Source organism: Lentzea sp. (assembly GCF_036380075.1).
Lineage (GTDB): Bacteria > Actinomycetota > Actinomycetes > Mycobacteriales > Pseudonocardiaceae > Lentzea.
On sequence record NZ_DASVFL010000231.1, the window covers coordinates 1 to 57,671 of the forward strand.

General features: G+C 72.2%; 41 protein-coding genes, 1 tRNA gene and 1 pseudogene (1 of these 43 running past the window's edge). 26 read left to right on the forward strand and 17 right to left on the reverse strand.

Annotated features, from left to right (window positions below; translation table 11 throughout):
• On the forward strand, window positions 1-261 hold a 261-nt coding region (locus tag VF330_RS25230), incomplete at its 5' end, for a hypothetical protein (protein WP_330854154.1).
• Between the two features lie 92 nt (window positions 262-353).
• A complete protein-coding gene (locus tag VF330_RS25235; RefSeq protein WP_330854155.1) occupies window positions 354-1,082 on the forward strand; it encodes an MHYT domain-containing protein in 729 nt (242 codons plus the stop codon).
• Between the two features lie 6 nt (window positions 1,083-1,088).
• On the opposite strand, the gene VF330_RS25240 is transcribed toward VF330_RS25235, so the two are convergent.
• Genes VF330_RS25240 through VF330_RS25260 form a run of 5 tightly spaced genes read right to left on the reverse strand, consistent with a single transcriptional unit; the run spans window position 1,089 to window position 5,037 of the window.
• Window positions 1,089-1,343 (reverse strand): Smr/MutS family protein, encoded by a 255-nt coding sequence (locus VF330_RS25240; RefSeq protein WP_330854156.1) that lies wholly within the window; start codon window positions 1,341-1,343, stop codon window positions 1,089-1,091.
• Window positions 1,328-2,569, reverse strand: a complete 1,242-nt coding sequence (locus VF330_RS25245; RefSeq protein WP_330854157.1) for a glycosyltransferase 87 family protein — start codon at window positions 2,567-2,569, stop codon at window positions 1,328-1,330. The genes VF330_RS25240 and VF330_RS25245 overlap by 16 nt, the downstream gene beginning before the upstream one ends.
• A gap of 13 nt (window positions 2,570-2,582) precedes the next feature.
• A complete protein-coding gene (locus VF330_RS25250; RefSeq protein ID WP_330854158.1) occupies window positions 2,583-3,761 on the reverse strand; it encodes a mannosyltransferase in 1,179 nt (392 codons plus the stop codon).
• 48 nt (window positions 3,762-3,809) lie between these two features.
• Complete coding sequence (locus VF330_RS25255) at window positions 3,810-4,478, reverse strand: DUF1345 domain-containing protein (RefSeq protein WP_330854159.1); 669 nt, start codon at window positions 4,476-4,478, stop codon at window positions 3,810-3,812.
• Between the two features lie 40 nt (window positions 4,479-4,518).
• Window positions 4,519-5,037, reverse strand: a complete 519-nt coding sequence (locus tag VF330_RS25260; RefSeq protein ID WP_330854160.1) for a YbhB/YbcL family Raf kinase inhibitor-like protein — start codon at window positions 5,035-5,037, stop codon at window positions 4,519-4,521.
• A gap of 76 nt (window positions 5,038-5,113) precedes the next feature.
• Here VF330_RS25260 and VF330_RS25265 point away from each other — a divergent pair, with 76 nt between their 5' ends.
• The 4 genes from VF330_RS25265 (at window position 5,114) to VF330_RS25280 (ending at window position 9,013) form a co-directional block, all read left to right on the forward strand.
• Entirely contained in the window at window positions 5,114-5,773 is a 660-nt protein-coding gene (locus tag VF330_RS25265) for a GntR family transcriptional regulator (protein ID WP_330854161.1), read from the forward strand.
• A gap of 78 nt (window positions 5,774-5,851) precedes the next feature.
• Window positions 5,852-6,742: a hypothetical protein gene (locus VF330_RS25270; RefSeq protein ID WP_330854162.1), complete on the forward strand. Its 891-nt coding sequence runs from the start codon at window positions 5,852-5,854 to the stop codon at window positions 6,740-6,742.
• A 350-nt stretch (window positions 6,743-7,092) separates the two neighbouring features.
• The gene (locus VF330_RS25275; RefSeq protein WP_330854163.1) at window positions 7,093-8,595 is read left to right on the forward strand and encodes a sigma-70 family RNA polymerase sigma factor; all 1,503 of its coding nucleotides are present in this window, start codon (window positions 7,093-7,095) and stop codon (window positions 8,593-8,595) included.
• Between the two features lie 46 nt (window positions 8,596-8,641).
• On the forward strand, window positions 8,642-9,013 hold the full coding sequence (locus tag VF330_RS25280) for a hypothetical protein (protein ID WP_330854164.1): 372 nt from the start codon (window positions 8,642-8,644) through the stop codon (window positions 9,011-9,013).
• 86 nt (window positions 9,014-9,099) lie between these two features.
• On the opposite strand, the gene VF330_RS25285 is transcribed toward VF330_RS25280, so the two are convergent.
• Complete coding sequence (locus VF330_RS25285) at window positions 9,100-11,817, reverse strand: AfsR/SARP family transcriptional regulator (protein WP_330854165.1); 2,718 nt, start codon at window positions 11,815-11,817, stop codon at window positions 9,100-9,102.
• A gap of 164 nt (window positions 11,818-11,981) precedes the next feature.
• Here VF330_RS25285 and VF330_RS25290 point away from each other — a divergent pair, with 164 nt between their 5' ends.
• Window positions 11,982-12,998: a LacI family DNA-binding transcriptional regulator gene (locus tag VF330_RS25290; protein WP_330854166.1), complete on the forward strand. Its 1,017-nt coding sequence runs from the start codon at window positions 11,982-11,984 to the stop codon at window positions 12,996-12,998.
• Between the two features lie 181 nt (window positions 12,999-13,179).
• Complete coding sequence (locus tag VF330_RS25295; RefSeq protein WP_330854167.1) at window positions 13,180-14,082, forward strand: hypothetical protein; 903 nt, start codon at window positions 13,180-13,182, stop codon at window positions 14,080-14,082.
• Here the strand turns inward: VF330_RS25295 and VF330_RS25300 are convergent.
• Both VF330_RS25300 and VF330_RS25305 read right to left on the reverse strand, forming a co-directional pair.
• On the reverse strand, window positions 14,079-14,828 hold the full coding sequence (locus VF330_RS25300) for a DUF1684 domain-containing protein (protein ID WP_330854209.1): 750 nt from the start codon (window positions 14,826-14,828) through the stop codon (window positions 14,079-14,081). The two genes, VF330_RS25295 and VF330_RS25300, sit on opposite strands and share 4 nt — an antisense overlap.
• 2 nt (window positions 14,829-14,830) lie before the next feature.
• Complete coding sequence (locus tag VF330_RS25305; RefSeq protein ID WP_330854168.1) at window positions 14,831-15,799, reverse strand: ArsR/SmtB family transcription factor; 969 nt, start codon at window positions 15,797-15,799, stop codon at window positions 14,831-14,833.
• A gap of 56 nt (window positions 15,800-15,855) precedes the next feature.
• Here VF330_RS25305 and VF330_RS25310 point away from each other — a divergent pair, with 56 nt between their 5' ends.
• Window positions 15,856-16,596: an inositol monophosphatase family protein gene (locus VF330_RS25310; protein WP_330854169.1), complete on the forward strand. Its 741-nt coding sequence runs from the start codon at window positions 15,856-15,858 to the stop codon at window positions 16,594-16,596.
• Between the two features lie 107 nt (window positions 16,597-16,703).
• Here VF330_RS25310 and VF330_RS25315 read toward each other — a convergent pair.
• Window positions 16,704-16,776, reverse strand: a tRNA-Gln gene (locus tag VF330_RS25315).
• 301 nt (window positions 16,777-17,077) lie between these two features.
• Between VF330_RS25315 and VF330_RS25320 the strand changes: the two genes are divergently transcribed.
• The 8 genes from VF330_RS25320 to VF330_RS25355 all read left to right on the forward strand — a co-directional run bounded on the left by VF330_RS25320 (window position 17,078) and on the right by VF330_RS25355 (window position 35,647).
• Window positions 17,078-18,619, forward strand: a complete 1,542-nt coding sequence (locus VF330_RS25320) for a glycoside hydrolase family 13 protein (RefSeq protein WP_330854210.1) — start codon at window positions 17,078-17,080, stop codon at window positions 18,617-18,619.
• A gap of 91 nt (window positions 18,620-18,710) precedes the next feature.
• Window positions 18,711-22,223 (forward strand): DUF4132 domain-containing protein, encoded by a 3,513-nt coding sequence (locus VF330_RS25325; protein ID WP_330854170.1) that lies wholly within the window; start codon window positions 18,711-18,713, stop codon window positions 22,221-22,223.
• A gap of 89 nt (window positions 22,224-22,312) precedes the next feature.
• Complete coding sequence (locus tag VF330_RS25330) at window positions 22,313-25,945, forward strand: DUF4132 domain-containing protein (protein WP_330854171.1); 3,633 nt, start codon at window positions 22,313-22,315, stop codon at window positions 25,943-25,945.
• Between the two features lie 43 nt (window positions 25,946-25,988).
• Entirely contained in the window at window positions 25,989-29,477 is a 3,489-nt protein-coding gene (locus VF330_RS25335) for a WGR and DUF4132 domain-containing protein (RefSeq protein WP_330854172.1), read from the forward strand.
• The gene (locus tag VF330_RS25340; RefSeq protein WP_330854173.1) at window positions 29,474-30,544 is read left to right on the forward strand and encodes an AAA family ATPase; all 1,071 of its coding nucleotides are present in this window, start codon (window positions 29,474-29,476) and stop codon (window positions 30,542-30,544) included. Before VF330_RS25335 ends, VF330_RS25340 begins: the two co-directional genes overlap by 4 nt.
• On the forward strand, window positions 30,544-32,745 hold the full coding sequence (locus VF330_RS25345; RefSeq protein ID WP_330854174.1) for a DUF5682 family protein: 2,202 nt from the start codon (window positions 30,544-30,546) through the stop codon (window positions 32,743-32,745). Before VF330_RS25340 ends, VF330_RS25345 begins: the two co-directional genes overlap by 1 nt.
• A complete protein-coding gene (locus tag VF330_RS25350) occupies window positions 32,742-33,845 on the forward strand; it encodes a VWA domain-containing protein (protein ID WP_330854175.1) in 1,104 nt (367 codons plus the stop codon). Before VF330_RS25345 ends, VF330_RS25350 begins: the two co-directional genes overlap by 4 nt.
• On the forward strand, window positions 33,842-35,647 hold the full coding sequence (locus VF330_RS25355) for an SWIM zinc finger family protein (RefSeq protein WP_330854176.1): 1,806 nt from the start codon (window positions 33,842-33,844) through the stop codon (window positions 35,645-35,647). Before VF330_RS25350 ends, VF330_RS25355 begins: the two co-directional genes overlap by 4 nt.
• 1,214 nt (window positions 35,648-36,861) lie before the next feature.
• Here VF330_RS25355 and VF330_RS25360 read toward each other — a convergent pair.
• Both VF330_RS25360 and VF330_RS25365 read right to left on the reverse strand, forming a co-directional pair.
• Complete coding sequence (locus tag VF330_RS25360; protein ID WP_330854177.1) at window positions 36,862-37,782, reverse strand: ArsR/SmtB family transcription factor; 921 nt, start codon at window positions 37,780-37,782, stop codon at window positions 36,862-36,864.
• A gap of 267 nt (window positions 37,783-38,049) precedes the next feature.
• The gene (locus tag VF330_RS25365) at window positions 38,050-38,208 is read right to left on the reverse strand and encodes a hypothetical protein (protein WP_330854178.1); all 159 of its coding nucleotides are present in this window, start codon (window positions 38,206-38,208) and stop codon (window positions 38,050-38,052) included.
• A 19-nt stretch (window positions 38,209-38,227) separates the two neighbouring features.
• Here VF330_RS25365 and VF330_RS25370 point away from each other — a divergent pair, with 19 nt between their 5' ends.
• The 4 genes from VF330_RS25370 to VF330_RS25385 all read left to right on the forward strand — a co-directional run bounded on the left by VF330_RS25370 (window position 38,228) and on the right by VF330_RS25385 (window position 45,182).
• On the forward strand, window positions 38,228-38,842 hold the full coding sequence (locus tag VF330_RS25370) for a hypothetical protein (RefSeq protein ID WP_330854179.1): 615 nt from the start codon (window positions 38,228-38,230) through the stop codon (window positions 38,840-38,842).
• A 100-nt stretch (window positions 38,843-38,942) separates the two neighbouring features.
• Entirely contained in the window at window positions 38,943-41,492 is a 2,550-nt protein-coding gene (locus VF330_RS25375) for a glycoside hydrolase family 97 catalytic domain-containing protein (RefSeq protein WP_330854180.1), read from the forward strand.
• Complete coding sequence (locus tag VF330_RS25380) at window positions 41,486-44,371, forward strand: discoidin domain-containing protein (protein ID WP_330854181.1); 2,886 nt, start codon at window positions 41,486-41,488, stop codon at window positions 44,369-44,371. Before VF330_RS25375 ends, VF330_RS25380 begins: the two co-directional genes overlap by 7 nt.
• Window positions 44,372-44,399: 28 nt before the next feature.
• Complete coding sequence (locus tag VF330_RS25385; protein ID WP_330854182.1) at window positions 44,400-45,182, forward strand: alpha/beta fold hydrolase; 783 nt, start codon at window positions 44,400-44,402, stop codon at window positions 45,180-45,182.
• Here VF330_RS25385 and VF330_RS25390 read toward each other — a convergent pair.
• Both VF330_RS25390 and VF330_RS25395 read right to left on the reverse strand, forming a co-directional pair.
• Window positions 45,074-45,595 carry a metallophosphoesterase family protein gene (locus VF330_RS25390; RefSeq protein WP_330854183.1) on the reverse strand — a complete coding sequence of 174 codons (522 nt, stop codon included), beginning with the start codon at window positions 45,593-45,595 and terminating at the stop codon, window positions 45,074-45,076. The two genes, VF330_RS25385 and VF330_RS25390, sit on opposite strands and share 109 nt — an antisense overlap.
• Window positions 45,596-45,645: 50 nt before the next feature.
• Complete coding sequence (locus VF330_RS25395; protein ID WP_330854184.1) at window positions 45,646-45,999, reverse strand: hypothetical protein; 354 nt, start codon at window positions 45,997-45,999, stop codon at window positions 45,646-45,648.
• Window positions 46,000-46,084: 85 nt separating this feature from the next.
• On the opposite strand from VF330_RS25395, the pseudogene VF330_RS25400 reads away from it, so the two are divergent.
• Window positions 46,085-46,885 (forward strand): annotated as a pseudogene (locus VF330_RS25400) (Ku protein); the annotation flags it as partial.
• Window positions 46,886-46,890: 5 nt separating this feature from the next.
• Here the strand turns inward: VF330_RS25400 and VF330_RS25405 are convergent.
• Window positions 46,891-47,550: a serine/threonine protein phosphatase gene (locus VF330_RS25405; protein ID WP_330854185.1), complete on the reverse strand. Its 660-nt coding sequence runs from the start codon at window positions 47,548-47,550 to the stop codon at window positions 46,891-46,893.
• A gap of 229 nt (window positions 47,551-47,779) precedes the next feature.
• Between VF330_RS25405 and VF330_RS25410 the strand changes: the two genes are divergently transcribed.
• Complete coding sequence (locus VF330_RS25410; protein ID WP_330854186.1) at window positions 47,780-50,377, forward strand: AfsR/SARP family transcriptional regulator; 2,598 nt, start codon at window positions 47,780-47,782, stop codon at window positions 50,375-50,377.
• Between the two features lie 25 nt (window positions 50,378-50,402).
• Here the strand turns inward: VF330_RS25410 and VF330_RS25415 are convergent, their stop codons facing one another.
• From VF330_RS25415 to VF330_RS25425, 3 genes are all read right to left on the reverse strand, one after another.
• Window positions 50,403-51,953: a PQQ-binding-like beta-propeller repeat protein gene (locus VF330_RS25415; RefSeq protein ID WP_330854187.1), complete on the reverse strand. Its 1,551-nt coding sequence runs from the start codon at window positions 51,951-51,953 to the stop codon at window positions 50,403-50,405.
• A 352-nt stretch (window positions 51,954-52,305) separates the two neighbouring features.
• Entirely contained in the window at window positions 52,306-52,695 is a 390-nt protein-coding gene (locus VF330_RS25420) for a hypothetical protein (protein WP_330854188.1), read from the reverse strand.
• Window positions 52,696-52,741: 46 nt separating this feature from the next.
• On the reverse strand, window positions 52,742-53,524 hold the full coding sequence (locus VF330_RS25425) for a TetR/AcrR family transcriptional regulator (RefSeq protein WP_330854189.1): 783 nt from the start codon (window positions 53,522-53,524) through the stop codon (window positions 52,742-52,744).
• 90 nt (window positions 53,525-53,614) lie between these two features.
• On the opposite strand from VF330_RS25425, the gene VF330_RS25430 reads away from it, so the two are divergent.
• From VF330_RS25430 to VF330_RS25440, 3 genes are all read left to right on the forward strand, one after another.
• Complete coding sequence (locus VF330_RS25430) at window positions 53,615-55,873, forward strand: excinuclease ABC subunit UvrA (protein ID WP_330854190.1); 2,259 nt, start codon at window positions 53,615-53,617, stop codon at window positions 55,871-55,873.
• Entirely contained in the window at window positions 55,870-56,652 is a 783-nt protein-coding gene (locus VF330_RS25435; protein WP_330854191.1) for a siderophore-interacting protein, read from the forward strand. Before VF330_RS25430 ends, VF330_RS25435 begins: the two co-directional genes overlap by 4 nt.
• 124 nt (window positions 56,653-56,776) lie before the next feature.
• Window positions 56,777-57,671, forward strand: partial view of an ABC transporter permease gene (locus tag VF330_RS25440; RefSeq protein WP_330854192.1) — the 5' portion only. It continues 17 nt past the right edge of the window; 895 of the gene's 912 nt are visible here — the first part of the coding sequence; its start codon is at window positions 56,777-56,779; the stop codon falls past the right edge of the window.

Below are 57,671 nucleotides of genomic sequence, written 5' to 3' on the forward strand. Positions count from 1 at the left end.
GCTCCGGCGAACCCCGTACGCATCGTGGTCAGGGAACTCCTGGGTGTCACCGGGTTGTTGACCTATGCGACTGTCGTATCACCGCTGATCGACATGGTGTTCGTGGACCTCGTGGTGATCTCCGCGGTGGCACTGTGGACGTTCGTGCTCCCGGTTTTCCGCCGTGACCAACGAGGTTGGCACGAACGCGTCGCCGGCACGCGCGGCGTCCTGCTCGCCGACTCCAGGTCACGACTGTCCAAACAGGCCTTGCGTACATAGTTTCAGAATGTTTCCATCCGCGTATGGACATGGGGATGGACATGGGGACGGCCTCGCCGATCACCGCGTATGTAGTGGCGTGCTTGGGATCCGTGCTCGGTCTCCTGTCGAGTGAACGCGCACGGAACGCGACCGGCGCGTCACGCAAGTGGTGGCTCGTGGTCGCCGCCGTGTCCATCGGCGGCCTCGGCATCTGGGGCATGCACTTCACCGCGATGCTCGGCACGTGGATGGGCGCGACGGTCGCCTACGACATCCCCGTCACGCTGCTGAGCATGCTCGTCGCGATCGTCGTCGTCGGCATCGGCCTGTTCCTGGTGCTGCGGCTGGACAACGAGAGCCACGACCGCTGGCGGCCGCTGTTCGTCGGCGGTCTGGTCACCGGCCTCGGTGTCGCCGCCATGCACTACACCGGCATGGCCGGAATCGTCATCGGCGCCGACGTCTCCTACAACATGGTCGTCGTGGCGCTGTCCGTCGTGATCGCCGTCGTCGCCGCGACCGCCGCGCTGTGGTTCACGAGGACCGTCCGCGGACCTCTCGCGGTGCTCGGCGCGGCGCTCGTCATGGGCGTCGCCGTCACGGGCATGCACTACACCGGCATGAGCGCCATGTCGATGACGCACGACGCGGCCGCGCCGGTCATCATCGACAACTCCCAGGAGCTGATCACGACCCTGATCATCGGCGGTGCCGGGTTCAGCGTCATCATCATCTTCCTGCTGGCGCTGACGACGTCGGACGAGGAGGCGCGCGAGGACGCCGAGCTGCTCGACCGCGTCATGCGGCGGGCGGAGGCCCGGCGGCCCGAGCACCGCTGAGGCGCGTCACCTCAGGTGCACCAGCACCATTCCGTCGTTGCCGGGGGCGACCTCCACCCGGCGGTAGAGCTTCCGCACGTGCGGCTGCTTCAGCATCGCGAGCACGCGGCCGCGCAGCGTGCCGGACCCCTTGCCCGTGATGATCTCGAGCAGCGGCACCCGCTGCCCCGCCGCGCGGAACAGCGCGGCGCGCACGGCCTGGTCGATGTCCTGGTCGTTGCGGAAGACCGGGTGCAGGTCGATGGTCAGCTTCTCCGGCACGAGGCCGACGATAGTCCCGCCTCCTCCCGGACCGCGCGGCGCGCGGGCAGCGCGACCGCGACGACGACCAGCGTCAGCACCGCGAACGCCGGGTAGGCCCAGCCGAGCGCCGACAGCCAGCCGGGGCGGCCGGCGGTCCAGATCGTCGGCTGCCGGTCGAGCTGGAACGCGATCACGTCGAGGAACATCACCGGGCACCACACCGACAGCAGCACGACCCGCGCCCATCGCGCGATCCGCTCGTACGCCAGCCAGATCAGCAACGGCGCCACCCACACCCAGTGGTGGTCCCACGAGATCGGCGACAGCAGCAGGCCGAGGAACTGCACGGTCAGCACGCCCATCAACGCGTCGCCCGATCGCACGGCCGCCCGCAGCGCGAAGAGCGCGATCACTACCGCCAGCGCCGCCGCGACCACCCACGGCCACGACGTCGCCACGTCGTGGCCGAGCGAACGGGACAACGCGCCGCGCAGGGACTGGTTGTGCGCGGTGGCGATCGGCCCGACCCGGCCGGCGTCGCCGAAGAGGACGAACCAGTACCGCTCGGCCTGGTCGAAGTCCACCAGGAAGCCGAGCCCGGCTGTCACCGCGAACGCGGCCGCCGACCACACCGCCGCGGCCCACCTGCGGGTCGCGAGGAAGTACAGGCCCGAGATCGCGGGGACGAGCTTCACGCCGGACGCCAGCCCGATGCCGGCGCCCGCGACACGGTCGTCGCGGGCCACCAGCGCGGCCAGCACGACCGCCGCGAGCACCAGGTTGATCTGCCCGAACTCGAAGGTGTGGAAGACCGGCATCATCCACAGCAGCACGGCGGTCCACAGCAGCGCCCGCAGCCGCCACCGCCGCGCGTCGGAGGTCCACCCCTCCCCCGCGACCAGCCGCAGCGCCGTGCGCACCAGCCAGTACAGGCACAGCACCGACAGCACGCGGAAGCTCCACTGCGCCGCGCCCCAGAACAGCCACGTCATCGGCAGGAACACCAGCGCGCCGAACGGCGGGTAGGTGAACGGCAACGGGAAGTCCGCGGGCGAGAACGGCGAGACCACCTCGTAGAGGTCGCCGGTCAGCACGTGCGGCGCCAACGACCAGTACACGCGCAGGTCCATGGAGTCGTTGCCGAAACCGGTGACGAGGACCCACGTGCGCAGCAGCAGGGAGATCACCAGCAGCCACGGCGCGACGGCCAGCAGCCACCGCTCCAGCTTCCCGAGGACGTGCACCGTGATCTGCCTTCTACGTCGTGGGGAGCGGAGCGCGTGCGCGGAGCAGCTTCGGCGTGACCGCGAGGGTGAGCAGCGCGAGTGCCGGGTAGAGCCAGCCGAGCGCGGCGAGCGGCCACGGTCTCGGGATCTCCCAGATGGACGGCTGGAGGTCGATCAGGACCGTGATCAGGTCCGAGCCGATCGCGACCACCCACACGACCGCGAGCACCGGGCTGCGGCGGTCGTAGACCAGCCACAGCACCAGCGGCAGCACCCACAGCCAGTGGTGGCTCCACGAGATCGGCGAGATCAGCAGCCCGAACAGCTGCACGACGACCACGGCGGCAAGCGTGTCCGACGCGCGCACGGCGGCACGCAACGCCAGTGCGGTCAGCACGGCCGACACGCCCACCGCGAGCAGCCACGGCCAGGACATCCGCACGTCGTGGCCGAGCGTCCTGGACAACGCGCCGCGCAGCGACTGGTTGATCACCGAGCCCACCGGCCCGACCCGGTCCGCGGCGCCGAGCAGCTCGAACCAGTAGCGCCACGAGTCCGCGGCCGACACGAGGAACCCGAGCGCCACGGTGACCGCGAAGCCCGCGACCGACCAGGCCGCCGCGGCGAACCGGCGGGTGGCGAGGAAGTACAGCGCGGAGATCGCGGGCGTCAGCTTCAGCCCGGCACCGACGCCCACCCCCAGGCCCGCCACCGACTGCCGGGTCGCGACCACGGCGGCGAACACCCCGGCGACCAGCGGCAGGTTGATCTGCCCGAAGTCGAGGGTCTTGCGCACCGGCTCGGCCCACACGAACAGCGCCGTCCACAGCAGGGCGCGCCGCGACCACGTCGCGTCGAACGGCTGCTCCAGCCGGGCCGCGAGGAGCTTCAGCGCCGTGCGCACCAGCCACCACAGGCAGACCAGGGACAGCGCCTGCCAGACGATCCGCGCGACGACCCACGGCAGCGCGGAGAGCGGGAGGAACACCATCGCCGCGAACGGCGGGTAGGTGAACGGCAGCGGGAAGTCCGCCGTGAACGGCATGCTGATCTCGTAGAGCCGGCCGGTCAGCAGGTTGGGAGCGAGGCTCCAGTAGACCTTCAGGTCGATCATCTGCCAGTCCGCCGGGTTGCCGAGCAGCCAGACGTGGATGCCGACCGACACCACCAGCAGCAGCGGCGCGAACCTCAGCGCCCGCTCCTCAATCACGCGTTCTTCCCCCACGAAGGAGCACCAGCGAGCCCCAACCTACAGGGTTCACTGACTGCTGATGCTCGCCACCAGGTTGATCGTGGTGGCGAGCACACCCGTGCCGAAGAGGTACGACAGCAGTGCGTGCTTCAGGGCCGTGCGCCGCATCTCGCTGCCCGACAGGCTCGTGTCGGACACCTGGAACGTCATGCCGATGCTGAACGCGACGTAGGCGAAGTCGCCGTAGCCGGGCGGTTCGGGCTGGTTGAACTCGATGCCGCCGTCCGCGCCGTAGTAGTAGAGACGGGCGTAGCGCAGGGTGAAGATCGTGTGCACGACCGTCCACGACAGAACCACGGACAACACGCCGAGCCCGACGCGCAGCAGTTCGGACGCGCCGGTGGTGTGCGCGGCACGGGCGAGCACGAAGCCGACGGACACCAGGCTGGCGAGGGCGGCGACGATCAGCAGCACCTCGGCGACCCGGCGCGTGGGGTCGTTGCGGACGGCGTGCTGGGCGGTCTCCTCGGCGTCCATCGGCCAGATGACGACCCACGCCCGGACGAGGTAGACCAGGGTCGCGACGTTCCAGCCGACCAGCGGCCCGAACTCGGCGTGGCCGGTGACCACGACGGCGAGGCCGCAGACGAGACCCGCCGCCAGCGCGACCACGACCACGGTCCTGGTCAGCACGAACCGGTCGGTCGGCGGGCGGGACGGCAGATCATCCGGCATGACCGGCGAAGCTACCGCACCCGCCCGCCGACGACCTGTTCTACGCGTCGCCGCCCCACGGCACGAGCACCGCGCGGGCCAGCGTGTTCCCGAGGACGGAGAACGACAGCATCGCCGGCGTGGACTCGGGCCCGACTCCCAGCGGGCCCACGGACTCGACGTCCAGCGCGTGCACCGCGATCACGTACCGGTGCTTGGTCCCGGCGGGCGGCGCGGCCCCCAGGTAGCCCTGCACGCGCGCGTCGTTGGCGACGGCGAAGGCGGGGCTCGGCGGGGTCGCGCCCGAGGCGAGCGACGTGACGCCGGCGGGCACGTCGGCCAGCACCCAGTGCCAGAAGCCGGACGGTGTGGGCGCGTCCGGGTCGAACATCGTGACCACGAAGCTCCTGGTCCCGGCCGGGAAGCCGGACCACGACAGCTGCGGTGACACGTCGGCGGCGCCGGGCCGGCCGCTCATGGCCGCGTACTGCGCCGGGGGCAGCGGGCTGTCCCCGGCCACGTCCGCGCTGGTCAGCTCGAAGCTCGGCACCGGGGGCAGCGACGCGAAGGGATCGTGCACAACTCACTCCAACTTTTGACGGATCTTTGTACTTTTAAAAGTTAGCAGCGTTGTCAACTGTCGTATGATCCAGTCCGTGAACTCCCCGGCCACCCGCAGCGCGAACGTGCAGGCACTCATCCGCTCCGACATCCTCGGCGGACGCCTGCGGCCCGGCGAGCGGCTGAAGTTCCCGCAGCTGTCCGAGCGCTACGGCGTGAGCACGGGCGCCGTCCGCGAGGCGTTGCTGCGGCTGTCGGCGTTGCGCCTGGTCACGTCGGAGCCGCACCTCGGCTTCCAGGTGCGGACCGTGTCCCAGGAAGGACTCGCGCTGGTGTGCGACGCGCGCGCCGAACTGGAGTCGCTGGCGCTGCGGCGGGCCATCGCCGACGGCGGCCTGGGCTGGCAGTCACAGCTGATCGCCGCGCACCACACGTTCCGGCACACGCCCTACGACCCGGAGAGCCAGGACTGGCTCGACGCGCACACCGAACTGCACCACGTGCTGCTCGCCGGGTGCGCGAACCCGCTGCTGCGCGAGGCCGCCGAGGCGCTGCGGGACGAGGCGGAGCTCTACCGCCGCTGGGCCCGCCCGGTTCCGGGCGATCCGGACATGCCGGACCAGGAGGCCATGGCTCAGGCGCACCAGGCGCTGGTCACGGCCGCAGTTGAGGGCGACGCCGAAGGCGCCGAGGCGGGGCTGCGCGCGATGATCGCGTTCACGGCCCGGCTGGAAGTGGTGCTGGACGACCGCTGATCTCATCCTCAGGTCTGGTTTGAGAACCCGTCGGCGGTTCTCGCGGAACACTCGTCCCGTGTGGAACGTCCCCCGGTCATGAGCTGGAAAGCATGGAGCACGGCCGGCGTGGTCATCGGAGCGGCACTCGTGGCGGCGACGCCCGCGCACGCCGCCGGTCAGGTCGTCACGAAGATCGCGGAAACCGACAGGGCCGCGGCGCTCGCCCACTGGACACCGGAACGGATGAAGGCGGTCGGCGAGGGCGACGTGCCGCCCGCCGAGAAGATCTCCCGCCCGTACGAGGGACCGGCGCCCGCCGGCGTGGGCCGGTTGTTCGCGACCACATCCACGGGCAACGATCTCTCGTGCACGGCCACGGTCGTGCCGAGCGCCACCAAGGACGTGGCACTGACCGCGGGCCACTGCGTCAACGGCGGCCTCGACCGGTGGGACAACCCGATCAAGATCGTGAACGTCGTGTTCGTGCCGGGCTACGACCACGGCACGGCCCCGCACGGCGTGTTCGCGGCGCGGGCGTTCGCCTGGCCGGACACCTACAAGGGCCCGACCAGCGGCCAGGACGACGACGCGGTGGTCGCCTTCGACGCCGTGGACGGCCGGCACGTCGAGGACGTGGCCGGGACGCAGGACATCTCGTTCGACGAGGTGGCCTCACCGATCAGGACCACCACGCTGGGCTACCCGGTGTCCGCGCTGAACAGGGGCGAGGCCCTGGTCTCGTGCGACCGGCCGGCGACGGCGAAGGTCAACTCCGTTACGTCGTCGTGGCAGACCGACTGCGACCTCGCGGGCGGGTCGAGCGGCGGTCCGTGGCTGCGCGGGTTCGACCGGGCGACCGGCCGCGGCACGATCTTCTCCGTCACCAGCCGCGGGACGATGGACGAGGACCTCGTGACCACCGACCTGACCGGGTTCGCGTTCACCGGTGCGGTGCGGTCGCTCTACGAGAGCGCCGACCGGCTCTGAACCGTACGAGCCGCACTTCTCCGCGGAGACGGGGGACCGGGTCACGCCCGTGACCCGGCTTCCGAAACACCATCGGCCACGAAATGAATTCCGTCCACTTCCCTGTCCAGTCCTATTCGGACGGTTGATGACCCCGCCCGCCACCCGCCGTTCGATTCGCGCGGAACCGTGTCCGAATTCCGGACGTGACCGCGCCCGGTACGCCGCTCACGCCTGGCACCAGGGCCATCAGGCCCGTGTCGGGCACGTCCGGACAGCCCAGATCGTCTTTTTATTACATCAAGTTCGGATGCGTGGATTGTTCGTGTTGACTACTCTCGATAGGGTCCGCGTATCACCCCAGGCATGACGTGAGGCGGCATTCTTTGATCGGGCAGCGTGGTCGACCGCCCTCGGACTCGGATCTGATAGATGCCGTTCGTGAAGGCAAGGTAGAGGCCTACGGCAAGCTGTACGAACGCCACTTCCGATCAGCGAGCCTCCTCGCGATGCAGCTCTCGACGTCCTCCGCGGACGCCGACGACCTGGTCTCCGACGCGTTCGCCAAGGTCCTCGCCGCGTTGCGGTCCGGCGGCGGGCCAGGAAGCGCTTTCCGGCCGTACCTGCTCACGGCGGTGCGGCACGCGGCGTACGACAGGACGCGCAAGGAGAAGCGGCTCGAGCTCGCCGGCAACGTCGAGGAGGTGCCCGGCGCCGCCAAGGCGACCAGCGTGCCGTTCCGCGACAAGGCGGTCGAGGACCTCGACCAGGCGCTGGCCGCCAGTGCGTTCGCGACGCTTCCCGAGCGCTGGCAGACGGTCCTGTGGCACACCGCGATCGAGGGCCAGTCGCCCGGCGAGATCGCGCCGTTGCTCGGACTGACGCCCAACGGTGTCTCGGCGATGGCGTTCCGGGCGCGCGAGGGTCTGCGCAAGGCGTTCCTGCAGGCGCACGTCGCGCAGGAACCCGAGGAACGGTGCCGCGCCACCGTGACCAAGCTCGGCTCGTGGACGCGCGGCGGGCTCAAGGGGCGCGATGCCGTCCAGCTCGACGAGCACATGGACGACTGCGCCGAGTGCCGCAAGCTCGCCAGCGAGCTGTCCGACGTCAACGCCGCCCTGCGCGGTCTCGTCGCGCCGATCGTGCTCGGCACGGGCACCACCGGCTACCTCGCGGCCGCCGCGACCGCGACCAAGGGCGCGGCCATCACGCTCAGCGCGTCGTCCTGGCTGGGCGTCGCCGCCTCGGCCGCCGCCGTCGTGGTCGTCGCGGCCTCCGGCGTCGTCTCCTCCGACAACTCCGGGACGTCGACCCCCGGCGCGGCACCGGTGCTGACGTCGAGCACCGTCGCGGGGTCCGCGCAGCAGGACCCCGGCAAGCCCGGCACCACGAAGAACGCGAGCAACGCGCCCACCGCCGGGTCCAACGGCCCCGTGGAGTCGGGCGTCCAGACGATCGAGAACGAGACCACGGAGGTGGTGGTCACGACCACCACCGGGTTCGTGCCCGCGAACAGCGCCCCGCTGTCGGGCGCCGCGTCACCGAGCAGCATCGCGATGACCACCGAGGGTCCCGCCAATGAGATGAACATCAGCATCACCAACAACGGCTCGGCGCCCACGACGCTGCCGACGTTGACGCTGACCATGCCCGACAAGGTCAAGACCGTCGGTCCGGGCAAGGTGAACGCGGGCTTCGTCGGCTGCCCCGCGGGCAAGGGCACGGTCACGTGCGACGGCGGCGGGCAGACGCTCGCTCCCGGTCAGACGATCACCTACCGGGCGCGGCTGCAGGCGGGTCCGAAGGCGGGCGACGGGGTCATCTCCGGCGTGGCGGGACCGGTCGAGGTGAGCATCCCCGTCACGATCAGCTAGTCCACTTCGGACGGCGGGAACCGGCGGAACGCCGCACCATGGGCGGGTGCAGGAGCTCACGGCGGCGCTCACCGGCCTGGAGGCGCCCTTCCGCACGCTCGTCGACGACTCGGACTGGGCGCACGCGAGCGTGGAGGGGCTGGTCCTCGACGTCGGCACGTGGTGGTCCGCCGACGCGCGCACCCGCCTGCAGCCGCAGGTGACGTTCAGCGACGCGTTCAGCGAGGCCGCGCGCCACCAGGGCGGCGTGTACGTCGAGGGGTTCGTGTGGCTGGACGGCGCACCGGTCGCCGCCGCGTGGTGCGGCGCCGGTGACGAGGTGGTCTACGGGCCGCGTGCCGACGCCTACCTCGGACTGCCGCTGTCGCCCCGTTTCTGCCGCCGCCTCCAGCAGCGCACGGCACGGCGGCGGTGCTGATGAGCAAGCATCCCGGGTTGTTGCCGTTGCTGCGGGACGGGCTGCCGCGCGGTGCCGTGCTCCACGGCGGCAGGCCCGGCCCGCGGTCAGCCGGTACCTAGGGCGGCGAACCGGGCGTCGGCCTCCCGCTGGTGGCGGGCGGCCTCGGCCGGGTCCGCGACGGCGCGGGCGAGGTGCTTGTGGGCGTTCGCGGCCTCACGCGGGTCGTCGATGCGTTCGGCCAGCTCCAGCGCCTCCTGCAAGGGCGCCACGGCCTCCGCCGGACGTCCGGCCGCCGTGAGCACGTCGCCGAGGTAGTTCAGCACCACGGTTTCCGTCGTCACGTCACCGATCGCGCGCACGGCCGCCAGCGCCGCCGTCAGTTCCTCGAGCGCTTCCTCGTGCCGGCCCATCGCGTGCAGGATCATGCCCAGCGCGCTCTGGGTGTCCGCGGCGTCACGGCGGCTGCCCAGCTCCCGCATCAACGCCAGCGCGGACGTGCACGCCCGCAACGCCTCGTCGTAGCGCCCGGCCGCGCTGTAGATGTTGCTGACGTTGCTCATCGCCTGCGACTCGAGGTGCCGGTCACCGAGCTCCCGCGCCACCGTGATCGCCTGTTCGAGCAGCTCGGCGGCCTCGGCGTTGCGGCCGATGCTGCGGTAGACCAGCGACAGGTTGTTCAGCGTGCCCGCCACGCCCTGCAGGTCGCCCAGCTCGCGGAGCATCTCTATAGCGCGCTCGTTGTAGTGGATCGCCTTCGGGTACTGCGCGGTCTGCCAGAACACCATCGCGTAGTTCTTCGTGGTGATCGCGAGCGCCGCGGGGTTGCCCTTCGCGGCCTCGAGCCCCAGTTCGTTGATCGTGGCCCAGTCACGCGTGTGCCCGCGCACCATGCAGAAGAACGTCATCGCGCGCGCGAGCTGCCATGTGTGCGTGTGCCAGCCACCGTCCAACGACAACGCCACGGCGGCCACGAGCGTCTGCCGTTCGGTCTCCAGCCACTCCACGGCGTGGTCGTAGTCGCGCAGCACGAGCCGCGACACCGGGCGGTAGGTGATGTCGACCTCGTACCGGCGGGCGGCGGGCGACATGAGCCGTGTCGCCTGGTTCGCGGTGTCCAGGAAGTGGTCGAGCAGCCGGGTCAGCGGTTCGCGCGACGAGTCCACCTGGGACTGCGCGTACTGCCGCAGCAGGTCGTGCATGCGGTAGCGGCCGAGCGTGGTCGCCTCCAGCAGGTGCACGTCGACGAGGTCCTCGAGCATCCCGTCGCACTCCAGCAGGTCGAGCTCGCCGAGCGCGGCCGCCTGGTCGACGTCGAAGTCCGTGCCGTGGTGCAGTCCCAGCAGGCCGAAGAGCCGCTGGTGGCCGTCGGGGAGCTGGCCGAACGAGAGCGCGAACACCGCGTCCAGTTCGGATAATCGTCCCTCGCGCAACCGCGTCGCGAGGTGGGCGGTGGTCCACGTCGGACGGCTGCGCAACCGGCCCGCGGCCAGGCGCACGGCCAGCGGCAGCCGGCCGCACAGCTCGACGACCTCGCGCGCGGCCTCGTCCGTGCCGCGGTCGTCGCCGACGATCGTGGCGAACAGCTGCAGCGCCTCGGCCTCGGACAGCACGTCCAGCGTGAGCGTCGAGGTGCCCTCCAGCTCGACCAGCCGCGCCCGTGACGTGACCAGCACGAGCGAGCCCGGCACGCCCGGCAGCAGCGGCCGCACCTGGTCGGCGCTCGCCGCGTTGTCGAGCACGACGAGCAGCCGTCGTCGCGACAGCTCCGCACGCCACATGGCGGCGCGTTCGTCGAGACTGACCGGGATGTCGTCCAGGCCGAGCGCGCGCAACAGCACGTCCAGCGCGTCCGTCGGCTCCACGGGCGCACGTCCCGCCGTGTGCGCGTGCAGGTCGATGAACAGCTGACCGTCCGGGTACTCCAGCCGGTGTGCGAGGTGCACGGCCAGCGTCGTCTTGCCGACGCCGGGCATGCCGTCGATCGCGGAGATCACGACCGCCGACTTCCCGGTGACGGCCCTGGTCAGCCGGTCGATCTCCGCCGCGCGCCCGGTGAAGTCCGCGACGTCGCGCGGCAGCGTGTTCAGCGCCGGGCGCGGCTCGTCGCCGCGCAGCAGCCGTTCGTGCAGCTCCCGCAGCTCGTGGCCGGGGTCGGTGCCCAGCTCCTCGGCCAGCAGGACCCGCACGTCCTCGAACGCCTGCAGGGCCTCCGCCGGGCGGCTCGCCCGGTGCAGCGCGTGCATGAGCTGCAGCCACAGCTGTTCCCGCAGGGGGAACTGCTTGGTGAGCCGCCGCAGCTCGGCGATCAGCCGCTCGCCCTGGCCCAGCTCGATCGCGAGCCGCGCGTGCTGCTCGGCGACGGTGAGCCGCCGTTCCTGGAGCAGCGTCAGCTCGGCGACCAGGCGCGCCCCGACCGTGAGGCCGTCGAGGGCGGGGCCGCGCCACAACGCCAGCGCCTCCCCGTACCTGGCCACCGCCGTGCGGTGGTCGCCCTGCTTGAGCGCCTCGTCCCCGGCGGCGCAGAGCCGCGCGAAGACGCCGACGTCGATGTCGTCGGGCGGCACCTTCAGCCGGTAGCCGCCGGGCACCGTCACCAGGTCGTCCTGCACGAGCTTGCGCAGGGCCGCCACGTACGTGCGGATGTTGGAGTCCGGTGCCGCGGGTGGAGATTCCCACACCGCGTCACTCAGGTGTTCGACACTGACCGTCTCGTTGGCGTGCAGAGCCAACGCTGCCAGCAGTGCTCTTTGCCGGGGCCCGCCCAGCCGCAGTTCCACGCCCCCACGCCAGATCTGCAGCGGTCCCAGAAGCCGATACCGCAACTGACCTCCTCGGGGGGCATGGTGCCAGAACTCGGCGCGGCTGTGCGGAATTTGTGCGGACGATCTTCGAAACTTGTGCCACACCGCCGTGAAGAGGGAGAACCGAGATGGGACACGTCCGGGTGACACGATCGTGGACGGGCGAGGCAGCCTAGGATGACCGCATGACCGAGACGGCGAAACGACGTCCCGGCCCGCGGATCGAAGAAGTCGCGCGGGTCGCGGGAGTCTCCAAGTCGACCGTCTCGCGCGTGATCAACGACGAGCAGTACGTCAGCGCCAAGGCCCGCGAGGCGGTGCACGCGGCGATCGCCCAGCTGGGCTACTCCCCCAACCAGGCCGCGCGGGCGCTGGCCGGCCACCGCGCCAACGCGATCGCGCTGGTGGTCTCCGAGCCGACCGGCCGGGTGCTGAACGACCCGTTCTTCGCGGGCGTCCTGCGCGGCGTCCACTCGGAACTGGCCGGCCGCCACGTGCAGCTGCTGCTCATGATGAGCCAGCCGTCCGACACCGAGGACCTGGTCTCGTACCTGAGCAGCGGCCACGTCGACGGCGCGCTGCTGGTGAGCCTGCACGGCGAGGACCCGCTGGTGCCCATGCTGGCCGAGATCGGCCTGCCCGTGGTCTCCGGCGGGCGCCCGCTCGGTAGGACCGTGCCGTTCGTCGACGCCGACAACTTCAGCGGCGCGCTCGAAGCCGCGCGCCACCTGGTCTCGTTGGGGCGCAAGCGCATCGCCACCGTCGCGGGGCCGGAGGACATGGCCGTCGGCGCGGACCGGCTGAGCGGGTTCAAGCGCGGCCTGAGCGAGGGCAGGATCGCCGCCGACCTCGTGGCCCACGGCGACTTCACGCCCGAGAGCGGCGCACGAGCGATGGAACGCCTGCTGCGCAAGGCGCCCGACATCGACGCGGTGTTCGTCGCCGCGGACATCATGGCGCTCGGCGCGCTCCAGGTCCTGCACCAGCAGGGCAAGCGCATTCCCGAGGACGTCGCCGTGATCGGCTTCGACGACTCGGTGTTCGCCGCGACCGCGACGCCCCCGCTCACCACCATCCGCCAGGACGTCGAGGAACTGGGCCGCACCATGACGTGGCGCCTGCTGGCCGAGCTCGCGGGCGAGGCCGGCCTGCCGCCGTCGCTGCTGCTGCCGACCTCGCTGGTCAAGCGGGCGAGCGCCTGACGGGTTCGGCCACTCGGCCCCGGCCCGCGGGCCGCTTGCGGCACCACCGCGCGTACGAATCGCGCATTGCCTTGTGCTCCTTGGGTTTCGCCGGCTCCGATGCATCGGCGACCTCTGTAACGCGGTGATCGGTCCCTCGATGGAACTGGCCGTACCCACCCGTTCCCAGGGAGTTGCGACAGTGATCGAGAACTCGGCCGCCGGTCTCGTGATGGTTCCCGGCGAGGTGCCGGTGCCCGTCACCGGCGAGGAGCACCACCAGCTGACGCTCGCCCGCTACGGCGCTCCGTCCGGCGTGACGCGGCAGGTCGCCGTGCACCTGACGTGGTGCGCGATCTCGTCCGGGCAGTACCGGGGCCACCGCGGCGTCGAGGTGCGGCTGGACGGTCAGCGCGTCGGCGAGCTGGCTTTCCCGCTGTCGCAACGGTATTCGCCGCTGCTGATGCAGGTGGAGTCCGGCGGCGGGTCGACGGGCTGCACGGCGTCGGTCCGGCGCGGGGCGAACGGGGTGCTCCAGGTCGAGCTGCGGCTGCCCCGCGAGGTTCGGCGCGGCGCGGTCGTGCCGGTGGCGGGCTCGCAGTCGTGGGTGACGCCCGTGGCGATCGGCGCGGCGAGCGTGTCCGCGTTCTTCCTCGTGATGGCCATCGTCAGTGCGGTGGTCGGCAACAACGCCCCTGAGGTGGACGAGGCGGCCGCACTCACCTCCACGGCCGCATCCACCACCACTACGACCGTCGAGGCGCCGACGAGCACCACCACGTCGACCCTGGCGCCCGTCCCCGCTACGACGACCGCCGCGAAGACGACCACCGTCGCGTCTCCGGTGGTCTCGAAGCCCCAGCCGGACCCGCAGCCGCAGCCCCAGCCGAGCTCGAGCCCGCAGCCCACGCCGGATCCCCAGCTCGCGCAGCAACCGAGCTGCCACGCGAGCTACAGCCCGTGCGTCCCGATCACGTCCGACGTCGACTGCGAGGGCGGCACGGAGGACGGACCCGCTTACGTGACGGGCCCGGTCCGCGTGCTCGGTCCCGACGTCTACGAGCTGGACGACAACGGCGACGGCGTCGGGTGTGAGAAGGGCTAGCTCGCGCGCTCGTGCGGGATCTTCTCGCCCGCCTCGACGCCGAACGGCAGGTGGTTGCCCGCGGGAGGCAGCGGGCAGGTGGCGAAGTCGGTGAAGGCGCACGGCAGGTTGGTGGCGCGGTTGAAGTCGAGCTCGACGTGACCGTCCACCGGGGTGGTGGCCAGCGACCGGTTCGCCGCGTACGTGGTGACGCCGCTGGTCTCGTCCGTGAAGAGGATGTTCAGGCCGCCGTTGCGCCCGTTGAACGCGGTCAGCGTGTGCTCGGTGCCGTTGTGCGTGAACCGCACACGGCCCGGTGCCTCGTAGACGTGGCTCAGGCCTTCCACGACCGCACCGACGGTCGTGGGCACGGGCTCGTCGAACGGTTCGTAGACGCCTTGCAGCACCCACTGCTGCTGCGGTTCGTACGACGGCACGCCGTGGAAGTTCCGGAGCACCTCGGCCTTGGGGTCGTGCACGCGGATCAGGTACCCGCCGCGCCGGGCGATCTCGATCTCCACGTCCCCGGCGGCGACGCGCGTGCCGGGACCGCTCTGCACGAGCTCGAACCGCTGCGGTTCCTTCCCGTCCTCCCGCCAGTACGCGGCGTCGTCGTCCTGCCACCACTCGCCCGGCAGGCCGTCATAGGCGCGCGGGGTCGTCTCCAGCCAGTCGAGAGACACCAGCGCCAGCCACCCGTACGGGTCCGCCAGCGCGTTCTCCCGGTCGGTCTTCCAGGTCTGCCAGTCCTCCGCGAATCCGCTCATGCTCATGCCAACCGGGTACCCGCCGCCACACTTCCCCGTTCCACTGAATGGGACACGAGCGCGTCGCCGAGCTCGGACCTCGCGTAGACGACGCTGCGGCCGTGCCGTTGGGAAGCCAGCAGACCGGCCGCCCGCATCGCCCTGAGGTGCTGGTTCACCGCCGACGTCGTGACGCCGGTGCGGCGCGCGACGTCCGTCGACGACCGCGGCTCGTCCAGGCCCACGAGGAGGTCGGCCCGCACCTGGCCGAGCACACCGGCCAGCGCGGCGGGCGCGGGGTCGCGGCCGGTCTCCCACAGCGTGCCGGCGCCACGGGCCGCGTAGATCAGCAACGGCGGCGCGGCGTGGTCGACGGGCACGGCCGTGTGCCGGGTGAACACGCTCGGCACGAGGGTGAGCCCGTGTCCCCCGGCCTCCTGCCGCCACGGCTCGACGCCGGCGATCCGCACCCGCACGACCGGACTGGCGAACGTGATCCGCCCGGAGATGCCGGACAGCATCGCCGCCAGCCCGCGCCGCGCCATCTCCCGGCCGCGGTGGGCGATGTCGGCTTCGAGCACCGCCCGCACGCGGTCCCAGTGCGGGGCGAGCGCGATGTCCCAGTAGTGGCGCAACGCTTCCAGGACACGGTCTCGGTCGCGCAGCACGGACGGCACGTCCCCGAGCACCGCGCGGAGATCGCGCCTCATCACGCGCGTCGAGATCTCGCCGAGCGCGGCGAGCTCGTCCTCGATCCGGGTGAACGGCGTGCTCGGGCGGGGGCTGAGGAAGTCCGGGGTCCAGCCGCGATCGGTGGACAGGGCCAGCAGCACCTCGGCGTCGACGTCGCGGACCCGGCGCACCCACGGCAGGTGCAGCGGGTACTTGGCCGGGTCCTTCAGCACGCGCAGGCTCAGCGTGAGCTCGCTCAGCGGCGACACGGCGAACCGCACGTCCGCCAGGTCGCTCTCGCCGAGGACGAACTCGATCATGTAGCACAACGCTACATCAGTTCCGGCCTGCCGCGGGCCCCGGCAAGCTCGCCGGCATGTGGACCGACATGCTCCTCGCACTGCGGATCGCCCGGGAGGCCGGGAAGGTGGCGGAACTGGCGTTCGTCGCAGGGTCCCCGGTCGTGCACCATAAGGACGACGGCAGCGAGGTCACCCCGACCGATCTCGCGGTGGAGGACCTCGTCCGCCGGCGGCTGGCGGAGGCGGTGCCCGCCGACGGCGTGCACGGCGAGGAACGCCCCGAGAAGCCGGGAACCTCCGGCAGGCGCTGGCTGGTCGACCCGATCAGCGGCACGGCCGACTTCGTGCGCGGGCGACCGACCTACTCCGTCGACCTGGCCCTGGAGGGCGCGCTGGCCGTCTCCGCGATGCCGTCGCTGGGGGTCACGATGGCGGCGGGCCGGGGCATGGGTTGCCGGGTTTTCCGAGGCGGGCTTGAAGAAGTGGCCCACGTGTCCACTCAGGACTCCGTGGATCGTGCGCGCATCTGCCTGCACGGCAGGGAGAAGCCCGTGCTGGACCGTGGCGTGGTGGTGGACAACTCGCTGTCGGCGCTGCGGCTGGTCACCGGCCGGGTCGACGTGGTCGTCGCCGCGGGCGCCGGACTCGACGAGTTCGACCTGGCGTGCCTGCCGGTGCTCGTGGAGGAGGCCGGCGGGCGGGTGACGGTCGTCGGGGACGACGTCGTGCTGGCGTCCAACGCCCTGCTGCACGACGCCTTCCTCGACCTGCTGGTCGCGCGTCCTGGTGTCGAACCAGGCACCCCGGGCTCATGAGGCCCTGGTGATCGCCGGATCCCGCGCGTGGGGTGACCGACCGGACTCGCACCGGCTTCGACCAGGACCACGACCTGGCGCCTCGACTGCTTCGGCTTCGGCCACAGCTGCCCGTCGAGGACTCGAACCTCGATCTCCGCGACCAGAGCGCGGCGTCCGTGCCGATTGGACCAACGGGCATCAAAAAAGCCGCCTCGTCGCTGCGGCGACGGGACGGCTCCCCGGGACATGAGGTCAGCTCATGCCGAGGAGCACCAGAGGTGCTGGTGGCGCGGGTGCTGATGCATCACGGCTGGCTCCTCTCCGAGGTTCGACGAGAACCACTCTGACGGATGACGTCAGGCGGGCGCAACGCATTATCGCGTGCTGCAAAAGTTTGCAGATATTCGCGGCGAACAACGTCAAATCCCAAGCCGACTTGCGGAAAACTTTTGCAACGTCTTTCCTGGACCGCTGACACACCCCAGCGGAAGGCATGGACATGTCCCAGGACTGGTGGCGACACGCCGTCATCTACCAGGTCTACGTGCGCAGCTTCGCCGACTCCGACGGCGACGGCGTCGGCGACCTGCCCGGCATCCGCTCGCGCCTGCCCCACCTGCGCGACCTGGGCGTCGACGCGGTCTGGATCACGCCGTTCTACGCCTCGCCGATGGCCGACGGCGGCTACGACGTCGCCGACTACCGCGCGGTCGACCCGCAGTTCGGCGACCTCGACGACGTGCGCGCGCTGGTCGCCGACGCGCACGAGGCCGGCATCCGCGTGATCGTCGACGTCGTGCCGAACCACAGCTCCGACCGGCACGCCTGGTTCCAGGAGGCGCTGGCCGGGTGCGGCCGTGAGCGGTACATCTTCCGCGAGGGGGTCGGCGACCTGCCGCCGAACGACTGGGAGTCGGTGTTCGGCGGCCCGGCGTGGACGCGGGTGGCCGACGGGTCCTGGTACCTGCACCTGTTCGCTCCCGAGCAGCCGGACCTGAACTGGGAGCTGCCGGAGGTGCACGAGGAGTTCCGCGACGTCCTGCGGTTCTGGCTCGACCTCGGCGTCGACGGCTTCCGCGTGGACGTGGCGCACGGCATGGTCAAGGCACCGGGCTTGCCGGACATCGGGCACGCCGACCAGCTCAAGCTGCTGGGCACCGAGCCGCTGCCGTTCTTCGACCAGGACGGCGTGCACGAGATCCACCGCGACTGGCGCGCCGTCGTCGACTCCTACCCCGGCGACCGCGTGCTGGTGGCCGAGGCGTGGACGCCCTCCGCCGAGCGGACGGCGATGTACCTGCGTCCCGACGAAATGCACCAGGCGTTCAACTTCCACTACCTCACGGCCCCGTGGGACCCCGCCGCGTTGCGCTCGGTCATCGACTCGTCGCTCGCGGCCGTCGCCCCCGTCGGCGCGCCTACTACGTGGGTGCTGTCGAACCACGACGTACAACGGCACGTGACGCGCTACGGCGGCGGTGAGACCGGCGTACGCCGTGCGCGCGCCGCGCTGGCGTTGATGCTGGCGCTGCCGGGCTCGGTGTACCTGTACCAGGGCGAGGAACTGGGTCTGCCCGAGGTGCTGGACCTGCCCGACGAGGTGCTGCAGGACCCGATGTGGGAACGCTCCGGCCGCACCGAACGCGGCCGCGACGGCTGCCGCGTGCCGCTGCCGTGGACGAGCTCCGGCCCGTCGCTGGGCTTCGGCACCGGCGGCTCGTGGCTGCCGCAGCCCGCCGAGTGGGCCAAGCTCAGCGTCGAGGCCCAGACGGGCGACCAGGACTCGATGCTGTCCTTCTACCGCACCGCTTTGCGCGTCCGCCGCGAGAACCCGGCCGTCGGCGTCGACCTCACCTGGGTCGACGGCCCGGACGGCGTCCTGTGGTTCGAACGCGACGGCGTGGCCTGCGCGGTGAACCTGTCCGGCGCCGTCGTGGAACTGCCCGACCCGGGCTCGGTGCTGCTGGCCTCGTCGTACTACGGCGTGCGCGACGACCGGCTGTTGCTCCCACCCGACACCGCCCTGTGGTGGAGGCTCTGACCAGCGAGTTCGCTTGATCGACGAAAACTGTCAGACCCCCTGGGTACGGTCCGTGGACATCAGCTCCGGATCGGACTCAGGGGGTTTCGCAGTGCGCAGGTGGGAGCTCGTCGCCGATGGCTCGGCCAAGTTCTGGGAAGTGGACCAGACCGGCGTCGCGGTGACAGTCCGCTTCGGACGCCTGGGCACGGCCGGCCAGACCAAGACCAAGGAGCTGGGCTCGGCGGAGGCGGCGCGGGCGCACGTCGCGAAACTGGTGGCGGAGAAGGAGAAGAAGGGCTACCGGAGCGTCGCGGACACGTCGGGCACGCCCGAGGCCGCCGCTCCCGCACCGGCCCTCACCACGCCCACCGCCGCCACTCCCCCGCCTCCCGCCACGCACGCTCCGGCGCCCGCCGCCGCTCCTCCGTCCGACGAGGACGTCTGGGTGATGCCGGAGGAGTGGCTGCGCAAAGCCATGCCCCGCAGGGACGTCACCCCGCTCCCCGAGTTCGCCGTCGACCCGGCCCTGGCACAGGAGCTCCGCGACCGCATCGCCGCCAACGCCGACAAGCTCGCCGAGGTGCTGTCCCACCCGGCGTCCGAGGGCGACCTGGTCCGGGCGCTGCGAGACCACCTGGGCGGCGACCCGAACCCGGTGGGCGCCGCGGTGCTCGCGGAGGTGGCCACCACGGAGTGCTCGCCGGTGCACTGGTGGATCGAGGAGTTCGGTCTGCCCTTCGCCGCCGCGGCGGCCGTGCACCACCCGTCGGTCCACATCTACAACTACCAGGACGGCCGCACCGGGGAGTGGTCCGGCCACTCGCTGCGCCGGGCCTCGCAGCGGCACTACGGCGACGACCTCCCCAGGGCCCGGTCGCTGGTCGCGGTGCGCACCGCCCTGGCGGTCGCGGACCAGCGCACCTACGACGCGGCGGCGGCGGAGCTGGAGACGCTCGGCACCGACGCGTTCAGCCTGGCGGCGCGGGCTTTCCTCGTGCCGACGCGGCACGACTGGTTCGAGGAGGCGAACGCCGCCCAGTACGCGCCGTTCTGGATGGTGCTCTGCGCCGCGAGCACGCTGGACCAGCTTGCGAACCTGCGGGTGGGTCCCTTCACCTGGTCGCCGGTCGGCACGTGCACCGCGCTGTTCGTGCACGGGCCCGCGCTCGCACCCCTGCTCGACGCCAACCTGCGCAGCAAGATCGACACGGGTGCGGACAGCCGGAAGCTGGCCCTCGACGTGCTGGCGACGCTGCCGACCGACGAGGCGTTCCTGTTGCTGCTCGGCCGGGTGCGGGAGCGGTACGTGCGGCCGGCGCTGCTGTCGGCGATGGCCGCGTTCCCGTCGCGCGCGGCCCGGTTGCTGGCGACCCGGACCGACGACGTGGACGTGCGCAACCTGCTGCGGCTGCACCTGCTGTCCCATCCGGACCTCGTCCTGCCCGAGGGCGTGACGCCGCCCGAGGTGGTGGCCGACGCGCCCGCCGAGGCGCTGCCCAGAGTGCTCGCCGAGCCGCCGTGGGAGCACCGCAAGGCGCAGCCCGACCCCGTGGTGCTCAAGGACGTCCCGGTCCCCGCCGCCCACCTCGCGTGGCTGCCCGGTGAGCGCGAGGAGTGGGCCGCGCTGACGGGCTGGTGGTCCCGGCACTCCGGCGACTGGAACGCGCTGGTCCGGCCCAGCACCGGCAAGCACGACCACAGGCTCTTCGTCGCGGGCCCGGACGAGGTCGCACGCCCGCTGCTCGCCGGCTGGGTGCCCGCCGACACCTGGGACAGCGAGGGCTGGGGCCGGCGCATCGCGGCCCGGTTCGGGCTGGACGCCCTCCCCGCGCTGGTGCGCCTGGCCGCGGCGGACCCGCACGGGTCCGGCGTCGTCCTGCTCCCCTACGCCTCCCCGGACGTCGCCGCGCTGATGGCGGACTGGCTGGTGCGCCTCAAGACCGCCCGCGCGCACGCCGTCGCCTGGCTGTCGCGGCACCGCGAGGCCGCGGCCCGCCAGCTGCTGCCCGCCGCGCTCGGCGCCGCGGGTCCGGCCCGCCGCAACGCCGAGGCCGCCCTGCGCCACCTGCACCTGCACCTGGAGACCGGTGTCGACGTCGTCGCCGTCGCCGCGTCGGTCTCCGCGGAGGCGGCAGCGGCCGTCCGCACGCTGATCGACGTCGACCCGCTCGACGTGCTGCCCGCCAAGATCCCGGTCGTCGGCGACTGGGCCGACCCGGCCCTGCTCCCGCAGGTGCTGCTGGCCGACGGGTCGGGCGCGCTGCCCCCGGCGGCCGCGCGGAACCTCCTGACGACCGCCGCACTGTCCAAACCGGACGCCGTGTACCCCGGGCTGCCGCTCGCGGTCGAGCAGTGCGACCGCGCGTCGCTGGCGGAGTTCGGCTGGGCCGTCTTCGGCCGCTGGCAGGACGTGGAGGCACCCGCGAAGGACGGCTGGGCCCTCACCGCGCTCGGCTGGTTCGGCGACGACGAGACGGTGCGCCGCCTCTCCCCGCTGATCCGCACCTGGCCGGGCGAGAGCCAGCACGCCCGCGCGGTGACGGGCCTGGACGTGCTGGCCCAGATCGGCAGCGAGGTCGCGCTGACCCACCTGAACGGCATCGCGGAACGCGTGAAGTTCAAGGGCCTGAAGGCCAGGGCGCAGGAGAAGGTCGCCGGCATCGCCGCCGCGCTCGGCCTGAGCCGCGACCAGCTGTCCGACCGCCTCGTGCCGCGCCTGGGCCTCGACGACGCGGCGACGCTGGTGGTCGACTACGGACCGCGGCAGTTCACCGTCGGCTTCGACGAACAGCTCAAGCCCTACGTGCTCGACCCGGACGGCAAGCGCCGCAAGGACCTCCCGAAGCCCGGCGCCAAGGACGACCAGGAGCAGGCGCCGGAGGAGCACAAGCGCTTCACCGCGCTGAAGAAGGACGTCCGCGGCATCGCCACCACCCAGATCCACCGGCTGGAACGGGCGATGGTCGACCGGCGCACCTGGACCGCCGAGGAGTTCCACACCGTCCTGGCCGCGCACCCGCTGCTCTGGCACCTCGTCCGCCGCCTGGTCTGGCTCACCTCCGACGGGCAGTCGTTCCGCCTCGCCGAGGACCGCACCCTCGCCGACTCCGGTGACGACGAGCTCACCCTGCCCGCCGGCGCCACCGTCCGCGTCGCCCACCCGGTCGACCTGGCCGGCGCCCTGCCGGCGTGGGGCGAGGTGTTCGCGGACTACGAGATCCTGCAGCCGTTCCCGCAGCTCGGCCGCCCCACCCACGCCTTCACGCCGGGCGAGGACGTCGTCCCGCAGCTGCAGGGGTACGTGGGCCGGGCCATGCCGGTCGGCAAGCTCCTCGGCCTGACGACACGCGGCTGGGAGCGCTGCGAGCCCCAGGACAACGGCACCGAGCCGTGGATGACCCGCCCGCTCCCGTCCGGCGGCGCGCTGGTGGCCTGCGTGGACCCCGGCATCACCGTCGGGGCGGTCGACATGTTCCCCGAGATGACGTTCAGCTCGCTGTGGTTCTCCCCCACCGGCGAGGGTGCCTGGAGCGCCCCGCGAGGCGGCGGTCCCGCCACCTTCGACGTCGACCCGGTGACCGCTTCGGAACTGCTCTCCGAACTGGAGTCCCTGCACGCGTAACACGGGAACGACCGGCCCGTCCCGCACGTCAGACGGGCAGAAGACGTTCACAGTCAACACAGTCACGGATCGAACGCGGGGAGTAGTCAGTGCGCAGGTGGGAGCTCGTCTCCGGAAACTCGGCCAAGTTCTGGGAGATCGGCAGGGAAGGCACGACGGTCACCGTCCGCTTCGGACGGCTGGACACGAACGGCCAGACCCAGACGAAGGACCTCGAGTCCACCGAGGCGGCCGAGGCGCACGTGGCGAAACTGGTGGCGGAGAAGGAGAAGAAGGGCTACCGCGCGCTGACCGAGGCCGGCGCGCCCACCGCGGGCCAGGCCGCGGCCGACCTGTCCACCGTCTCGGGCGCGGGCACGCCGTCCACCGCACCGCCGGTCACCGGCCAGTCCACCACCGGCGCCCCCGCGCTCCCCGCAGACCGGCTCACCGCCGCGGCTGCCACCACCGGCTCCGCTCCCACCCCGCCCGCTCCCTCCGCCGACCGGTCCCCCGCCAAGCCCCTCCCCGCCGACGAGGACACCTGGGTCATGCCCAAGGCCTGGCTGCGCGACGTGATCCGGCAGCGCGGCTTCGACCCGGCACCGGTCTTCACCGTCGACACCGAACTGGCCGAGGAGGCCAGGCGCCGCGTCGGCACCCAGACCGCCACCACGATCGAGCGAATCCTCTCCGAACCGGCGTCCGACCCCGACCTGGTCCACGCGGCGCGCGAACACCTGGCCGGGCGGCCCGACCCGGTGGGCGCGGCGGCGGTCGCGGCCGTCATCGCCGGCGGCGAGCAGGCCGTGCACGCCTGGATCGCCGACCACGGCGTGGTGTTCGCGACGGAGGCGACGGTCGCGTTCACCCGGCTGGCCTCGGCACCGGAGTGGCTGCCGCAGCAGCGCGCGTACGGCAAGGAGCGCCTGCAGTCGCGGGGCGGCTACTTCCACATCGTCCTCGACAGCGTCGAGGGCAGGATGCTCCTGGCCGTGCGCTACGCGCTGGCGGTGGCGTCCGACGCCGAGCGCGAGGCCGCCGAGGCCGCGCTGGAGAAGCTGGACTCCCTCGACCCGCTGACCGAGCCCACCGCCAAGCTGGTGCGGGCGTTCCTCCTGCCCGGGCGGTCCGACTGGTTCGCGGAGGCCGCGCAGACGCCGCACTCGGGCACGCGCTGGTGGATCCTGCCGTGCAGCGCCAGCACGCTCGAGGAGTTCGACAACGCCCAGTCGTCGGTCACCAACTCGGCGTTCGTGCTGCACACGGCCCTGTACGTGCTCGGCCCGGCCATCGCTCCGGTGCTGGCCGCCGCGCTCGACCACCAGTACCAGCTCGCGGACCGCCGCAAGCAGGTGCTGAAGGTGGTCGCGGCGCTGCCCACCGACGAGGCGTTCACGATCCTGCTCGACCGCATCGAGACCAAGTACGTGCGCCCGGCGCTGCTGTCCGCGATGGCGGCGTTCCCGGCGCGGGCCGCCAGGCTGCTCGGCGAACGCTCGGCGCGCAACACCGAGATGCGGCAGCTGCTCAGCGTCCACCTGAAGACCTATCCGCAGCTCACGCCGCCCGAAGGCTTCGTCGAGATCGAGTCCGCGGACGTGCGGGAGGCGCCGGTCGAGGCCCTGCCGCCGTTGCTTGCCTCGCCGCCGTGGCGCAACCGCAAGCCCGCCGTCAAGCCGGTGGTCGTCGAGGGCCTGCCCGTGCCGCACCCGTCGCTCGTGTGGGAGCCGGGTGAACGGGAGGAGTGGCTCACCCTGGGGCGGTACACGCACGCCCGCGTGACGTGGCAGGAGCTGATGAAGGAGTTCCAGGCCAACCGCATCGGCTACCGCATGCGCGACCTGTTCGCGCTGGCGCCCGAGGAGGAGGTGCGGCACCTGCTCGCGGACTGGCACCCGAAGCTGGGCTGGACCTCCGAGAACACGGGCAAGCTGCTGGGCGCGCGGTTCGGGTTCGACGCGCTGCCGCCGCTGCTGCGGATCGTCGAGTCGAACTCCGGCTCGGCCGTGGTCGTGCTGCCGTTCGCGACGCCCGAGGTGGCGGCCTTGATGGCGGACTGGCTGGTGCGCCTCAAGCAGGTGCGCAAGGTCGCGATCGAGTGGCTGGGCCGGCACCGCGAGACGGCCGCCCGCTTCCTCATCCCGCCCGCGCTGGGCAAGGCGGGTGCCGAACGCCGCAACGCCGAGGCGGCACTGCGGTACCTGCACGGCATGGGCGTCGACGTGGTGGCGCTCGCGCCCACCCCGGAGTCGGCCGCCGCGCTGGAGGCGTTCCTGGCCGTCGACCCCGTCGAGGTGCTGCCCGCCCGGCTGCCCGCGATCGGCGACTGGGCGGACACCCGCCTGCTCCCCCAGGTCCTGCTGAAAGACCGCAAGCACGCGCTGTCGCCCGAGGTCGCTCGGCACCTGCTGATGACGGCGGCGCTGTCGAAGCCGGGCGACGTCTACGCCGGGCTGCCGGTCATCCGCGAGGCGCTGGACCGCGACTCGCTGGCGGAGTTCGCCTGGGCCGTCTTCCAGCGCTGGCAGGAGGTCGGCGCGCCCTCGAAGGAGAGCTGGGCGCTCCACGCGCTGGGCTGGTTCGGCGACGACTCCACGGTGCGCGCGCTGTCGCCGTTGATCCGCGTCTGGCCCGGCGAGAGCCAGCACACCAGGGCCGTGTCCGCGCTCGACGTGCTCGCCGACATCGGCACCGAGGTGGCGCTGTCGCACCTGAACAGCATCGCCGAGAAGGTGAAGTTCAAGGGCCTCAAGACGAAGGCCCAGGAGAAGGTCTCCCAGATCGCCACCGAGCTGGGCCTGAGCCGCGACCAGCTGGCCGACCGGCTGGTGCCGCGCCTCGGCCTCGACGAGGAGGCCTCGCTGGTGGTCGACTACGGCCCTCGCCAGTTCACCGTCGGCTTCGACGAGCAGCTCAAGCCCTTCGTCCTCGACCCCGACGGCAAGCGCCGCAAGGACCTGCCCAAGCCCGGCGCCAAGGACGACCAGGACAAGGCACCGCTGGAGCACAAGCGGTTCATGGCGCTGAAGAAGGACGTCCGCGCCGTCGCCTCCGACCAGATCCACCGCCTGGAGCGGGCGATGGTCGACCAGCGCACCTGGACGACCGAGGAGTTCCACACCGTCCTCGCCGGGCACCCGCTGCTCTGGCACATCGTCCGCCGGCTGGTCTGGGTCACCTCCGGCGGGCAGTCGTTCCGCCTCGCCGAGGACCGCACGCTCGCCGACGCCCACGACGACGAGTTCACCTTCCCCGAGGGTGTCACGGTGCGCGTCGCGCACCCGGCGGATCTCGAGGACGAGCTGGAGACGTGGGGCGAGGTCTTCGCCGACTACGAGATCCTCCAGCCGTTCCCGCAGCTCGGCCGGCCGCTGCACGTGCTGAAGTCCGGCACCGACGCGCTGCCGCAGCTGAAGGAGTACTGCGACGTCGACTACCCGGTCGGCAAGTTCCTCAGCCTCACCAAGAAGGGCTGGGTCCGGGGCGAGCCGCAGGACGGCGGTGTCGAGTGCTGGATGACCCGCCCGCTGCCCTCCGGTGGCGCCCTGGTCGCGTCGCTCGACCCCGGCATCGCGGTGGGAGCGATCGACGTCTTCCCCGAGCTCAAGATCACGGAGCTGTGGTTCTCCGCCGACGGCCAGGGCTACTGGTCGTCCCAGCGCACCGCGACGACGAGCTTCGAGACCGACCCGGTCACGGCCTCGGAGCTGCTGTCCGAGCTCGAGTCCCTGCGCGCCTGAGCGCGACCGTCCACTTTCTCAAGCGATACCGGAGGTACAGGCAGTGCGCAGGTGGGAACTCGTCGCGGACGGCTCCGCGAAGTTCTGGGAGATCGGGCGGGAGGGCGCGACGGTCGTCGTCCGGTTCGGACGGCTGGAGACGAACGGCCAGACCCAGACCAAGGAGCTCGCGTCCGACGAGGCGGCGGAGGCGCACGTCGCGAAGCTCGTGGCGGAGAAGGAGAAGAAGGGCTACCGGGCGGCCGGCGCGGCCGAGGTCCCGGACCTGCCCGCCACCGCTCCCGCGCCGGCGTCCGAGCAGGAACAGGCCGTCCCCGTCGACGAGGACACCTGGGTGATGCCCAAGGCGTGGCTGCGCGACGTGATCCGGCAGCGCGGCTTCGACCCCGCGCCGGAGTTCGCGGTCGACGCCGCGAAGGCCGCCGCGTTCCGGCAGGAGGTGCTCGACGGCGCCGAGGAGATCGAGCGGTCCCTGTCCGTGAAGGGCACGGACGAGGAACTGGTGACCGCGGCCCGCGAGCACCTGGCGGGGCGGGCGTCCACGCTGGGCGCCGCGGCGGTCGCGACCCTCGTGAAGGCCGGTGCTCCGGCCGTGCACGCGTGGATCGCCGACCACGGGCTGGACTTCGCCGTGGTCGCGGCCGTCGAGCGCATGACCTTGGCCTTCACGCACCAGTACGACCGGCAGCGCGGCAAGTGGACGGACAGCTGCCTGCAGAGGCTGGACGGGCAGTTCCAGACGTCGGCGACCGACCCGGCGGGCCAGCTGCTCACCGCCGTCCGGTACGCGATCGCGGTCGCGGACGACGCCGGGCGCGAGGCCGCGGAGGCGGCGCTGGAGGAGCTCGACTCCTCGCCGGCGGAGAAGGAGCTGCGGTCGTACCTGCTGCCCGCGCGGGCGGACTGGTTCGCCGAGGCGTGCGAGCAGCCCCGCTCGTCGAACCGGTGGTGGCTGCTGCCGTGCAGCGCCCGCACCCCCGAGGACTTCGAGAAGGCGGACGAGTCGCTCAACGACTACGCGTTCCTGCTCTACACGGCCCTGTACGTGCTGGGCACGGCCGGCACGCCCCGACTCGCCGCGGAGCTCGAGACCGAGAGCTACTACCGGCGGGCCGACGCGCGCAAGCAGGTGCTGAAGATGCTCGCCGCGCTGCCCACCGACGAGGCCTTCACGGTCCTGCTCGACCGGCTGGACCAGAAGTTCGTGCGGGCGGCCCTGCTGTCGGCGATGGCGGCGTTCCCGGCACGGGCGGCACGGCTGCTCGCGCAGCGGGCCACCTCGAACGCGGACGTGCGCCGGCTGCTGCACGCGCACCTGCAGTCCCACCCCGGTCTCACCGTGTCCGACGAGGTCGCCGCGCTGCTCGCCGAGGCGGAGGCGGCGGTCGTGCCCGAGGCGGCCGCGGACGAGCTGCCGCCGCTGCTCGCGAACCCGCCGTGGCTGCGCCGCAAGAAGCCGGTCAAGCCCGTCGTGCTGGCGGACGTCCCGGCCGGCGGGTCGTCGGTGGTGTGGCAGCCGGACGAGCGGGAGCAGTGGCTCGCGGCCGGCGAGGAGTGGAAGCACGACCACCACGACTGGAAGAAGCTGCTCGCGAACTACCACGCCGGCACCATCGGCTACTACGACAACGACCTGTTCCTGCTCGCTCCCGACGACGAGCTGCGGCCCCTGCTGGCCGACTGGAAGCCGAACTACAACTACGGCGGCGACGAGTGGGGCAGGAACATCGCCGCCCGCTTCGGTCTCGACGCGGTGCCCGCGCTGCTGCGGCTGGTCCAGTCCGGCGGCACGGCGGCCGGTGTGGTGCTGCTGCCGTTCGCCACACCCGAGGTCGCCACGCTGATGGCCGACTGGTTCGCGCGCACCAAGCAGGCGCGGCGCTGGGGCGTCGACTGGCTGTCCCGGCACCGCGACCAGGCCGCGCGCCTGCTCGTCCCGGCGGCCGCGGGCAAGCCGGGCGCCGCTCGCCGCAACGCCGAGGCGTCGCTGCGGTACCTGAACGGCATCGGCGTGGACGTGCCGGGCATCGCGGAGCAGTGCGGTGCGAAGGCCGCCATCGACGTCGTGCTGTCGGTCGACCCGGTCGACGTGCTGCCCGCCAAGATGCCGGTCATCGGCGAGTGGGCCGACACCCGGCTGCTCCCCCAGGTCCTGCTCGCGGACCGCAGGCACGCGCTGTCTCCCGAGGCCGCGCACCACCTGCTGATGACGGCGGCGCTGTCCAAGCCCGGCGAGATCTACGCGGGCCTGCCGGTGGCGCGGGAGGCACTCGACCGCGACTCCCTCGCCACGTTCGCGTGGGCCGTCTTCCAGGCCTGGCTGCAGGCGGGCGCGCCGTCGAAGGAGAGCTGGGCGATCACCGCGCTGGGCTGGTTCGGCGACGACTCGACCGTGCGGTCGCTGTCGCCGCTCATCCGGGTGTGGCCGGGCGAGAGCCAGCACGCCAGGGCCGTCGCGGGCCTGGACGTGCTCGCGGACATCGGCACCGAGGTGGCGCTGTCGCACCTGAACAGCATCGCGGAGAAGGTGCCGTTCAAGGGTCTCAAGACCAAGGCCCAGGAGAAGGTCGCGCAGATCGCCGCCGAGCTGGGCCTGAGCCGCGACCAGCTCTCCGACCGGCTCGTGCCGCGACTCGGGCTGGACGACGCCGCGACCCTGGTGGTCGACTACGGCACCCGGCGGTTCACGGTCGGGTTCGACGAGCAGCTCAAGCCGTTCGTCCTCGACCCGGACGGCAAGCGCCGCAAGGACCTCCCGAAACCCGGCGCCAAGGACGACCAGGACAAGGCGCCGCTGGAGCACAAGCGGTTCGCGGGCCTGAAGAAGGACGTGCGCACCATCGCGTCCGACCAGATCCAGCGCCTCGAACGCGCCATGGTCGACCAGCGCACCTGGACCGCGGAGGAGTTCCGGACGGTGCTCGCCGGGCACCCGCTGCTCTGGCACCTGGTGCGGCGGCTGGTGTGGGTCACCGACGGCGGGCAGTCGTTCCGGCTCGCCGAGGACCGCACGCTCGCCGACGTGAACGACGACGAGTTCGTGCTGCCCGACGAGGCCGTGGTCAGTGTCGCCCACCCGGTGGTCCTCCAGTCCGACGCCGCGGCGTGGGGCGAGGTGTTCGCCGACTACGAGATCCTCCAGCCCTTCCCGCAGCTCGGCCGCCCGGTCCACGTCGCGCCGGCCGGCGACCTGCTGCCGCGGCTGAAGAAGTACTGCGACACCCCGTACCCGATCGGCAAGCTCCTCGGCCTCACCAAGAAGGGCTGGGTCCGCGGCACCCCGCAGGACGCCGGCGTCGAGTGCTGGATGACCCGCCCGTTCCCCGGCGGTGGCGCTCTCGTCGTGTCGCTGGAACCCGGCATCGCCGTCGGGGCGATGGACGTCTTCCCCGAGGTCGCGTTCAGCGACGCGTGGTTCTCCCCCACCGGCCGCGGCGACTGGTCCGCGCCACGCGACGCACCCGCCGTCTTCGACGTCGACCCGATCACCCTCTCCGAGCTCCTCTCCGAACTGGAGTCCTTGCAGTCATGACCAGCACCCAGACGACGCAGCGCCCGCCCGCGGAGGTCCGCTTCGCGGACGAGCTCGCGCGGCTGCGCGACACCGACACCGCCCCCAGGCCGCCGGGCTGGGCGCTGAGCCTCGCCGCCGCCCGGCGGTTCGTGGTGGGCGACGAGAAGAGCGGAATCACCAAGAAGTTCGTGGGCGACCCGTCCCTGGTGGACCGGGCGCTGGTCACGCTCGCGACGAGCCGCGGCCTGATGCTCGTGGGTGAGCCCGGCACGGCGAAGTCGCTGCTGTCCGAGCTGATCGCGGCGGCGGTCTGCGGCGAGTCGACGCTGACGATCCAGGGCGGCGCGGCGACGACCGAGGACCAGATCAAGTACTCGTGGAACTACGCGCTGCTGGTGGCCGAGGGGCCGTCGCCGCGCTCGCTCGTCCCGGCGCCGATGCTGCGCGGCATGGCCGAGGGCAAGATCGTGCGGTTCGAGGAGATCACCCGCTGCCCGCTGGAGGTCCAGGACTGCATGCTGTCGATGCTGTCCGACCGCGTGATGGCGATCGGCGAGCTCAACGGCCCGGACGGCATGGTGTTCGCGCAGGACGGCTTCAACGTCATCGCCACGGCGAACACGCGCGACCGGGGCGTCAACGAGATGAGCGCCGCGCTCAAGCGCCGCTTCAACTTCGAGACGGTGTTCCCGATCGCCGACTTCGACGTCGAGCTCGCGCTGGTCGAGCAGGAGGCGGCGAAGCTGCTGGAGCGCTCCGGGGTGGAGCTCGCGCCGAAGCGGGACGTGCTGGAGGTGCTCGTCAGGACCTTCCGCGACCTGCGGGAGGGCACCGACCGGCTGACCACCGTCATGAGCACGGCCGAGGCGGTGTCGGTGGCGCACGCGGTGGGCCTGCGGGGCTGGTTCCTGCGCGGCGAGAGCGGGTCGGCCGCCGACGTCGTCGAGTGCCTGGCGGGCACGGCCGCGAAGGACAACGCCGAGGACCTGGCGCGGCTGCGGCGGTACCTGGAGCAGCACGCGTCGCGGCGCAAGGGCAAGCAGTGGCAGGCGCTGCACCAGGCTCGCCACCTGCTCCCCGGCTGATGGGGGCCGTGTTCGTCGGCGTCCGGCACCACAGCCCCGCCTGTGCCCGGCTGGTCGCCGCCGCCATCGAGGAGCACCGGCCCGCGTACGTGCTGATCGAGGGTCCCGCCGACTTCAACGAGCGCGTGGACGAGCTGCTGCTCGGCCACGAGCTGCCGATCGCGCTGTTCAGCTACTCGGACACGCACGCGTCGTGGTCGCCGTTCTGCGACTACTCGCCGGAGTGGGTGGCGATCACCGAGGGGCGCCGCGCGGGCGCGGAGGTCAGGTTCATCGACCTGCCCGCGTGGCACGAGGCGTTCCGGGACGTCAGCAACCGCTACGCCGACGCCGAGCTGCGCTACACCGAGGTGGTCGACCGGCTGTGCGCGGAGTTCTCGGTCGACAACGTCGACGTGCTGTGGGACCACCTCTTCGAGTCCGAAGAGGACCCCCGGGGCATGGACGAGTACTTCGACCTGGTGCGCGGCACGGCCACGGCCGACGACGGCGACTCGGCGCGGGAGGAGTACATGGCGCGGTGGGTGCGAGCGGCGGTGGCCGACGCGGGCGACCGGCCGGTCGTCGTCATCACCGGCGGGTTCCACACGCCCGCGCTGAAGGCGAAGCTCGACGGAAGCACGGACTGGCCGGAGGTGCCGGAACGGGAGAAGGGCGCGAGCTACCTCGTGCCGTACTCGCACCGGCGGCTGGACGCCTTCACCGGCTACCAGTCGGGCATGCCGTCGCCCGGCTACTACCAGCAGGTGTGGGAGAACGGGTCGCGGCGCGCGGCGGACTGGCTGGTCGAGTCGGTGGCGACGCGGCTGCGGCGCAAGCAGCAGCCGGTGTCCACGGCGGACCTGATCGCCGCGCGCACCCAGGCCGGCGCGCTCGCGCGGTTGCGCGGGCACGCGAACCCGGCGCGCACGGACGTCCTGGACGGGCTCACCAGCGCGTTGATCTCCGAGGACCTGACGCAGCCGCCGCCGTGGACGCGGCGCGGCACGTTGCAGCCCGGCGCCCACCCGGCGCTGGTCGAGATGCTGGGGGCGCTGGGCGGCAGCAAGGTCGGCAGGCTGCACGCGAGCACGCCCGCCCCGCCGCTGGTCAACGCCGTGCAGGAGCTGCTGCGCACGCACGCGCTCGACCACGAGGGCAAGATCTCGCTCGACCTCACGGACCCGCGGGCGTTGGAGCGCAGCCGGATCCTGCACCGCCTGCGGGTGCTGCGGATCCCCGGCTTCGAGCGCACGAGCGGTCCGTCGGAGGGCACGCAGCCGCGACTGGACGAGCAGTGGACGCTGCGCCCGGTCGACGAACGGCTGGCGGCGCTGATCGAGGCCGCCGAGAACGGTGCCACGCTGGAGGAAGCGGCCGGGGTGGCGCTCGAACGCCGGTCGCGGGACGCGGCGCTGCGGGAGCTCGCCGAGATCCTGTTCGACGCGGTGCTGTGCGGCATCTCGACGTTGTCCGGCCGGGTCAAGGAGTCGCTCAACGAGGGCGTCCGGGAGACCGGTGACCTGGCGGCGCTCGGCCAGGTGCTCAGCGGCGTGCTCGGCCTGTGGCGGCACGACCGGCTGTTCGGCACCCGGCGGGACCCGTTGCTGGGCGACGTGATCGACGCGGGCACCACCAGGGTGCTGTGGCTGATCGAGGGCCTGCACGGCGGACCGGCGCCCGCCGACCCGCAGCGGCTCAAGGCGATGGCCGCGACCAGGGACGCCGTGCTGCACGCCGGAACGGCGCTCTCGCTGGACTCCGCCGACGTCGCCGGTGTCGCGATCCGGGTGAGCAACGACGGCGAGGCGCCACCGGACCTGCGCGGCGCGGCGCTCGGGCTGGCCTGGGCGCTCGGCACCCAGCCGGACGTCCGCAAGGTCCGCTCCATCGAGGCGCTCGGCGACTGGCTCGCCGGGTTGTTCGCGGTGGCGCGCGAGGAGGTGCTCGCGAGCCCCGACCTGGTCGGGGTGCTGGACGAGCTGGTCAGCGCGATGACCGAGGACGAGTTCCTGGTCGCGCTGCCCGCGTTGCGGCTCGCGTTCGGCTACTTCCCGCCCAGGGAACGGGAGACGATCGCGGCGACGGTCCTCGACCACCGCGGCGTCGAGGGCAGCGTCCGGGGCGTCACGAAGCTCGGCGCGGACCCGATGGTCGTGGCGGAGGCGATGGCGGTGGAACGGCGCGTCGACGCGCTGCTGGTGAAGGGCGGCCTGGCATGACGGACCTGGAACGCTGGCGGCTCATCCTCGGCGAGCCCGCGTCGCGCTGCATCGGCGGCCTGCAGGGCGAGGCCGCCCGCAGGGACGCCGCGATGGAGTGGCTCTACGGGCGCGATCCCGAACTGGCCGAACGCGGCGTGCGCAAGGGCGGCAACGAGAACTCGGTGCTGCAGACCGTCGACTGGCTGGACGAGGTGCACCGGCTCTTCCCGCGGGAGACCATCGAGCGGCTGGAACGCGACGCGGTCGAGCGCTACGAGATCACCGACGTCGTCACGGATCCCGAGGTGCTGCAACGGATCGAGCCCAACCCGGCGCTGCTGCGCGCGGTGCTGCGGACCAAGCACCTGATGAACCCGGCCGTGCTCGCGATGGCGCGCAAGATCGTCGAGGCCGTGGTGAAGCAGCTGATGGAGAAGCTGAAGACCGAGGTGCGCACCGCCTTCAGCGGCACGCGGTCGCGGCGGCCGAGCATCCACAAGAACTCGCGCAACTTCGACTTCCGGTCCACGATCAGGGCCAACCTCCAGCGCTACCAGCCGCAGGAGCGCAAGCTCGCGATCGAGCACCCGAAGTTCGTCTCGCGCACCAAGCGGCACGTCGAGCAGTGGCAGGTGGTCCTGCTCGTCGACCAGTCGGGGTCGATGACCAGCTCGGTGATCCACTCGGCGGTGACGGCGGCCTGCCTGTGGGGCCTGCCGGGGCTGCGGACGCACCTCGTCGCGTTCGACACCAACGTGGTCGACCTGACCTCGGACGTGACGGACCCGGTGGAGCTGCTGATGAAGGTGCAGCTGGGCGGCGGCACGGACATCGCGAGGGCCGTGGCGTACGGGGCGGGGCTCGTCGACAGCCCGCGCCGGTCGATCGTCGCGATCATCAGCGACTTCTACGAGGGCGGCAGCGAGGCGCACCTGGTCCGCACGGTGAAGGAGCTGTGCGAGCAGGGCACGCACGTGCTGTGCCTCGCGGCGCTCGACGAGGAGGCGAACCCGGACTACGACCGCGCGCTGGGCCAGCGCCTCGCGAACGTCGGCGCCCACGTGGGCGCGATGACCCCGGGACAGCTCGCGGAGTTCGTTGCGGAGAAGCTCAGGTGACCCGATCCGACCTGCTGGCGCTGACCCCGGACGCGCTGGCGGCGCTGGCGAACCGCGGTCTGGTGAAGCGCGCCGTGAAGGAGCTCGACGCGGGTGTCGTCCCGGCGCTCGAGAGCGACGCGGCGGGGACCGTCCAGGGCAAGTTCCCGGACGGCACCACGACGACGTTGCCGCCGGGCGTGGCGCTGGACTCGGCGCAGTGCAGCTGCGGCGCGTCCGGCGTGTGCCGGCACCGCATCGCCGTCGTGCTGGCCTACCAGCGCACCCGGGAGGCCGGCGCGCCGGCCGAGGTGTGGTCGCCGGGCGCGGTGACGGACGACGACCTGGTGGCGTTGATGGGCGAACGCACGCTGCGCCGCGCGCGCCGGGCGTTCCAGGCCGGCTACCGCGCGAAGCTCCGGCGACCGGCGGCGGACGACCAGACCGCGCAGGCGGAGCTGCCGACCTGCACGGTCACGTTCCTCGTGCCCGGCGACCTGTCGTACGTCCACACCGACGCGGTCAACAAGGACGAGGCGACGGCGCTGGCGGTGTGGGCGTTCCGCGAAGCCGACGCCCAGGGCACCGACACCGTGGACGTGGGCGGGGCTCCCACCTCCGCGACGGACCTGAGCGCGGTCGCCGACCTGCTCGACCAGCTGCTGCTCGACGGCGCGACCAACGCGAGCGAGGTGCTGGACGTCGCGTGGCAGCGCCTGCACCGCGACCTGACCGCCCAGCGCCTGCACTGGCCGGCCGCGGTGATCACCGAGCTGCTGGACCAGCTGTCCGCGTACCGCCGCAGGAGTGCCGGCTACGAGGCGGAGCGGTTCGCCGCGCTGCTCACCGAGCTGCACGCGCGGATCACCGCCACGGGTCCCCGCGCGGAGGTGCTGGGGCCGGACGAACCGGCGGAGACGCCGTTGCGCCGGGTGCGGCTGACGGCGCTCGGTGCGCGGGTGCGGGCCGAGAACGCCGTGGACGTGTACTTCGCGTCGGGCGACGTCGTGCTGGTGCAACGGGACACCCCCTTGCGCACCGGTCAGCGCCTCGCCGCGTCGAACGTCGTCTCGGAGTCCGCGACCCGCAGCGCGAGCCGGGTGGTGGCGTTGAAGACGAGCAGGGTCGCGAAGACCTCGCTGACCCCGGTCGGCACGGCCTGGGACCACCTGCCGCGGGCGCTGGTGGTCGACGACTACGACGCCGCGGCCGCGCACCTCGCCGAACTGCCGCCGCGGCAGGTCCGAGCACGGGTCGAGGCGGAGCTGGTGCGCGCGGTCCGCGTCGCCGAGGTGACCGACCTGGTCTACGACCCCGCCGCGCAACGCCTGACGGCCACGCTGCACGGCCCGGCCGGTGGCACGTGCGTCCTCGAAGCGAACCACCGGGCCGTGGCGCCCGGCTCGCTCGACGCGCTGGCGGCGGCGTTGCGCACGGGACCGACGACGGTCACCGGTTCGGTGCGCCGCCATCGCGGCACGCTGGTCGTCGATCCGCTGGCCGTCCACACGGAGGCGGGCGTGGTGGTGCTCGACCTGGCGGCGGACACGTCACCGCAACCGCTTCCGCCCGGTGTCACGGCGTCGGACCCGTTGAGCGCGAGCGTGGACAGCGCGCTGTCCGTCCTAGCCGAGGCCGCGCACCGAGGCCTCGACCACCTGACGGACGGCCTGCTCGCCCGCGTGCGCGAGGTCGGCGCGCACCTGCGCCGCACCGGCCTGGCCACGGCGGCGGACCGGGTCACGGCGTTCGCCGACGGCCCGGCCACGGCCACCTGGCTCAGCGCGCACCTGCGGCTGCTGGTCACGGCCGACACCCGCTGACCGGGCCGGTGCCGCCTGGACCGAGGACGTCGGGTCGACGCGCTGCGACAGCACGTACGACTCGGCGGCCTCGGCCACCCGCCCGAGCCGTTCCAGCACGAACCCCCGGAGGTAGGCCGCTCGCGCCGCACCCGCTCCACCCAGCGCCACGCCACGGCCGTAGGCCTCCTCCGCGTCGTCGAGCAGCCCGCACGCGGCCAGGGCGTCCCCGCGCAGCGCCCACGTCCGGTCGTCGCCGGGACTGAGCTCGACCAGCTCGCCGGTGTAGCCGGCGGCGCGCTGCGCGAGGCCGGCCGAGAGGTGGGTCCGCACGAGGAAGCTGTACAGCGCGTAGGCCTCGTCCGCCCACGCCAGCCGGTCGATCTCGGCGTCTCCCGGCGTGGTCGAGGTCAGGCTCTCCAGCGCCCGCCCGAGCAGCCGGTGCGTCTCGCTGATGTCGTGCCGCACGAACGGCACCACGGCGATCGCCCGGTGCAGCCGGGCCCGCTGCAGTGCTCCGGCGAACCCGCCGCGCGGCAGTTCCGACGAGGCCTTCGTCGCGAGTGCGGCGGCGGCCCGCAGGGACGTGGAGTCGGCGCCCCGCGCGGCGTTGCGGAACACCACGTATAGCGCGAGGTCGCGGCGCGTCTCGGCGGGCAGGCCGGAACGGGCGCCGCGCAACGCCATCGCCTCGACGGCGGAGGCCGGGAGGTGGCAGCGCAGGACGGCGAGCTGTTCCAGGGCGAGGTCCGGTGACAGCACGTGGGTGCGGGCGTCGATCACGCTGAGGCCGATCACCGACGCCGCGCTCCGCGGATATCCCAGGCGCAGCAACAGGTCGCAGGCGAGCCGGCGTTCGGAGGTGCGCAGCGACCCGAGGGTGCGTTCGTGCACCCGCCACCACAGCTCGGAGGCCAGGTCGACGGGGAAGGACGTCATGTCGGAGCCGGCGCCGTCGAGCCGTCCCCAGCTCGCGGCGGTCAGCAACCGCAGGTGGGCCGACGGCGGCGGTTCGAAGCGCGGCACGGCGGACGACGTGCCCGCCACGAACGCCTTGGCCATGGCGTGGGTGATCCGCGCGTGCAACGCGGAGGTGGCCACGGGAGCGGACAGACCGGCGTGGACACCGCAGGCGACGGGGACTCCGGCGGTGCGCAGGGCGCGCAGCCGGTCGGCCAGGGCGCGGGGGCTCGGGTCGATGCGGTACCGCGGCATCGCGGTCATGCGTGCCTCCCTCAGTTCAGCAGTTCCCAGCCACGCCGGGTCAGGCGGTGGCGGACCGACCGGCCGTTGCGGTGGGTGGAGACGAACCCGGCGGTGCGCAGCGCGGTCGCGTGCTGCGACGCCGTCGGCAGGCTGATGCCCACGTGCCTGGCCAGTTCGGTGGTCGTGCGCTCGGACGTCAGCGCGCGCAGCACGAGCGTCCGCGTCCGCCCCAGGGCGAGCTCGAGGCTGCCTCCGCTCGGCTGCGGCGCCGTCACGGGGTAGAAGAGCAGCGGCTGCGGTTCGGCGAACAGCGACACCGCGGGCCGGGTCAGGCCGTTCAGCACCGGGACGATCAGCATTCCCGTGCCGTGCAGGGAGATCTCGGACTCCCACGTGAGCTCGACGTGCAACGCGGGCGGTGTCCACGAGATCGACGGGTGCAGGTTGCCGAGCAGGCTCCCGAGGCCGTGCGCGACGGCCTGCGCCGACCGCAGCCGCACCTCGGCGTCGAACGCCTGGCGCGTCTGCGCCCAGTGCGGCCCGAGCAGCTCGCGGAACCCCGCGGTCAACGCCGCCTTCAGGTCCTGGCGAGCGGCCGGCGTGCCCGCCGCGTACGACCGCAGCCACGGCGACGTGGTGCCCAGCATGCTCGCGATCTGGTCGCGCACCCGCGTGGAGGGCACGTCGAGCACCTGGCGCACGGCCTCGTCGAAGTCGGGGCGCGCGGAGTTGAAGAAGTCGGGGATGAACCGCCCCGGCCGGACGAGCTCGGCGAGCGGGCGGATCCGCGGCAGCAGCAGGCGGTCCCAGGCGCCGCTGTGGACGGTGAACACCAGCTCGTACATCGGCAGCGGCGCCGGCGCGAACCGCGTGCGCGCGAGGTCTTCCAACTCGAACAAAATCGTCAGCCCGCGGCCTTTCGGCGCGGACTCGGACAACACCATCGGCATGTGCTTTCCCCCCGGAGTGCAACCACTTCCGACGGTACGCAGATTTCGTTGTCCGGCGTCAGGCCCGCCGAAGTTGACAACGTCCAGTGGACAACGCCGAACGGGCTTGTGCCGGCTGTTCGGCGCCTCAGCGGCTGGTCACGGCTTTGCTCGCGCCGTTCGACCGAATCTTGGGCGCACCCGCGGCGGATCAGCCGCATCCCTCGGTCGAGTGCACGGGAAATGGGATCAGCACAACCGTCGGAATCGATTTACCGGCCCACGGGATCACTCCGGGCGGGACGCCTCCGCCACGCGGGCGTGCAGCCGCTCGCGGACCTGGTCCGGCGTGTACGCGGCGCGGCGGCGCTGGTTGCGGGCCACGACCACGCCGCTGGTCGCGACACCGGCGAAGGCGGCGATGCCGAGCAGCTTCCAGAGCTTCATGTGCATAGGGTACGGGGCTATGCCGACAACTCTGGACCAAGCCGTCGAGATGACCCGCACCGGTGACGTGTGGGTGTTCCGCGGGCGCAGTCCTGCGGACCGGGCGATCCAGGCCATGACGAACAGCCCCGTCAACCACGTGGGAATGGCGATCGTCATCGACGACCTGCCGCCGTTGATGTGGCACGCCGAGCTCGGCAAGTCGCTCAAGGACATGTGGAGCGGCACGCACCAGCGCGGTGCGCAGCTGCACGACCTGCGCGACGCCGTGGTGACGTGGCACGACAAGTACGGGCAGCGGGCGTGGCTGCGGCAGCTCGACCACGACGTGACGCGCGAGATGGAGGACGCGGCGCTCAGGACGGTGGCGCGGCTGGACGGCACGCCGTTCCCGTCGACGGCCAAGCTCGCCTCCCGGTGGCTGCGCGGGCGGGTCCCCGTGGGACCCAAGGCCGAGGCCTCGCTGGAGAGCGCTTTCTGCGCGGAGGTCGTGGCCGTGACGTACGAGGAGATGGGACTGCTGCCGAAGCGCCGCCCCAACTGGTACGACCCCGGCCGGTTCTGGAGCGGCGACGACCTCGACCTGCTGGGCGGCGCGAAGCTCGGCAGGGAGATCGAGATCGTCGTGCTCTGACCGGTCTGTCCGCAAGAGGACTGATAACCATCAGCCACTTGACCGGCGGCGAGCGGCCCCAACACGATGGGAGCGGTCTCACCACCGGGAGCTGACAACGATGTCGCGACTGCTCGTCCTCGTGCTCGCCCTGCTGTTGCCCGCCGCACCCGCCGTCGCCGCGCCGACCGGCTGGACCGTCACCGGACCGGGCCAGGTCACCGCGGAAGTGACCCTGACCAGCGGAAACCTGACCCTCGCGATCAAGAGACAGGGCAGAACGGTCCTGCGGCCCGCCGCCGTCGGGCTCACCACGACCGCCGCCGACCTGACCAGGGACCTGGTCTTCACCGGGCGCACCGACCGCGTTGTCACCGACCGGTACACCATGCCGCACGGCAAGCGCCTGCAGCGCTCCACCAGCGCGACCGAGTCGACCCTGGGGTTCCGCAACGCGAACGGGAGCTTCGACCTCGTCGTGCGCGCGGCACCGGACGGCGTCGCCTACCGGTACGTGCTGAACGCCGCCACGGTCACGGCGGAGGCGTCGAGCTTCCAGGTCCCCGCCGACTCCAAGGCGTGGCTGCTGCCCTACAACGCCTGGTACGAGAACAACCGCGTGCGCACGACCGCGGGTGCGGCGAGCGGCGAGTTCGGCTACCCGTCGCTCTTCCAGGTGGGGCAGGACTTCGCACTGCTCACCGAGTCCGATGTGGATGGACGCTATGCCGGCAGCAGGCTGCGCGGGAACGGCAGCGGGTTCCAGGTAGTGCTGGCCGACGCGCAGGTGCAGTCGACGGGGACGACGCCGTGGCGCACCGCGATCGTCGGCGACCTCGCCACCGTCAGCACGTCCACCCTCGTCGACGACCTCGCCACGCCCGCGAAGTACAGCGACACGTCGTGGATCAGGCCGGGCAAGGTCGCGTGGTCGTGGCTGAGCGAGCACTCCAGCCCCGGCGACTTCGAGCGGCAGAAGCAGTACGTGGACTTCGCCGCCCGCAACGGGTGGGAGTACTCCCTGGTCGACGAGGGCTGGAGCTCGGCGTGGGTGCCGGAGCTCGTCCGCTACGCGCGGGCCAGGGGCGTGGAGATCCTGCTCTGGATGCGCTGGAGCGACCTCGACACGCAGCAGGAACGCGACACCGTGCTGCCCAGGGTGAAGCAGTGGGGCGCGAAGGGCGTGAAGCTCGACTTCATGGAGTCGGACTCGCAGGAGCGCTACCGCTGGTACGACGCGGTTCTGCAGAAGACGGCGGACCTCAAGCTCATGGTCAACTTCCACGGTTCGACCATCCCGCACGGCCTCGCCCGCACCTGGCCGCACATCCTCTCGATGGAAGGCGTGCGCGGCGCCGAGAACTCACCGCCCGCCGCCAACAACCCCGTGCAGTTCTTCACCCGCAACGTCGCCGGCTCGATGGACTACACGCCGGTGTCGCTGGAGGTCGGCACGAGGGAGGCGACGGTCGCGCACGAGGTCGCGCTCCCGGTCGTCTACGAGTCGGGCTGGACGCACTTCGCGGACAAGCCCGAGGCCTACGAACGGCATCCGCAGGCGTTGCGCTATCTGAACCAGCTCCCGACGGTCTGGGATGAGACCCGGCTGCTCGACGGCGACCCGGACTCCCACGCCGTGGTCGCCCGCCGCAACGGCGACCGGTGGTTCCTCGGCGGCATCGCGACCCAGGACCGCACTCTCAAGGCACCGCTGGCGTTCCTCGGCGGCGGGCAGTGGCTGGTCGAGACCGTCCGCGACCCCGCCACCCGCGCCGACGTCGTCCGCGACCGCCAGGTGCTGCGCGGCACCGACACGCTCAGCGTCCCGGTCCGCCGCAACGGCGGCTTCGCGGCGGTCGTCTGCCGCTACCGGTCCGGTCTGCAGACGTGCGACCAGCCGATCCGCCAGACCCCGAAGACCACGCTGACCGTCTCCCCTGCCACGGCCGCCGACACGCCACCGGGCTCGACGCTCGACGTCAGCGGCACGTTCACCAACGGCGACAAGGAGATCCGCGACGTCACGCTCACGGCCGTCGCGCCGGAGAGCTGGACCGCCGGCGGAACGGCGGTGCGGCGCCAGAAGCTCGCGCCGGGTGAGTCGGTCACCGGCAGCTGGCGGCTCACGGCGGGCTCGCGGATCGGCCCGGTGGACGTGCCGGTCGTCGCGACGTTCGGCGACGGCGTGCACGTCGAGCAGGCGGTCAAGGCGTTCGTGCCGCCACCGGTGCCGGGCAACGGCGCTCAGGTCAGCGACCTGCCGTTCATGAGCGAGTCCAACGGCTGGGGACCGGTCGAACGCGACCGCTCCAACGGCGAGAGCGACGGCGGTGACGGCAGGCCGCTGACCATCGGCGGAGTCACCTACGCCAAGGGACTCGGCGTGCACGCTCCGTCCGAGGTCTCGATCTACCTCGGCCGCGGCTGCGAGCACCTCACCGCCATGCTCGGCCTCGACGACGAGACCGAGCAGCCGGGTTCGGTCTCGTTCCAGGTGTTCGGCGACGGCACGGCGTTGTACGACAGCGGAACCGTCGCGGGCAGGGGCGCGGCGCGGTCGGTCGACGTGGACGTGACGGGGGTCAGGATGCTGAGCCTGCGCGTCACCGACGGCGGCGACGGCAAGAACTTCGACCACGCCGACTGGGCGGAGCCGATCCTCACATGCTGATCACCCGACGGCTCTTCCTCACCGCCACCGGACTCCTGGCCCTGGCGCCGAAGGCCGGCGCCGCCGAGCTCGCCCGGGTGAAGGACACCTACTACGAGGTGCTGCTCAGGCACACCCGGTGGGCCGAGACGCAGTTCGACGCGACGGCGGGACGGTACCGGCGCACGGACTTCGGGTTCGCGGTCGTGCTCGGCAACGCCGTGCTGCTGACCAGGGGCACCTACGACGCGGCGCTCGCGGGCGTCGAGAAGGACGTGCTCCGGCAGCACACGCTCGCCACGATCAGGCACTTCGCGGCGAGCAACGTCCTCGCGGGCGGCACCGAATGGGGCAAGACCCTGTTCTGGGACACCACCTTCCAGTCGTACTTCGTGCTGGCCGCCCGCCTGCTCTGGCAGGACCTCGACGCACCGACGCGCGCGGACGTCGAGGCGATCGCGCGCGGCCAGGCCGAGTACACGACGTCGCTCGGCACGGCCGACGACCCGCGTTCCGGGAGCTGGACGCCGAACGGCGCGACGGGCGGCTACCGCGGCGACACGAAGCTGGAGGAGATGGGCGTCTACGCGCAGGCGCTCACCCCCGGACTCGCCTGGCACGGCGACGGGCCCGGCTGGCGCGAGGCGTTCACCCGTTGGAGCCGCAACGAGGCGGGTCTACCGGCGGCCGACCTCGCCAATCCCTCCACAGTGGACGGTGTACCGATCTCGGCGAACACCGCCACGAACCTGCACGACACGTTCCTCGTCGAGAACCACGGCTCGTTCGGCCCGCACTACCAGGAGGAGCTGTGGCGCACCTCGGGCCGCAACGCCGTGCACTTCCTGCTGGCGGGCCGGCCGCTGCCGGAGGTGCTGACCAGGCAGCCCAACGGGGAACTGCTGTGGCGCACCATCCTCGCGACGATGAGCGACGCCGGCGAACCGCTGATGCCGATGGTGAACGACCGCGAGCACCTCTACGGCCGCGACGTCATCCCGCTCGCGTTCCGCTCCACCGTGCTGGGCGACGCGATGGCCGCCCGCGCGGAGGTCGCGCTGGCGTCCCGGCTGCTCGCCTACCAGGCGCACCCACCGGTCCACCGGCTCGCGAAGTTCTCGGGTGAGCCGAAGTACGAGCCGGAGGCCCGCGCGGAGCTCGCGATCAGCTACCTGCTGCACGAGCTGCGCCCGCCGGCGACTCCGGTGCCGGAGGAGGACTTCTTCGCACGGGTGGCGATCACGATCGACCACGGCGCGGACCCCGGTCTGCTGACCCACCAGTCCGCACTGGCGTGGGCGGGCACGGTCACCAAGCAGGGCTTCACGAAGTTCGCCTGGCAGCCACGGCACGACGACTGGCTGTTCAAGATCAGCGGTGCCACTCCGATGCTGCTGCCCGCGAAGGCGGTCACGGGACGCAACGTCGTCGTCCACCAGCAGGTGCGGGACGGGTTCGACGCGACGGCGGCCCTGCTGCGGTTCGCGGACGGGTTCGCCGGCACCGCCACCCTGCCCACCGGCACGATCGTGTGCGCGCTCCCCCAGCCAGGACGCGTGGACGTGCACAACCTCGCGATGGCCGGGATGCCGGGCCTCACCGGCTCCCGCACCTACACGGGGTCGGCGGGCAGGGTGTCCGTCCCGGCCCGCGAGGGTTTCCGGGTCGACGAACTGACGTTTTCGGGGACAACCGCACGTCACGTCCGCATGGTCGGCGTGACACCGCACCCGACCTACGGCTACTCGCTGTTCGACTTCGAGGTGAACTCGCGGCAGAAGTTGCCTGCCACGGCGTCGTCGTCCGACCCCGGCTACGAACCGGCGAAGGCCACCGACGGCGACCCCGCCACGCGCTGGGCGGTCGCCCGCGCCGAACGCGGACGTGCCGACAGCTGGATCGCCGTCGACCTCGGCACGGCCACGACGGTGCGGACCGTGCGGCTGCGCTGGGAGACGGCCGCGGCGGGCGCCTACCGGATCGAGACGTCGGAGAACGGCACCGACTGGACGACGGCCGCCGAGTACCCGCGCCCCGACCTCAGCACCCCGGGCTGGCTCGACGTCGACGGCCGCGCGGGGTTCGTCGCCCGGTCCGGCGCGATCACCGTGCAGGGCGACACGATCACGCTCCCGGCCGGCCTGGTCGAGGGGTACGTCCGCGCCGACCTGCGGGCGATCGCCGCGGAACCGGCGCCGGAGTGCCCGGACCGGGTGCGCGCGAGCACGGCGGACGGGTTCCTCACCCTGTTCAACCTGTCGGACGCCGACGTCACCGGAACCGTCCGTCTGCGCGGCACCCGGCTTTACCGGGGCACGCAGGTGACCACGAGCAGCGGCACCGACTACGCGCTCACGCTGCCCGCCGCCACCGCACGGGTCGAGGCACCGTGGTTCACCGCCCGCGGCATCCCACCGGGCATCACGGCGGTCGTGCACGACGCCGGGAGGGTCACGTTCCGCGGCGGCCCGGCCCGCTTCACGCTGACCCACCGCGACGGCTTCTCGCTGCCGGTCGTGCTCGGCCCGGCGGAGCGCACGGTCACGGTGCCCGGTGCGGCGGCGTTCCCGTTCGACGACCTCGCGCTGGGCCGCGTCACGTTCCCGAACTCCGTGCTGCCACCCGGCATGAGCGACCCGGCGAACGCCGTCGACGGCTCCGACCGCACCGCGTGGACTCCGGGACGGGACGGCCGCATGGTCGTCGACCTCGGCGCGCCGCGCGCGGTCGGCGCGGTCAGTCTCGGGTGGACAGAGGGGACACCGCCTCCGCACACCGTCACCTACAGCCTCGACGGGAAGTCCTACGGGACCTCGAAGACGGCGCGGTATGTGGCGGTGTCGACGCGCTGGCAGCCGGGCCACGCCTCGCTGAGGAGTCTCGGTTTAGCTCCCGGCTAGTCGGCAAACCAGGAGCATGGTCGACAGAATGCGTTCTGCGGCGCGGGAAAGCGCGTTCAGGGCGTTGTGGGACGTACCGCGGTTGCTGCGTCACCCGGTGTGGCGCGACGCCGATCCGGACCAGGGCGGCGGCCTCGGTGTCGTCCTGGTGCCCGGTTTCGGGGCGGGCGGCGTGAGCCTCGCGCCCGCCGGTTCCTGGCTGCGCGCCCGCGGCTACCGGCCGGTCGCCGCAGGGGTCGGGTTCACCGTCGGCTGCACCGCGGACCTGCTGGCGAAGGTCTTGCACAGCACCGAGGAGCACGCCGAGCGCACCGGTCGCCCCGTGGTGCTGCTCGGCCAGAGCCGTGGCGGCGGCATCGCGCGTCTGGCCGCCGCCCGGCGGCCGGACCTGGTGCACGGGCTGGTCATGCTCGCCAGCCCGGTCCTGGACCCGCTGGGCGCCCACCCGAACGTCATGCGCGTCGCCCGGTTCCTCACGCGCCTGGCCGCGGCGGGCGTTCCCGGTCTGCTCGACGACGACTGCATGCGCGGCCCGTGCTTCGACGAGCACGGGCGGGTTCTCGCGGAACCGTTGCGGGTGCCCGCCCTTTCGATCTTCTCGCGCTCGGACGGCGTCGTTCCGTGGCAGCTGTGCCGGGACCCGTGCGCCGAGTGCGTCGAGGTGCACAGCACGCACACCGGCATGGCGTTCGACCCGGAGGTCTACGAGCTGCTCGGCCCGCGGCTCGCCGGCTGGGTCACCGGCACGACGCGCGCGTCCAGCAGCTCGCCGCCGGCGACGTCCAGCAGCCCGATCGTGCCGTGCGGCTGACGTCGTTTGTCGGTGGGCGACCCGGGGTTGAACACCCGCAGCCCGTCCTGTTCCTCGTCCCACGGGACGTGCGAGTGTCCGAACACGACCAGCCGCGCGGACGGGAACCTGCGCCGCATCCTGGCCCACCGCCCGGTCTTCTGGCCGCTGTCGTGGATCATCGCGACCGGCAGCCCGCCGACGTCGAGCTCGACCGTCTCCGGTGCGCCCCACTCCGCGACGTCCGGCCCGTCGTTGTTGCCGCGCACCGCGACGACCGGCGCGTACTGCGCCAGCTCGTCCAGCACGGACGGCACGCACACGTCACCGGCGTGCAGGATCAGGTCGGCTGACCGGAGGTGCTCAGCCACGGCGGGCGGGCACCGCTTCCAGAACCGCGGCGCGTGGGTGTCGGACAGCACGACCACTCTCACGTCCCCGACGGTAGCCGGACCGGCTCCCCGCCGCCGGTCCGGCCGCGGCGTCAGAGGCCGCCGCAGTCGTTCTCGTACGGCAGGTTCGCCCGGTTGTCGCCCACGAAGAAGATGGCGCTGGCCAGGTAGCGGCCACCGTCCATGCTGCTCACCTTGATCCAGACGTCGTTGTAGATGCCGTACGCCTGGACCATCTCGCCGCGCGTCCAGCAGATGCCGTTCGCGGTCGTGCCCGCCTTCATCACCCACGCGACCGGGCAGGCGGTCGACTCGCAGGTGCGGACGTTCACGTCGGCCCACGTCGTCACCTGCGGGTACGGCGGCAACGGCACGTCCGCCTGCGCAGCCCCGGTTCCCGCGATGATCGCGAGCACGGCGAACAGGCTCCCCAGTAGCACTCTCATGCTTGTCCTCCCAGTAATCGGTCGATCACTTCGAGGAGACGCGGGCCGCGCGTTTGGGGTTGCACGACGCGGGTACCTGCACGGAATGGCGAGGGCTGTCTGGAGCGGGTCGATCAGTTTCGGCCTGGTGACGATCCCGGTGGAGCTGTACAGCGCCACCGAGGACCACACCGTGCACTTCAACCAGTTCCAGCGCGGCACGTCCGACCGCATCCGGTACAAGCGCGTGAACGAGCGCACCGGCCGCGAGGTGCCCTACGACAAGATCGTGAAGGGCCACGAGGTCGAGAGCGGCGAGTACGTCGTCGTGGAGCCGGAGGAGCTCGACGAGATCGCCCCCGGACGGTCGCGGACGCTCGACATCGAGGCGTTCGTCGACCTCGATGAGATCGACCCGGTGTACTTCCAGAAGACCTACTGGCTCGGGCCCGCGAAGGCCGAGTTCTCCCGGCCGTACCTGCTGCTGGCGCAGGCGATGAAGAAGACGAACCGCGCGGGCATCGCGATGTTCGTCATGCGCGGCAAGCAGTACCTCACGGCGCTGACGGAGGACAGCGGGATCCTCGCCGTCCACACGCTCTTCTTCGCCGACGAGGTGCGCAAGCCCGCGGACGTGCTCGACGTGGCGCCGGAGGGCCGTGCGCCGCGCGGCAAGGAGCTCGACATGGCGGTGTCGCTGGTCGAGTCCATGGCCGACGACTGGCGGCCGGAGGACTACCGCGACACCTACACCGAACGCGTGAACCAGCTCATCGAGGACAAGCGGAAGGGCCGCGAGATCGTCGTCGAAGACGAGCCCGCCGCGGCCACGGACGTCGTGGACCTCATGGAGGCGTTGCAGCGCAGCGTCGAGGCGAGCAAGAAGAAGCGTGGCGGCAAGAAGAAGGCTGGTTAGCCGACGACCAGGGCGGTCGCGTTGTCCGTGCCGCCCGCGTACAGCGCCGCCCGCACCAGCCGTTCGGCCGTCGCGTTGCCGGACATGATCGCCTCGATCCCGTTGTGCCCCAACGGCCCGGACACGCCGTCGGACACCAGCGCGAGCCGCGGCGCCCGCGTCGAGGCCCTGCCGATGTTCTCAGGCGTCGCGTGCCGGACGGTGTTCGTCACGACGTGGTCCATGCGCTTCTCCGCCACGATCCCGCGGTCGCGGAAGTACTGGCCCACCGTGTGGTCGGTGGTGAGCTGGACGAGGTCGTCGCCGTCCGAGGCGTACGCGCGGGAGTCGCCGGCCCACGCCACGTCGAACCCGCCGTCCGGGCGGGCCGCGGCGACGACGATCACCGCGTCGCCGAGGTGGACCTGGAGCGCGTCGCGGGCGGCGAGGATCGCGGCGACCGGGTCGGTGAGCAGAGCGGCGGCCTGGGCCGCGGCGTGCGCGGCCTCGGCGGCGGCCGGGGAGTCACCCACCCCGTCGGCGACGACGAACGTGCGGCGGCCGTTGGCGAACGCGTCGGCGTTGTGCGTGCGCGGCCCTCGGTCCGACGCGTGGGACACGGTGAGCGCGGTGCCCAGCGGCGTGGTGGGCAGTGGCATGGTGCGATCGATCAGCATGGCGGACCTCCCTGTACTCCAGTGAGCCGTGCGCGACTGGGAGTCTGCTGTCAGCAGCCTGAGAAAAGCTCTAGAGTTCCGCCGCCCCGCGAAGCCGCCGCCACGGGATGCGGGCCCGGACATCGGGGTACCCCGGGACGCGCTGCCGGTGAGCCGGCGCGGCTGGTGGGCGAACTGCGAGAGCTGTTCCTTTTGTGAGCACCTCTCGGGAACGGTTACGGTGATCATCGTGCGGTTCACGGTCTTCGGCGGGGTCTCGGCGCGGGTGAACGGCCGCGTGGCCGAGTTCGGCCCGACCCGGCTGGGAGCCCTGCTGGGGGTGCTGCTCGTGGACGCGGGCCGGGTGGTCAGCACCGACGAGCTGGTGGAGCGCGTCCTGGGCGACGCGCCGCCCCCGCGGGCCCGCGCGATGACGCAGACGTGGCTGACCCGGCTGCGGCACACGCTGCCCGGCCTCATCGAGCGGGGCGCGGCCGGGTACGCGCTGCGGGTCGACCCGATGGAGATCGACCTGCACCTGTTCCGGCACCTGGTGCGTTCCGGCAGGCCGGCCGAGGCGCTGGCGCTGGCCCACGCCGAGCTGCTCTCCACCCTGGACACGCCGTGGGCGGTGCAGCAGCGCGCGGACTTCGCCGGCGAGCTGCTCACGGCCCGGCTCGACCACCTCGACACGCGCCTGGACGACGGCGAGCACACCGCGCTGCTGCCGGAGCTGCGCCTGCTCGCCGGGCAGCGGCCGCTGGACGAACGCGTGGCGGCGCAGCTGATCAGGGCGTTGCAGGGCAGCGGTCACACGGCGGAGGCCGTCGAGCACTTCGAGGCCGTGCGCGCCCGGCTGGCCGACGAGCTGGGCGCCGAACCGTCGCGGCACCTGACGACGGTGCACCGGCGGCTCCAGTCGGCCTCGGCACCGCGGCAGCTACCGGCGGCGCCCAAGCCGTTCACCGGCAGGGCGGTGGAGCTCGCGGCCCTCGACCAGGCACCGCACGGCGTCGTGGTGATCACCGGCACCGGCGGGGTCGGCAAGACCTCGCTCGCCGTGCACTGGGCGCACCAGGCGGCGGAGCGGTTCCCGGACGGCCAGCTCTACGTGAACCTGCACGGGTTCGGGCCCAGCGGCGCGGCGGTGAGCCCCGGCGACGCGCTGCTGCGGTTCCTGTCCGCGCTCGACGTGCCGCGCGCGAAGGTGCCGCACGACCTGGCCGGCCAGTCGGCGCTGCTGCGGGACGCGCTGGCGGACAAGCGGGTGCTCATGGTGCTGGACAACGCCACCGACACCGACCAGGTCGAACCGCTGCTGCCGCGCACGCCGACCACGCACGTCGTGATCACCAGCCGCACCGAGCTCAAGCCGGCGCACGCGCACTCGGTGCCGTTGGGCCTGCTGCCGCCCGACGACGCCCGCGAGCTGCTGGCCGCGCGGATCGGCCACGAGCGCGCCCGTGCCGAACCGGAGGCGGTCGACACGGTGGTCCGCCGCTGCGCCCGCCTCCCGCTGGCGCTCGCGGTGGCCGGCGCGCGGGCGGCGACGCAGCCGGAGTTCCCGCTGGCGGCACTGGCCGACGAGCTGGCCGACCTCGACGCGTTCGCCGACGACGATGACGTGACGGCCGACCTGCGGTCGGTGTTCTCCCACTCCTGCAAGGCGCTCAGCCCGCCCGCGCTGCGGCTGTTCCGGCTGCTGGGCCTGATGCCGGGCTCGGACATCGGCCTCGCGGGCGCCGCTTCCCTGGCCGCGCTGGAGCCGCCCGAGACGAAGGCGCTGCTGGCGGAGCTGTCGCGGGCGAACCTGCTCGACGAGTCGGAGCCAGGCCGGTTCACCTGCCACGACCTGCTGCGCGACTACGCGGCGGAACTGGCGCTGGAGGGCGAACGGGACGAGGCGCTGCACCGGCTGCTCGACCACCTCGCGCTGACGGCCGTCGAGGCGGGCGTCGCGTTCACCCCGACCCGGTACCGCCCGGCCACCCCGGAACCGGCTCCCGGCGTGGTCGTCCCGTCGTTCACCACCCGCGAGGAGGCACGGGCGTGGCTGATGAGCGAGCACCCGACGCTGATGGCGGCGATGCCCCGCGGCACGCCGGTGCAGACCTGGCTGATGGGCTGGTCGCTCGCCGACGTCCTCGACCGCCAGGCCCACCACCGGGACCTGCTGGCGTCGCAACAGCTCGCGGTCGCCGCGCTGGAGCAGCTCGACGACACCGACGGGCTGGGCCGCACCCTGATCAACCTCGGCCGCGCGTTCGCCAGGGTGGGCAGGCTCGCCGAGGCGAGGGCCGCGCTGGAGCGCGCGTTCGAGGTGTACGACGGCACCCCGTCGGGACAGGCCGGGGCGCTGCTCAACATCGCGATGCTGTGCACCGACGACGAGATCGGCGAGGCGATCGAGCACACCCGCCGCGGACTGGCGCTCTACGAGCAGTGCGGCGACCGGTACGGGCAGGCCAACGCGCTGACCGGGCTGGCGTGGGCGCACGGCAGGCTGGGCGAGCACGCCACGGCCGTCGAGTACGGCGAGCGCGTGCTGCCGCTGTGGCAGGCGATGGAGCACGTCGTGGGCCAGGGCGAGACCTGGGACACCCTCGGCACCGCCTACCGCGGCCTGGGCGACCACGACCGCGCCGCGCGGGCGTTCGCCAGGTCCGCCGAGCTCTTCCGGATCGGCGGCGACCTCAAGCTCCAGGCGAGCTCCTACGAGCAGCTCGGCGACACCCACGCCACCGCGGGTGACGCCGAGCAGGCTCGTCAGGCCTGGCAGAAGTCCGTGGAGCTGCGCACCGAGGCCGGCCTGCCGACCGACTCGGTGCGCGCGAAGCTGGCGCGCTGACGACCGCGCCGGATCCGCGGTCCTCCTACAGCCCGAACGCCAGCAGCACCGGGCCGTTCGGGTTTCCGGTGAACTCCGGGTAGTAGCCGGACTGCACGTAGACCATGCCGTTCGACACCACCGCCCCCGCGCCGGGGCCCGCCATCGTGCCGCCGCGACCGGTCAGCCCGTTGACCCCGCGGACGTCCTGCACGGTGTCGTGCGTCCACAGGATCCGGCCCGTCCTGGCGTCGTAGGCGCGGAACTTGCCGTCACCGGCACCGAGCCAGACCACGCCCGGCGTGCTGGACACCGGAACGCCGTGCGCCCGCGCGCAGGTGGGCTGGCCCGCGGCACCGCCCGTGGTGCAGCCGTCCTCGGGAGCCGGGGTCTGCCACAGCACCCTGCCGGTGGCCGGGTCGACCGCGAACAACGTGCCGGGATCGGCGTAGTAGGTCGCGATGTAGAGCCGCTGACCGTCGTAGCTCGACCCCCACTGGATGCCCGAGATGCCGCCGCTGGGCAGCGGCACGCCGAGCTGGCGGCGCCACACGACCTGCCCCGTCGTGGCGTCGAACACGTGGTAGACACCGGACTTCTGCCCGACGCCGACGAGCTGCCTGCCGTTGACGGTGAACAGGTTCGGCGTGGCGCCGATGTCGTAGTCGAGGTTCGTGCCGTCCTTCAGCCCGGGGCAGTAGCCCTCGGCGTCGGGGGTGTTGCACGCGTCGCGCCACGTGTCGGCGTTCGTGACCTGGTTGGTCCACCGCACCGCGCCGGTGCGGGCGTTCAGGGCCAGCAGCGAGTCGAACTCACCGCCCCTGCCGGTGTAGTTCTGGCCCGTGCCGACGTAGAGGGTGCCGGTCCTGCGGTCGATCACCGGCGAGCTCCACACCCCGGCGCCCGACGGCTCGAACCGCTTGGCGCCGTTGGGCCACGTGCCGACCTCGACCGGTTCCGGCACCGTGTAGTGGCGCCAGACCAGTGCGCCGGTGTCGGCGTCGTAGGCGTCGACGTGCCCGCGGAACGTGCAGCAGGCGTACGTGACCGGCAACGTGTTCTCGGCGCTGGAGACGCCCACGTATACCAGTCCGTTGTGGACGATCGGCGAGCTGGTGGTGGTCGAGGCGACGCCCTGGTCGAGCTGGACCTGCCACCTCAGGCGCCCGGTGCGCTGGTCGAGCGCGAAGAACCGGCTGGTGCTGTCGCCGAAGAACACCGTGCCGTCGGCGACGGCCGGTCCGTCGGAGTTGTACGCGTACCGGTCGGCCCGCGGGAGCGTGAACTCCCACCTCGCGCCGCCGGTGCGCGCGTCGCGGGCGTAGAACTTGCCGTCGGGGCCACCGAAGTAGACGGTGTCCCCCACGACGGCGGGCTGGCTGCGCACGCCGTTGAAGTCGCCCCTCGGATAGGCGAACGCCCACTTCAGCTTCAGCTTGCCCGCGTTGTTCCTGTCGATGCGCCACTCAGCGGCGTTGTGCCGGGACCCCGCGAGGTCCTTCTGCCACCCGGCCCAGTCGCCGTTCGCGTGGGCCGTCGCGGGTGACGCGGTCAGCACTACTAGCGCTGCCGTGAGCAGCGCTGTGGTCTTGAGCATGGAATTTCCCCCTTCCGCCACCCACCCTGGCAGCGGCGGGAGAGCGGAGCGTCCCCCCAAAGTCTCGTCGAGGGGTAACCGATCGGTTGATGCGGCACGGCGGCCGCGTCCCCCGCACCTTCGCGAGCCTCGACCGCACAGCGGTCGCGGGCGGGCAGCACCGGTGGGCCTTGCGCGTCGTGCCGGTCGGGCAGCGGGCGGGGGCGCTCGCCGGGGCGGCACCGGACGGCCGCGGGGCCGCCGAGACCGCCGGCGCGCCCAACGCCAGCGCGCACGCGAGAACCACGAGGACTTTGCCGATCGCCATGGGGAGATCTCAGCGGTTCGATGTCGGAAACCCGTGTGGATGGTGTCACGGTTTCGCCACAACGAAGTGGCCCGCGAACCCGCGGAACCGCTCCGCGAGCGGCCCGGCGCCGTCGTCGAGCTCGCGCCACAGCTCGCGGTGGCCGTCGAGCGACAGGCGGTCGTCCGCGAGCACGACCACGAACCCCTGCCGCGCCAGCTCCTCCGCGTACGCGTCGCCGCCGCGGAAGCCGAACACCAGCTCCCGCACGCCGACGAGGGTGCGCGGCGAGTGGACCACCGCCGTCAGGCCACCGGCGTCGTACTCCATCCGCATCACCGCGGGGCGGTAGTCGTCGTGCGGCGGCGTGGTGGCCGCGGTGTTCTGCGGGTTCAGCACCATCGCGAGCGCGACGGCCGTCAGGACTCCCCCGACTCCTTTGAGGCCGATTGCCATGGACTCGATCTCATCGAGCCCATGTGCCGTGAACGTCCGCGCTTTGTCACGGTTTCGCCACAGCCGCCGCGGAGGCCTCGACACCGTCCAGGAGCACGCGCAGCCCGTTGCGGAAGTTCTCGACCGCGTCGTTCTCCAGGTACGGCAGCTCCGGGTCGACCGGTTCGCGGTCGCTCTCCAGGACGTGCAGCGCCGGGTACTTCTCCGCGAGGTCCGGCTCGATCTCCAGCAGCACGGCCGACCGCGCGTACCACCACTCCTCGTCGGCCTCCCCGGTCGCGCCGCTCGCCGCCCGCGCCTCGGCGACGGTCTGCGCCGCCCCGCGCACGAAGTAGTTGAGGGCACCGGCGATGCCGCGCAGCTGGCGGCCGGGCAGTCCGGTGGAGACCAGGATCGCTGCCAGTGACTCGGTCACGCCGAACTCGTGCGGGCCCAGCACCGGGCGGGCCTGCGACACCTGCAGCACCCACGGGTGGCGGCCGTAGCACTCCCACATGTCGTGCGCCCAGCGCGTGACGGCCGGCCGCCAGCCGTCGTCGAGCGGGTAGGAGGCCGGCAGCTCGGCCATCGTGCGGTCGTACATGAGGTCGACGAGCTCGTTCTTGCCCGGCACGTAGGTGTAGAGCGCCATGGCGGTGCGCCCGAGCCGTTCGCCCACCGCCCGCATCGAGAACGCCATGCCCTGCTCGTCGGCGACCGCGATGCCCGCCTCGACGATCGCGTCCACGCTCAGGCCCGGCTTCGGCCCGGGACGCTTCTCCGCGGCCGATCCGCGCCACAACAGCTCGATGGACCGGCGCGGATCGCCCTGACCTGCGTAGACGACCACGGTTGCGACTCCTTACGACGTAAAGTAATCTCGTCGGCCGATACTTTACGCCATAAAGAAGCGTGTCGAACAATGCCAGGGGGAACCAGCGTGAACGCTGTCGCGGACAGCCACGACCTGATCCAGGTCCGCGGGGCCAGGGAGAACAACCTCGCGGACGTGTCGCTCGACGTCCCCAAACGCCGGCTGACCGTCTTCACCGGCGTGTCCGGCTCCGGCAAGTCCTCGCTGGTCTTCGGCACGATCGCGGCCGAGTCGCAGCGGATGATCAACGAGACCTACACCGCGTTCCTCCAGTCCTTCATGCCGTCGATCGGGCGGCCGGACGTGGACGCGCTGCACAACCTCAGCGCGGCGATCATCGTCGACCAGGAGCGCATGGGCGCGAACGCGCGCTCCACCGTCGGCACCGCGACCGACGCCCACACCATGCTGCGGATCGTGTTCAGCCGCCTCGGCGAGCCGCACGCCGGCACGTCCGGCGCGTTCAGCTTCAACCTGCCCGAGGGCATGTGCCCGGCGTGCGAAGGTCTGGGCAAGGTCACCACCATCGACGTGGACGCGATCGTCGACCGGTCCAAGTCGCTCGACGACGGCGCGATCGACGCCCCGAACTACGGCGTCGGCACCTGGTACTGGCAGGTGCTCGCGAACTCCGGCCTCTACCCCGCCGACAAGCCGATCGCCGAGTTCACCGAGCAGCAGCTCGACGACTTCCTGTACAAGCCGACCACGAAGCTGACCATCGGCGGCACGAACGTCACCTACGACGGCCTGATCTCCAAGCTGCAGCGCACGATCCTGGCCAAGGACCGCGACTCGATGCAGCCGCACGTCAGGGCGTTCGTCGACCGCGCGGTCACGTTCGCGACCTGCGGAACCTGCCGGGGCGCCCGGCTCAACGAGGCCGCGCTCGGGTCGAGGATCCGCGGCCTGAACATCGCCGACTGCTGCGCGATGCAGATCAGCGACCTCGCGGAGTTCGCGCACTCGATCGACGACCCGTCCGTCGCACCGCTGCTCGCGACGCTGCGGGACACGCTGGACTCGCTCGTCGAGATCGGCCTCGGCTACCTGTCGCTCGACCGCGAGTCCGGCACGCTGTCGGGCGGCGAGTCGCAACGCGTGAAGATGGTGCGCCACCTGGGTTCGTCGCTCACCGACATCACCTACGTGTTCGACGAACCGACCGTCGGCCTGCACCCGCACGACATCCAGCGGATGAACACCCTGCTGCTGCGGTTGCGGAACAAGGGCAACACCGTCCTCGTCGTCGAGCACAAGCCCGAGACCATCGCCATCGCCGACCACGTCGTGGACCTCGGCCCCGGCGCGGGCGTCAACGGCGGCCACGTCTGCTACACCGGCGACGTGGCGGGCCTGCGCGCGTCCGGCACGCTGACCGGCCGCCACCTCGACCACCGCGCCAAGCTGCGGCCGGAGTTCCGCTCCCCCCGGGGCTTCCTGACGATCAGCGGCGCGAAGCTGAACAACCTCAAGGACGTCTCGGTCGACCTCCCGCTCGGCGTGCTGACCGTCGTCACGGGTGTCGCGGGCTCCGGCAAGTCGTCGCTGGTCCACGGCTCGCTGCGCACGCGGCCGGGCGTGGTGACGGTCGACCAGTCGGCGATCCGCGGCTCGCGCCGGTCCAACCCCGCCACCTACACCGGCCTGCTCGACTCGGTCAGGACCGCGTTCGCCAAGGCCAACGGCGTGAAGGCGGCGCTGTTCAGCGCCAACTCCGAGGGCGCCTGCGAGAACTGCAAGGGCATCGGCCTCGTCTACACCGACCTCGCGATGATGGCCGGCGTCGCGACCGTGTGCGAGAAGTGCGAGGGCAAGCGGTTCACTCCCGAGGTGCTGCGCTACACGTTGCGGGGCAAGAACATCAGCGACGTGCTGGCCATGTCCGTGGCCGAGGCCCGCGAGTTCTTCCCGTCCGGCCAGGCGCACGCGGTGCTGAGCCGCCTGCACGACGTCGGCCTGTCGTACCTGTCGCTCGGCCAGCCGCTCACCACGCTGTCCGGCGGCGAACGCCAGCGGCTCAAGCTCGCCATCCACATGGCCGAGAAGGCCTCGACCTACGTGCTGGACGAACCCACGTCCGGCCTGCACCTCGCCGACGTCGACCAGCTGCTGGGCCTGCTCGACCAGCTGGTCGACGCCGGGAACACCGTCATCGTCATCGAGCACCACCAGGCCGTGATGGCGCACGCCGACTGGATCGTCGACATGGGTCCCGGCGCGGGCCACGACGGCGGGCAGGTCGTGTTCTCCGGCACACCCGGCGACCTCGTGTCCACTTCGGACACCCTGACCGCCCGGCACCTGAAGGAGTACCTGTCGTGAGCGCGCTGACGGTGACCTCGGTCGCACCCCTGACCCCGCGGATGACCCGCGTCACGTTCACCGGCGACGGCCTGCCGGCCATCGGCACGTGGCCGGACCAGCAGCTCAAGCTGCTGTTCCCGAAACCCGGGCACTCCGCGCACGTGTCGGACTCGCCCGACGTCGGCGTCTGGTACCAGGCCTACCTGGCCCTGCCCGATGCCGAACGGCCGTGGATGCGCAGCTTCACCGTCCGGTCGCTGGCCGACGGCGTGCTGACCGTCGACTTCGTGCTGCACGGCGACAGCGGTCCCGCGTCGCGGTGGGCCGCCAACGCGCAGATCGGTGACGTGATCGGCCGGTTCGGGCCGTCACGCGACTACGCCCGGCCGTTGGGGACCGCCGACTTCCTGGTGTTCGCGGGCGACGAGACGGCGTTGCCCGCGATCGCCTCGCTGCTCGAACCGCTGCCACCGGAGCAGCGGTTCGCCGCGGTGGTCGAGGTCGCGGATCCGGTGGAGGAACAGGAGATCCCGGGTGTGCGGTGGGTGCACCGCAGTGCCGGCGACGACCTGGTCACGGCCGTCTCGGCTCTCGAAGTCCCGCCGTCGACGTGGGTGTGGCTCGGCGGCGAGGCCTCCGCGGTCCGCGCGCTGCGACGCCACTTCGTCGGTCTCGGCGTGGCCAAGGAGGACATCGAGTTCGCCGGCTACTGGCGGCGGTCGCTCACGCAGGACGACGCGCCCACAGCCGAGGACCTGGCCGAGGCCCGGGAACGGATCGCCTCCCTCGGCGAATGATGTGTTTCGGTCAACACTGAAGCAACAGCACTGAAGGATTCTCACGTGGTGGACGTGGGAGACGGCCTCACCGGATCGGCCTACCGTGCGCCGCGACAGTTCACTCCGATGAAGCAGGTCAACGTTGTCCACTCCCGTCGCGCGGTCCGTGCCCGCCGCGATCCGGTCGGTGCTCGCCAGGGACCGCTGGGCGCTGACCGGCACGGTCACCGTCGTGCTGATCGCACTGGTGGCGATCTTCGCGGACGTCCTGACCGCCCTCGAGGGCCACGACCCGTACACCTACGACGCGACCGCGCTCGACCCCGCCACCGGCCTCCCGGCGGGGTCGCTCGGCGGGGTGAGCGGCGAGCACTGGTTCGGCGTCGAGCCGCTGACCGGCCGCGACCTGTTCGCGATCGTGGTGCACGGCGCGCGCACGTCGTTCCTCATCGGCCTCGCCGCCACGCTGGTCTCGATCGGGCTGGGCGTGCTGATCGGCGCGGCCGCCGGGTACCTCGGCGGCTGGGTCGACCGGGTCGTCACGTGGAGCGCGGACGTGTTCCTCGGGTTCCCGTACCTGGTGTTCATGATCGCGCTCGGCGCGGTGGTGCCGGCCGAGTTCCCGCGGACGCTGCTGCTGGTCGTGGTGATCGGGTTCTTCGGCTGGCCGTCGACGGCCAGGATCGTGCGGGCCCAGGTGCTCACGCTCAAGGAGCGCAACTTCGTGAAGGCCGCGAGGACGCTGGGCGCGTCGCCGTGGCAGGTGTTCCGCTCCGAGCTGCTGCCGAACCTGTGGGGCCCGGTGCTGGTCATGGCAACGTTGTCGGTGCCCGGCAAGATCGGCCTGGAGGCGGCGCTGTCGTTCCTCGGGGTCGGCGTGCTGCCGCCGACGCCGAGCTGGGGGCGCTCGATCAGCGCCGCGATCGACTGGGTCGCGGTCGACCCCGCCTACCTGTTCTTCCCCGGGCTGGCGCTGTTCGCCGTCACGTGGGGCTTCAACGCGCTGGGTGACGGCCTGCGGGACGCGCTCGACCCCC

Coding starts and splice junctions, on each gene's coding strand:
- VF330_RS25300 (WP_330854209.1), bottom strand. CDS start 14,828: ATGAGCGGATTCGCGGAGGACTGGCAGACCTGGAAGACCGACCGGGAG.
- VF330_RS25340 (WP_330854173.1), top strand. CDS start 29,474: ATGACCAGCACCCAGACGACGCAGCGCCCGCCCGCGGAGGTCCGCTTC.
- VF330_RS25415 (WP_330854187.1), bottom strand. CDS start 51,953: ATGCTCAAGACCACAGCGCTGCTCACGGCAGCGCTAGTAGTGCTGACC.
- VF330_RS25375 (WP_330854180.1), top strand. CDS start 38,943: ATGTCGCGACTGCTCGTCCTCGTGCTCGCCCTGCTGTTGCCCGCCGCA.
- VF330_RS25395 (WP_330854184.1), bottom strand. CDS start 45,999: ATGAGAGTGCTACTGGGGAGCCTGTTCGCCGTGCTCGCGATCATCGCG.
- VF330_RS25310 (WP_330854169.1), top strand. CDS start 15,856: ATGTGGACCGACATGCTCCTCGCACTGCGGATCGCCCGGGAGGCCGGG.
- VF330_RS25350 (WP_330854175.1), top strand. CDS start 32,742: ATGACGGACCTGGAACGCTGGCGGCTCATCCTCGGCGAGCCCGCGTCG.
- VF330_RS25255 (WP_330854159.1), bottom strand. CDS start 4,478: ATGCCGGATGATCTGCCGTCCCGCCCGCCGACCGACCGGTTCGTGCTG.
- VF330_RS25385 (WP_330854182.1), top strand. CDS start 44,400: ATGCGTTCTGCGGCGCGGGAAAGCGCGTTCAGGGCGTTGTGGGACGTA.
- VF330_RS25290 (WP_330854166.1), top strand. CDS start 11,982: ATGACCGAGACGGCGAAACGACGTCCCGGCCCGCGGATCGAAGAAGTC.
- VF330_RS25420 (WP_330854188.1), bottom strand. CDS start 52,695: ATGGCAATCGGCCTCAAAGGAGTCGGGGGAGTCCTGACGGCCGTCGCG.
- VF330_RS25345 (WP_330854174.1), top strand. CDS start 30,544: ATGGGGGCCGTGTTCGTCGGCGTCCGGCACCACAGCCCCGCCTGTGCC.
- VF330_RS25365 (WP_330854178.1), bottom strand. CDS start 38,208: ATGAAGCTCTGGAAGCTGCTCGGCATCGCCGCCTTCGCCGGTGTCGCG.
- VF330_RS25270 (WP_330854162.1), top strand. CDS start 5,852: ATGAGCTGGAAAGCATGGAGCACGGCCGGCGTGGTCATCGGAGCGGCA.
- VF330_RS25360 (WP_330854177.1), bottom strand. CDS start 37,782: ATGCCGATGGTGTTGTCCGAGTCCGCGCCGAAAGGCCGCGGGCTGACG.
- VF330_RS25370 (WP_330854179.1), top strand. CDS start 38,228: ATGCCGACAACTCTGGACCAAGCCGTCGAGATGACCCGCACCGGTGAC.
- VF330_RS25380 (WP_330854181.1), top strand. CDS start 41,486: ATGCTGATCACCCGACGGCTCTTCCTCACCGCCACCGGACTCCTGGCC.
- VF330_RS25405 (WP_330854185.1), bottom strand. CDS start 47,550: ATGCTGATCGATCGCACCATGCCACTGCCCACCACGCCGCTGGGCACC.
- VF330_RS25305 (WP_330854168.1), bottom strand. CDS start 15,799: ATGATCGAGTTCGTCCTCGGCGAGAGCGACCTGGCGGACGTGCGGTTC.
- VF330_RS25320 (WP_330854210.1), top strand. CDS start 17,078: ATGTCCCAGGACTGGTGGCGACACGCCGTCATCTACCAGGTCTACGTG.